General features: G+C 66.7%; 47 protein-coding genes (1 of these 47 running past the window's edge). 24 read left to right on the top strand and 23 right to left on the bottom strand.

What is annotated here, in order from left to right; all coding sequences use genetic code 11:
- A protein-coding gene (gene ald / locus ACFULV_RS21635) for an alanine dehydrogenase (RefSeq protein WP_378659316.1) crosses the window boundary here: on the bottom strand, window positions 1-108 show its beginning. 996 nt of this gene lie to the left of the window's left edge; the window shows 108 of its 1,104 coding nt (coding positions 1-108); the start codon lies at window positions 106-108; its stop codon lies off the left edge, out of view.
- A 120-nt stretch (window positions 109-228) separates the two neighbouring features.
- Between ald and ACFULV_RS21640 the strand changes: the two genes are divergently transcribed.
- The 3 genes from ACFULV_RS21640 to ACFULV_RS21650 all read left to right on the top strand — a co-directional run bounded on the left by ACFULV_RS21640 (window position 229) and on the right by ACFULV_RS21650 (window position 2,982).
- A complete protein-coding gene (locus ACFULV_RS21640) occupies window positions 229-741 on the top strand; it encodes an Lrp/AsnC family transcriptional regulator (protein ID WP_378630845.1) in 513 nt (170 codons plus the stop codon).
- 60 nt (window positions 742-801) lie between these two features.
- Window positions 802-2,079, top strand: coding sequence for an MFS transporter (locus ACFULV_RS21645; protein WP_378659318.1), 1,278 nt, complete (start codon window positions 802-804; stop codon window positions 2,077-2,079).
- A gap of 87 nt (window positions 2,080-2,166) precedes the next feature.
- Window positions 2,167-2,982, top strand: coding sequence for a cyclase family protein (locus tag ACFULV_RS21650; RefSeq protein ID WP_378659319.1), 816 nt, complete (start codon window positions 2,167-2,169; stop codon window positions 2,980-2,982).
- A 6-nt stretch (window positions 2,983-2,988) separates the two neighbouring features.
- Here the strand turns inward: ACFULV_RS21650 and ACFULV_RS21655 are convergent, their stop codons facing one another.
- Together ACFULV_RS21655 and ACFULV_RS21660 are read right to left on the bottom strand one after the other, a co-directional pair.
- On the bottom strand, window positions 2,989-4,545 hold the full coding sequence (locus tag ACFULV_RS21655; protein WP_378659322.1) for an FAD-binding oxidoreductase: 1,557 nt from the start codon (window positions 4,543-4,545) through the stop codon (window positions 2,989-2,991).
- 124 nt (window positions 4,546-4,669) lie between these two features.
- Complete coding sequence (locus tag ACFULV_RS21660; RefSeq protein ID WP_378659323.1) at window positions 4,670-5,515, bottom strand: GTP pyrophosphokinase family protein; 846 nt, start codon at window positions 5,513-5,515, stop codon at window positions 4,670-4,672.
- A 200-nt stretch (window positions 5,516-5,715) separates the two neighbouring features.
- On the opposite strand from ACFULV_RS21660, the gene ACFULV_RS21665 reads away from it, so the two are divergent.
- The gene (locus ACFULV_RS21665) at window positions 5,716-7,776 is read left to right on the top strand and encodes an AMP-binding protein (RefSeq protein WP_378659326.1); all 2,061 of its coding nucleotides are present in this window, start codon (window positions 5,716-5,718) and stop codon (window positions 7,774-7,776) included.
- Between the two features lie 36 nt (window positions 7,777-7,812).
- Here ACFULV_RS21665 and ACFULV_RS21670 read toward each other — a convergent pair whose 3' ends face one another.
- The 5 genes from ACFULV_RS21670 to ACFULV_RS21690 all read right to left on the bottom strand — a co-directional run bounded on the left by ACFULV_RS21670 (window position 7,813) and on the right by ACFULV_RS21690 (window position 13,522).
- Window positions 7,813-8,682 carry an alpha/beta hydrolase family esterase gene (locus ACFULV_RS21670; RefSeq protein ID WP_378659329.1) on the bottom strand — a complete coding sequence of 290 codons (870 nt, stop codon included), beginning with the start codon at window positions 8,680-8,682 and terminating at the stop codon, window positions 7,813-7,815.
- A 114-nt stretch (window positions 8,683-8,796) separates the two neighbouring features.
- Window positions 8,797-9,903 carry a PDR/VanB family oxidoreductase gene (locus ACFULV_RS21675; protein ID WP_378659332.1) on the bottom strand — a complete coding sequence of 369 codons (1,107 nt, stop codon included), beginning with the start codon at window positions 9,901-9,903 and terminating at the stop codon, window positions 8,797-8,799.
- Window positions 9,900-10,799 (bottom strand): metal-dependent hydrolase, encoded by a 900-nt coding sequence (locus ACFULV_RS21680; RefSeq protein ID WP_378630856.1) that lies wholly within the window; start codon window positions 10,797-10,799, stop codon window positions 9,900-9,902. Before ACFULV_RS21680 ends, ACFULV_RS21675 begins: the two co-directional genes overlap by 4 nt.
- Entirely contained in the window at window positions 10,796-12,574 is a 1,779-nt protein-coding gene (locus ACFULV_RS21685; protein WP_378659406.1) for an amidohydrolase family protein, read from the bottom strand. The genes ACFULV_RS21680 and ACFULV_RS21685 overlap by 4 nt, the downstream gene beginning before the upstream one ends.
- 21 nt (window positions 12,575-12,595) lie before the next feature.
- The gene (locus ACFULV_RS21690; RefSeq protein ID WP_378659334.1) at window positions 12,596-13,522 is read right to left on the bottom strand and encodes an alpha/beta fold hydrolase; all 927 of its coding nucleotides are present in this window, start codon (window positions 13,520-13,522) and stop codon (window positions 12,596-12,598) included.
- Between the two features lie 212 nt (window positions 13,523-13,734).
- Here ACFULV_RS21690 and ACFULV_RS21695 point away from each other — a divergent pair, with 212 nt between their 5' ends.
- Window positions 13,735-14,442, top strand: a complete 708-nt coding sequence (locus ACFULV_RS21695) for a TetR/AcrR family transcriptional regulator (protein ID WP_378659337.1) — start codon at window positions 13,735-13,737, stop codon at window positions 14,440-14,442.
- Window positions 14,443-14,462: 20 nt separating this feature from the next.
- Here the strand turns inward: ACFULV_RS21695 and ACFULV_RS21700 are convergent, their stop codons facing one another.
- Complete coding sequence (locus ACFULV_RS21700; RefSeq protein WP_378659340.1) at window positions 14,463-16,385, bottom strand: acyl-CoA dehydrogenase family protein; 1,923 nt, start codon at window positions 16,383-16,385, stop codon at window positions 14,463-14,465.
- 106 nt (window positions 16,386-16,491) lie between these two features.
- Between ACFULV_RS21700 and ACFULV_RS21705 the strand changes: the two genes are divergently transcribed.
- Window positions 16,492-17,118: a TetR family transcriptional regulator gene (locus tag ACFULV_RS21705; protein WP_378659343.1), complete on the top strand. Its 627-nt coding sequence runs from the start codon at window positions 16,492-16,494 to the stop codon at window positions 17,116-17,118.
- Window positions 17,119-17,177: 59 nt separating this feature from the next.
- On the opposite strand, the gene ACFULV_RS21710 is transcribed toward ACFULV_RS21705, so the two are convergent.
- Window positions 17,178-18,245 (bottom strand): alpha/beta hydrolase, encoded by a 1,068-nt coding sequence (locus ACFULV_RS21710; protein ID WP_378659346.1) that lies wholly within the window; start codon window positions 18,243-18,245, stop codon window positions 17,178-17,180.
- 178 nt (window positions 18,246-18,423) lie between these two features.
- Window positions 18,424-19,221, bottom strand: a complete 798-nt coding sequence (locus ACFULV_RS21715) for an SAM-dependent methyltransferase (RefSeq protein ID WP_378630866.1) — start codon at window positions 19,219-19,221, stop codon at window positions 18,424-18,426.
- Window positions 19,222-19,392: 171 nt separating this feature from the next.
- Between ACFULV_RS21715 and ACFULV_RS21720 the strand changes: the two genes are divergently transcribed.
- Both ACFULV_RS21720 and ACFULV_RS21725 read left to right on the top strand, forming a co-directional pair.
- On the top strand, window positions 19,393-19,716 hold the full coding sequence (locus ACFULV_RS21720) for a hypothetical protein (RefSeq protein WP_378630867.1): 324 nt from the start codon (window positions 19,393-19,395) through the stop codon (window positions 19,714-19,716).
- Between the two features lie 205 nt (window positions 19,717-19,921).
- The gene (locus ACFULV_RS21725) at window positions 19,922-21,151 is read left to right on the top strand and encodes a cytochrome P450 (protein WP_378659349.1); all 1,230 of its coding nucleotides are present in this window, start codon (window positions 19,922-19,924) and stop codon (window positions 21,149-21,151) included.
- Between the two features lie 49 nt (window positions 21,152-21,200).
- Here the strand turns inward: ACFULV_RS21725 and ACFULV_RS21730 are convergent, their stop codons facing one another.
- The 3 genes from ACFULV_RS21730 to ACFULV_RS21740 are packed head-to-tail and all read right to left on the bottom strand — an operon-like array spanning window position 21,201 to window position 24,105.
- A complete protein-coding gene (locus ACFULV_RS21730) occupies window positions 21,201-22,424 on the bottom strand; it encodes a cytochrome P450 (protein ID WP_101463719.1) in 1,224 nt (407 codons plus the stop codon).
- Window positions 22,425-22,426: 2 nt separating this feature from the next.
- Complete coding sequence (locus ACFULV_RS21735) at window positions 22,427-22,855, bottom strand: roadblock/LC7 domain-containing protein (protein WP_378630871.1); 429 nt, start codon at window positions 22,853-22,855, stop codon at window positions 22,427-22,429.
- Window positions 22,855-24,105 carry a sensor histidine kinase gene (locus ACFULV_RS21740; RefSeq protein ID WP_378630872.1) on the bottom strand — a complete coding sequence of 417 codons (1,251 nt, stop codon included), beginning with the start codon at window positions 24,103-24,105 and terminating at the stop codon, window positions 22,855-22,857. The genes ACFULV_RS21735 and ACFULV_RS21740 overlap by 1 nt, the downstream gene beginning before the upstream one ends.
- A 427-nt stretch (window positions 24,106-24,532) precedes the next feature.
- Here ACFULV_RS21740 and ACFULV_RS21745 point away from each other — a divergent pair, with 427 nt between their 5' ends.
- From ACFULV_RS21745 to ACFULV_RS21795, 11 genes are all read left to right on the top strand, one after another.
- On the top strand, window positions 24,533-24,691 hold the full coding sequence (locus ACFULV_RS21745; RefSeq protein WP_378630874.1) for a hypothetical protein: 159 nt from the start codon (window positions 24,533-24,535) through the stop codon (window positions 24,689-24,691).
- 161 nt (window positions 24,692-24,852) lie between these two features.
- On the top strand, window positions 24,853-26,043 hold the full coding sequence (locus ACFULV_RS21750; protein ID WP_378659352.1) for a lipid-transfer protein: 1,191 nt from the start codon (window positions 24,853-24,855) through the stop codon (window positions 26,041-26,043).
- Between the two features lie 35 nt (window positions 26,044-26,078).
- The gene (locus ACFULV_RS21755) at window positions 26,079-26,519 is read left to right on the top strand and encodes an SRPBCC family protein (protein ID WP_101462898.1); all 441 of its coding nucleotides are present in this window, start codon (window positions 26,079-26,081) and stop codon (window positions 26,517-26,519) included.
- The gene (locus ACFULV_RS21760; protein WP_378659355.1) at window positions 26,516-27,388 is read left to right on the top strand and encodes a MaoC/PaaZ C-terminal domain-containing protein; all 873 of its coding nucleotides are present in this window, start codon (window positions 26,516-26,518) and stop codon (window positions 27,386-27,388) included. Before ACFULV_RS21755 ends, ACFULV_RS21760 begins: the two co-directional genes overlap by 4 nt.
- Before the next feature lie 12 nt (window positions 27,389-27,400).
- Complete coding sequence (locus ACFULV_RS21765; RefSeq protein ID WP_378630878.1) at window positions 27,401-28,279, top strand: SDR family oxidoreductase; 879 nt, start codon at window positions 27,401-27,403, stop codon at window positions 28,277-28,279.
- A gap of 2 nt (window positions 28,280-28,281) precedes the next feature.
- Window positions 28,282-30,510: an acyl-CoA dehydrogenase gene (locus ACFULV_RS21770; protein WP_378659358.1), complete on the top strand. Its 2,229-nt coding sequence runs from the start codon at window positions 28,282-28,284 to the stop codon at window positions 30,508-30,510.
- A gap of 171 nt (window positions 30,511-30,681) precedes the next feature.
- Window positions 30,682-31,365, top strand: coding sequence for a TetR/AcrR family transcriptional regulator (locus ACFULV_RS21775; RefSeq protein ID WP_378630881.1), 684 nt, complete (start codon window positions 30,682-30,684; stop codon window positions 31,363-31,365).
- Window positions 31,366-31,449: 84 nt separating this feature from the next.
- On the top strand, window positions 31,450-32,409 hold the full coding sequence (locus tag ACFULV_RS21780; protein WP_378630883.1) for a diiron oxygenase: 960 nt from the start codon (window positions 31,450-31,452) through the stop codon (window positions 32,407-32,409).
- Window positions 32,406-33,734, top strand: a complete 1,329-nt coding sequence (locus ACFULV_RS21785) for a lipase family protein (protein ID WP_378659360.1) — start codon at window positions 32,406-32,408, stop codon at window positions 33,732-33,734. The genes ACFULV_RS21780 and ACFULV_RS21785 overlap by 4 nt, the downstream gene beginning before the upstream one ends.
- Window positions 33,735-33,814: 80 nt before the next feature.
- Window positions 33,815-34,849 (top strand): alpha/beta fold hydrolase, encoded by a 1,035-nt coding sequence (locus ACFULV_RS21790; RefSeq protein ID WP_378659363.1) that lies wholly within the window; start codon window positions 33,815-33,817, stop codon window positions 34,847-34,849.
- 201 nt (window positions 34,850-35,050) lie between these two features.
- Window positions 35,051-36,034, top strand: coding sequence for an alpha/beta hydrolase (locus ACFULV_RS21795; protein ID WP_378659366.1), 984 nt, complete (start codon window positions 35,051-35,053; stop codon window positions 36,032-36,034).
- A gap of 103 nt (window positions 36,035-36,137) precedes the next feature.
- Here ACFULV_RS21795 and ACFULV_RS21800 read toward each other — a convergent pair whose 3' ends face one another.
- The 4 genes from ACFULV_RS21800 to ACFULV_RS21815 form a co-directional block, all read right to left on the bottom strand.
- The gene (locus tag ACFULV_RS21800) at window positions 36,138-36,791 is read right to left on the bottom strand and encodes a methyltransferase domain-containing protein (RefSeq protein ID WP_378630888.1); all 654 of its coding nucleotides are present in this window, start codon (window positions 36,789-36,791) and stop codon (window positions 36,138-36,140) included.
- A gap of 288 nt (window positions 36,792-37,079) precedes the next feature.
- Window positions 37,080-37,346 (bottom strand): hypothetical protein, encoded by a 267-nt coding sequence (locus ACFULV_RS21805; RefSeq protein ID WP_378659369.1) that lies wholly within the window; start codon window positions 37,344-37,346, stop codon window positions 37,080-37,082.
- Window positions 37,347-37,412: 66 nt separating this feature from the next.
- Complete coding sequence (locus tag ACFULV_RS21810; RefSeq protein ID WP_378659371.1) at window positions 37,413-37,691, bottom strand: hypothetical protein; 279 nt, start codon at window positions 37,689-37,691, stop codon at window positions 37,413-37,415.
- Between the two features lie 66 nt (window positions 37,692-37,757).
- Entirely contained in the window at window positions 37,758-38,999 is a 1,242-nt protein-coding gene (locus ACFULV_RS21815) for an oxygenase MpaB family protein (RefSeq protein WP_378659374.1), read from the bottom strand.
- Between the two features lie 803 nt (window positions 39,000-39,802).
- On the opposite strand from ACFULV_RS21815, the gene ACFULV_RS21820 reads away from it, so the two are divergent.
- Both ACFULV_RS21820 and ACFULV_RS21825 read left to right on the top strand, forming a co-directional pair.
- Entirely contained in the window at window positions 39,803-40,546 is a 744-nt protein-coding gene (locus tag ACFULV_RS21820; RefSeq protein WP_378659377.1) for an SDR family NAD(P)-dependent oxidoreductase, read from the top strand.
- Window positions 40,547-40,592: 46 nt separating this feature from the next.
- Window positions 40,593-41,360, top strand: a complete 768-nt coding sequence (locus tag ACFULV_RS21825; RefSeq protein ID WP_378659380.1) for a TetR/AcrR family transcriptional regulator — start codon at window positions 40,593-40,595, stop codon at window positions 41,358-41,360.
- Here ACFULV_RS21825 and ACFULV_RS21830 read toward each other — a convergent pair.
- Window positions 41,309-42,166 carry an oxygenase MpaB family protein gene (locus ACFULV_RS21830; RefSeq protein ID WP_378659383.1) on the bottom strand — a complete coding sequence of 286 codons (858 nt, stop codon included), beginning with the start codon at window positions 42,164-42,166 and terminating at the stop codon, window positions 41,309-41,311. The two genes, ACFULV_RS21825 and ACFULV_RS21830, sit on opposite strands and share 52 nt — an antisense overlap.
- A 196-nt stretch (window positions 42,167-42,362) precedes the next feature.
- Between ACFULV_RS21830 and ACFULV_RS21835 the strand changes: the two genes are divergently transcribed.
- Window positions 42,363-44,009, top strand: a complete 1,647-nt coding sequence (locus ACFULV_RS21835) for an acyl-CoA synthetase (protein ID WP_378659385.1) — start codon at window positions 42,363-42,365, stop codon at window positions 44,007-44,009.
- Window positions 44,010-44,048: 39 nt separating this feature from the next.
- On the opposite strand, the gene ACFULV_RS21840 is transcribed toward ACFULV_RS21835, so the two are convergent.
- The gene (locus tag ACFULV_RS21840; protein WP_378659409.1) at window positions 44,049-44,465 is read right to left on the bottom strand and encodes a group 1 truncated hemoglobin; all 417 of its coding nucleotides are present in this window, start codon (window positions 44,463-44,465) and stop codon (window positions 44,049-44,051) included.
- 411 nt (window positions 44,466-44,876) lie between these two features.
- Here ACFULV_RS21840 and ACFULV_RS21845 point away from each other — a divergent pair, with 411 nt between their 5' ends.
- A complete protein-coding gene (locus tag ACFULV_RS21845; protein ID WP_378659387.1) occupies window positions 44,877-46,082 on the top strand; it encodes a PucR family transcriptional regulator in 1,206 nt (401 codons plus the stop codon).
- 208 nt (window positions 46,083-46,290) lie between these two features.
- Here ACFULV_RS21845 and fadD5 read toward each other — a convergent pair whose 3' ends face one another.
- Genes fadD5 through ACFULV_RS21860 form a run of 3 tightly spaced genes read right to left on the bottom strand, consistent with a single transcriptional unit; the run spans window position 46,291 to window position 49,686 of the window.
- Complete coding sequence (gene fadD5, locus ACFULV_RS21850) at window positions 46,291-47,868, bottom strand: fatty-acid--CoA ligase FadD5 (RefSeq protein ID WP_378659390.1); 1,578 nt, start codon at window positions 47,866-47,868, stop codon at window positions 46,291-46,293.
- 28 nt (window positions 47,869-47,896) lie between these two features.
- Complete coding sequence (locus ACFULV_RS21855; protein ID WP_378630902.1) at window positions 47,897-48,703, bottom strand: enoyl-CoA hydratase-related protein; 807 nt, start codon at window positions 48,701-48,703, stop codon at window positions 47,897-47,899.
- Window positions 48,700-49,686: an NAD(P)H-dependent flavin oxidoreductase gene (locus ACFULV_RS21860; RefSeq protein WP_378630903.1), complete on the bottom strand. Its 987-nt coding sequence runs from the start codon at window positions 49,684-49,686 to the stop codon at window positions 48,700-48,702. Before ACFULV_RS21860 ends, ACFULV_RS21855 begins: the two co-directional genes overlap by 4 nt.
- Window positions 49,687-50,218: 532 nt before the next feature.
- Here ACFULV_RS21860 and ACFULV_RS21865 point away from each other — a divergent pair.
- Window positions 50,219-51,364, top strand: a complete 1,146-nt coding sequence (locus tag ACFULV_RS21865; RefSeq protein WP_378630905.1) for an acyl-CoA dehydrogenase family protein — start codon at window positions 50,219-50,221, stop codon at window positions 51,362-51,364.
- The last annotated feature ends 134 nt before the right edge of the window (window positions 51,365-51,498 follow it).

The raw sequence follows: 51,498 nt of genomic DNA on the forward strand, positions 1-51,498 counted from the left end.
TTCGATGGTCACGTGGTGACCGTTCGACACCAGTTCGTGGACGCCGATCGGTGTGATCGCCACACGAAATTCGTTGTTCTTGACTTCCTTGGGGACACCGATGCGCATGGAAGCTACTCCTCGAGGATGTTCGGGTTCTGATATGAGCATCAGCGATAAGCACAGCAATCAGCGATAAACTCTGCACAATCAGCGGAATATGCCAGCTGAGCTGAGTATCCTGCGGTGATGGCGTCGCGACAGCAACACCGACCGCACCCCGTGCAGCCGTTCCGGGGGTCGCCGTCGAGCCTGGACGATATCGACCGTCAGCTGCTCGCCGAACTCGCCGAGGACGCGCGCGTACCCAACAACATCCTCGCGGCCCGGGTGGGCATCGCCGCGTCGACCTGTTCGCTGCGGCTGCGCAGGCTGCGCGAACTCGGTGCGATCCGTGGTTTCTATACCGACATCGCCCCGGAGGCGCTGGGGCTGCCCTTACAGGCGATGATCTCGGTCCAGGTCCAGCCGGCGGCGCGGGCGCGCATCGGTGAACTCAGTGCCAAGCTCGCCGCGCTGCCGGGTGTGGTGAACGTGTACTTTCTCGCCGGGACGGTCGACTTCCTGATCCAGGTGTCGGCGGCCTCACCGGATGCTCTGCGCGAGTTCGTCACCCAGGAACTCAGCGCGACCCGCGAATTCGCCTCGACCGAGACGAGCTTGGTCTTCGAACACATTCGCAGCCCACAGCCCACCCGCTGAGATCGGATCACGCCGAGCCCGTGCGCTGTGCAGGCGCGAACTCTCTGCGACGATGTGCCCATGAGCACCACCACCCGACCGGGTGTGATCACGGCAGGCACGCTGGTTCTGTTATCGTCGCTGTACTTCGCGCAAGGGCTGCCGTTCGGCTTCTTCACCCAGGCGCTGCCGGTGGTGTTGCGCGAATCGGGTTATTCGCTGGTGGCGATCAGTGCCTCGGGGGTGCTGTTCCTGCCGTGGGCGCTGAAGTTCCTCTGGGCGCCCTACGTGGATCGCTACGGCACCCGGCGCACCTGGCTGCTGGTGTTGCAACTGCTGTCGGCCGCGGTCGCGCTGGTGCTGGCCTGCCTGGATCTGTCGTCCTCGCTGCGATGGTTGTTCGCGGGCATCGTGGTGGTGAACCTGCTGTCGGCGACCCAGGACGTGGCGACCGACGGTGTGGCTGTGCGGTTACTCGGGCCGCGTGAGCGTGGTCTGGGCAACGGGATCCAGGTCGGTGCCTATCGCATCGGGATGATCGTCGGCGGCGGCGCCCTGCTGTGGTTGTTCGCGCTGGCCGGGTGGCGGGCACTGTTTCTGGCCATGGCGGCGTTGATCGTGCTCACCACGGTCCCGGTATGGCTGATGCGCGAGCGGGTCGCGGACCGGCTGCCGCCACCGAAGCCCGCGCGGTTGCTCGGCGCCTGGTGGACCCGATTGCGTCGCCCCGGCGTCCTCGCCTTCATCGCGTTGATCGGCGCCTTCAAATTCGGTGACTCGATGGCCGCGGCGCTCACCGGTCCCTTCCTGTCCGACGCCGGGCTCGACCTCGGTGAGATCGCGCTGATCAAAGGCGTCCTGTCCTCGGCGGGCGCGCTGGCGGGCGCGGCCATGGGCGGCTGGCTGGCCTACCGCTACGGCCGTCGGCAGGCGCTGCTGATCGGCGGTGTCACCCAGACCGCGAGCATCGCGCTGTACCTGGTCGCTTCCCTGGGTCTCGGTGGCTTCGAACTTCTGGTCGCGGCAAGCCTCGCCGAACACATCTTCGGCGGTGCCGCCACCGTCGCCGTCTTCGCGCTCATGATGGACGCGTCCGAACCCGAGCACGCGGGCAGTGACTACACCCTGCTCGCTTGCGCGATCGTCGTCGTCCAAGGCGTGGCCGGGATGGCCGCGGGTCTCATCGGCGACCTGGCGGGATATCCCACACTCTTCGCCACCGGTCTCATCCTCTCCGGACTCGGTTGCGCCGCGATGGTTCTCGGCTTGGCGCGGGGGCTCGGTCCCGCCGGTCTGCACCGAACCTTCGCGCCGACGGACAGTCCACTACACGACGGCGATCGCAGCGCCGTCCGGTAGTACGCGGTCCACCTGGTCGATCGGAACGGCCTCCCCATCGGTGCCGATCCGAGGCCATACCGGGCTCGCTCGGCTATCTTGAGTCCGATGTGCTCGCCGGAGATCGTTCGTCTCGCCCACGAGAGTGCGCCGCAGCCGAGCCGGCGGGCGGTGTTCGGTCTCGCGGGCCTCACGGCGCTGGCCGCGCTGGCTCCTGCCCCTGCCGTCGCCGCGCCGCGCCGCGGCGTCGTCGACCTCACCCACACGCTCACGCCGCAACTGCCGGTGTGGCCGGGTAATCCGGCGATGGTCATGGTCCCGGTGGCCTGGCACGAGTCGGGTGGGTTCGGGCAGTTCGCGCTCGGCTACTGGGAGCACACCGGAACCCATCTCGACGCGCCCGCCCATCGCATCCCCGGCGCCACGACCACCGAGGCCCTCGCTGTCGACGACCTCGTCGCGCCGCTCGTCGTCCTCGATATCAGCGCCAAAGCCGCCGTCGACGCCGACGCGGTGGTGACCGTCGCCGATATCGACAGCTGGCGATCACGGCACGGTGACATCCCCGAGCGGGCCTTTGTCGCGATGTATTCCGGCTGGGAACGTCGCCTCGACCGACCGTCGACCTTCCTCAATCTCGACGAGCGCGGAACACCGCACGCGCCGGGATTCTCCGCCGAGGCCGCGCGATACCTCGTCGCGCACTGCGGAATCGTCGGTGCCGGAGTCGATACGCTCAGCCTGGATTGCGGTGCCGATCCCGAATACGGCGCGCACACAGCCTTTCTCGGCGCGGGGCGCTACGGGGTGGAGATGCTCGCCAATCTCGCCACGGTTCCGGCGGCGGGCGCGACGATTGTCGTCGGCGCACCGAAACACGCGGGCGGCACCGGCGGACCGTGCCGGGTGCTCGCCCTCACCTGACCGCCGTCACCAGTCCGGCCGGCCGATCGACAGTCGGTGCTGGAAGATGTTTCCCGGATCCGCGGCCGCCTTGACCCGAAGCAGTCGGCGATAGTTGTCGCCGTAGTAGAAGGCGTGCCACGGCAGGCCGGAGGTGTTCCATGCGGCATCGGCCAGGTCCGGGTCCGGGTAGTTGATGTAGCTGCCGCCGTAGGACTCGTTCGGCACCGGAACACCACCGGTCTCGGCGTGGACGTCGCGATACATCTCGCGCGCCCAGCGCACATACCGGTCGTCATCCGGCGGCAGCCGCCACGATGCGTGGATCAGCATCTTCATGAACGAATCCCGGGCGGGCATCGCTGTAGCGTCGCCGGCGACGGCATTGATCGCGCCGCCGAACGGCAGGAATTCGAGCTGGGACTCACCGAGGAAACGGAGATCGGTGATGTAGCGGTAGAAGATTCGGAGTTGGTCGGGGGAGTACGCCGTGCGCAGATAGGCGGCTTTGACCTTGACGCGCGTGGTGTTCACGCCCTTCGCGTAATACACCTGGTTCACCGTGTCGGCGTAGGACAGCTGGGCGAGCGGGGTGAGAATGGGCGGCGGGAACACGCCGTCGCTCACCGTGGCGACGAATTCGTCGAAACGGGTTCGCGCGTGCGGTGTTCCGGCATCGAACAGGATCAGCATCTCGGCCGCGCCGGTGCCGGTCGTGTGGATCATCAGCGGCGCGTAGAGACCGGCGAAGTCGTTACCGGGGGCGCTGTGGCGTTCGAAGAACCCGAGATAGTTGGTGAGTAACCGGACGAACGAATCCTCGGTCGTGACCGGCAGGATCAGTCGCGCGTTCAGCATGCTGCCCGGCGGCTTCGGCAGCGCGTGTGCCGGGTCCGCGCCGTCGGATTCGGGCGACCGGAGCAGATACCGGGTCACCACACCGAAATTGCCGCCGCCACCTCCGGTGTGCGCCCACCACAGATCGCGGTCGGGACCGTCGCCGGTCGCGACCACGATGTTCGCCGTGCCGTCGGCATCGACGGTGACCACTTCCACCCCGGCCAGGTGATCGGCCACGAGCCCGAAGCGCCGGGACAACGGACCATAGCCGCCACCACAGACGTGACCGCCCATCCCGACGCCGAGACAGATCCCACCCGGCACGGTGACGCCCCAGCGGTGCAGCGCGTTGTAGACGGTGCCGATGTCGGCGCCGGCGTCGACGGAGAACGCGCGGTGTCGCTCGTCCCAGAACACCGCGTTCATCCGGCCGAGGTCGATGATCGAACGGGTCCGGTCGTTGTCGACGAAATCATCGAAGCAATGCCCGCCCGAGCGCGCCGCGATCGGCGAGCCCTCGGCCACCGCCCCGGCCACCGCGCGACGAACCTCCTCCGCGCTGGAAGGCACGAAGATCTTCGCGGGTCGAGCCACGAAGCGCCGGTTGTAGCCGCGCGCGGCCAGCTCCTGGAACTCGCTCGCGCCGAGTACCCGCTCCTCGGCGCGGCTGGCAGGCATGCCCAGCGCGGCCGCTGTGCCACCGGCCGCGGCCGCGGCGATCAACTGTCGACGGGAGAGCGCCACCGGGTTCCTTTCGCGCCGTGTTGTTCGAGGATCTGCTCGGACAGTAGCGGAATCGCCGGGGCGCGGACGCCGGAAATGCGGTGTGGTCGCAGTGGTTGTGAGGTCGATATCGAAGCCGGTGGCGTCAGGTCGGCGGATCGGTGGGACGCAGATAGACGGGATGGCCACCGGTGAGGCTGTGGTACAGCACGCTCAGGTCCAGCGAGTCCTTGGTCGGCTTCGTCTTCGGGGGTGCGCTGCGGTCGACCTGGCGGTGGAGCGCTTCCATCTTCTCGTCGAGCTGGGTGGCGACCTCGGCGGCCTGGGCCAGGTCGGTGCGCAGGTTCGGCGGGACCTCGCCGCGGTACTTGTAGTAGATCTTGTGTTCGAGGCTGGCCCAGAAGTCCATCGCGATGGTGCGGATCTGGATCTCGACCGGAATCCGCTCGGTGCGGTCGGAGCGGAACACCGGGATCGACACGATCAGGTGCATGCTCTGGTAGCCGTTCGGCTTGCGGTGGGTGATGTAGTCGCGCTCTTCGAGGACCGTGATGTCTTCCTGACCGGCCAGCATGTCCCGGATCGTGCCGATATCGGAGATGAAGCTGCACACCACCCTGACCCCGGCGATATCGAGCACGTTCTCGCGGATCGCCGCCAGATTCATCGCGTAGTTCTTGCGGCGGACCTTCTCGAGAACACTCTCGGGCGACTTGAGCCGCGACCCCACATGCTCGATCGGGTTGTACTCGTGGGTGTTGTTGAAGTCCTCACGCAAGATGTTGATCTTGGTCGTCACCTCGTCGATCGCGAACTTGTAGCCGAGCATGAAGTCGACGAACTGCTCCCTGAGGATCCGCAGGTCATCGATGCCGACGTGGCCTCCGTCGCCGAGCGGGCCGTCATCGGAGCTGGGGTCGCGCTGCCACTGTTTCATCGTCATCCATTGTGCCGTCCTTCCCGCGAACACCTCGGCCAGTGCGTGCGGCATCACGTTGGCACCTCTCACAGCTGCCGGGTAATCCGGTTCGTTCGGTGACCAGAATCCGTAGATATTTCGTTTGCCCACGGGCAGGCAGGCCGAGGATGACTTCTGGTGCAGTGCCTGACGACGGGCACCGCCACGGCACGGGGGCCGAGGCGAGCAGGCACTACCCGGCAATGTGGCCGGGCTGAGGAAAGCGCGCAGCAATGCCCAGTGATGTCGTCGATGTGTCCGTGGAGTTCTCCATCCCACGCCGGGCCCTGTGGGATGTGTTGCTCGAACCGCAGAGTTATCCGCGGCTGTGGGCCGGGATCGGGGGTTGCGATCGGCTGCTCCAGCCGGACGGCAGCACCGTGTGGGAGGTCAGAATCGGGGACCGGGCCGCGGGCGTGCGGCGTACGGGGCTGGCACTGACCATCGGTCGCTGGTACGAGAGTTTCGAACTGCACAATCCCGAATCGGGCAGTTTCGCCCTGGTCCGGCTCACCGGCGACGAGCGGCGCACCCGGGTGAGCGTGACCGTCTTCGCGGCCCCGCGGCTGCACCCGACGCTCGCGGGGGTGACGAACTCGGTGATCATCGGGTGGGTCAAGGACGGGCTGCGGCGCGCGGCCGACGTCGTGGGTGGCGCGCGGACCTCGGTGGTGGCCAATGGCAACCGGGCACCGATCCGCCGCAAGTCCGAAATCGTGCGCTGGTGGGTGCAGTCGGGTCAGGTGTCGCCGCCGCTGACCTCGGCCAGGCAGCTGCGCTCGCTGTACCGGTGGGGATTCAACCTGGCGGGCGGTTACGCCGCCGGCGCCGCGCACAGCCCGGACCAGGTCGCGCTCGTCGACGACACCAGCACCGCCACCTTCGCCGAAACCGACAAGCGGACCACCGCGCTGGCGGGCGCGATGTACGAGGTCGGGTTGCGTGCGGGCGACGCGGTGGGGCTGCTGGCCGGAAACCATTGCGGCATGGTCGAATCCATGGTCGCGGCGGGCAAGCTCGGGGTCGACGTCGCGCTGCTGAACTCGGGACTGTCGGGGCGGCGGATCGAGGACATCGTGCAGCGGCACCGGCTGTCGGCATTGTTCGTCGACACCGATCTGGCGCATCTGGTGCAGTACCTGCACACCGATCTGCCGCGCTTCTTCACCGACGACGCGCCCGCCGACCCGACCCGGATCACGATCGAAGATCTCATCGCGGTCCGCCACACGAAGTTCCCCGTCCCGACGGTGCCCGGACGTCAGATCGTGCTCACCTCGGGTACCAGCGGCACCCCGAAGGGAGCGCGACGCCCGCACCCGAAGGGTTTCGACACGCTGGTCGCGCTGCTGTCGCTGATCCCGATCCACGCGGGCAGCACCATGATGATCCCGGCGCCGCTGTTCCACACCTGGGGGCTGTCCGCGCTGCAATTGAGCACCGCGGTACGGGCCACAGTGGTGCTGACCCAGGGCTTCGACGCCGAGGAATGCCTGCGCCGCGTCGCCGAACACGGGGTGCACACACTCATCGCGGTGCCCACGATGGTGCAACGCCTCGTCGACCTGCCCGAGCAGGTGCGACAGCGGTACGACCTGAGCAGCCTGCGGCATGTGATCAGCTGTGGCGCGCCGCTCGCGGCGGTCACCGTCGACCGGTTCCTCGACGACTACGGCGACGTCCTCTACAACCTCTACGGGTCCACGGAGGTCTCCTGGGCCAGCGTGGCCGGGCCCGACGACCTGCGCGCCGCACCCACCACCGCCGGACGCCCGCCGCTGGGCACCAAGATCGCCATCCTCGATGCCGAGCACAAGGCAGTGCCGGTCGGCGTGGTGGGGCGGATCTTCGTCGGCAACCACATGCTGTTCGACGGCTATGTCAGCGATTCCCCGCCCGAGGAAGCCGACGGCATGATGGACACCGGCGACCTCGGCTACCTCGATGCCGAGGGCAGGCTGTTCGTGGCGGGCCGCGACGACGAGATGATCATCTCGGGCGGTGAGAACGTCTTCCCGCGCCCGGTGGAGGAGGCGCTGGCGCACCTGCCGCAGGTCACCGATGTCGCGGTGGTCGGTGTGCCGGATCGCGAATTCGGGCAGCGCCTGGCCGCGTTCCTCGTCAAGCACGAAGGCTCCGGGCTCGACCCGGACATGGTGCGCACCTACGTCCGAAACCGCCTCAGCCGCTTCTCCGTTCCGCGCGACGTCACCTTCCTCAACGCGCTGCCGCGCGGGGAGACCGGCAAGGTGCTCAAGCGCTTGCTGGTCGATCCGGAGGGGCTGGCCGGCTGAGCCGCAGCGCGGCGGCCAGCCCTTCCGTCGAGGTCGCTATGGGCGCGGGTTGGCTTGGAACAACTGCCACATCCGGTTCAGCATCTCGGTGCGCCGCGCGCCCGTCGGCCAGGAATGGCTGCCGCCGTTGTAGACCCGCCACAGCACTTCGGTGCCGGACGCGCAGTCCCAGTGCCTGGAGTCCTTGACGTCGGTGCCGCCGCCGGGCTGCTCGTTCTGGCACGGACGGTTTTCCCAGCTCCAGTACATGACGTGGCTGTAGGCGATGGGCTCGATGACGGTGGTGTCGTTCGCCGAGGCGAACACGGCCCACGAGACCGCGCGCGCGGGATCGCACCCGGTCGGTGGCGGCGCCGGTGCGTACACCGCGCCCGACGCGAAGACCTCGGGCGCGGTGCAGGCCGCGCGTGAGGCCATCTGACCACCGTTGGAATGACCGGTCAGATGGATGCGGTTCGGCGCCGCACAGTATTTCGTGCTGACCTCGGTCACGACCTTCTTGATATGGGTGACGTCGGCCGCGTCGGCGTTCCAGCCCCAGCCGGGAGTGCCGTCCGGCTTGTTCTCGGTCTTGATGCCACGCGGGTAGACGACGATGAACTTGTGCTGATCGGCGAGGGCGTTCCAGCCCGACACCGCCTCGATTCCTTCGGGCCGGTCGTAGCCACCGTGGATGGCGACTACCAGCGGCGCACCGGCGGATACCCCCGCGGGTACGTGGACGCGGTAATACCGGCCGTCGAACGGGACGTTGTCGGGGACCGGCGTCGTCGAACATCCGGTGGCCGGGCTTTCGAGAACCGCGTTGTCGGCGGAACCGGGCGCGGCCGCCGGTACCGCGAGTAGTAGGGCTGCGCAGGACGCGCCGAAGAGCGCGGCCAGGCGTTTCGTCAGAGAGTACGCCACGGAAACTCCTTGTGTGCGAACAGGATTGCACCTCGCACACTACGCGTACAGCAGTGTTCTTCGATGTCGATTCACTGACACGGGCGCAAGCCCGTCGCGCCCGGCCACTCGGGCTCAGAGGTCGAGGACCAGGCGTTTCCCCGCGCAGCGCGAGACGCAGGCCAGCGTGACGCCCGCGGCGTGTTCCTCGGGGGTCAGCGCGCCGTCGCGGTGGTCGGGGGTGCCGTCGGTGACGTGGACGACGCAGGTGCGGCAGAAGCCCTGGCGACACGAGTAGGGCTGGTCGGGGCGGACCGCGAGCAGCGCGTCGAGCATCGTCTGGTCGGCGGCGACAGGCACGACCTCACCGGTGCTCGCCAACTCCACCTCGAACGCGGTGCCGTCGACAACCGGTGCGGGAGAGAACCTTTCGGAATGGAACTCGATGCCCGGCATCGTGCGCACCGCGGCGACGAGGGCGGCCGTCATCGGGGTGGGTCCGCAGCAGTAGATCGCCGTGTCGTGATCGACACCGTCGAGAAGATCTGCAGCACTGGGTGTTCCGTGCTCGTCGTCGGTGCGCACCACGACGTGTCCGGAGAGTTCGGCGAGCTGGTCGAGGAACGGCAGGGTGTCGCGGCTTCGCCCGCAATAGACCAGCGTCCAGTCGATGCCGAGCCGGTCGGCGGCGCGCGCCATCGCCAGGATCGGGGTGATGCCGATACCGCCCGCGACGAAGTGCAGGCGTTCGGCCGAAGAACCACGTCCGGGCGGCGCGAACGGGAACGCGTTGCGCGGTCCCCGGACTACGACCTCGGTGCCGACCGGCAACTCGTCGTGGACCTCGATCGACCCGCCGCCGCCCTGCGGAATGCGGCGCACCGCGATGCGGTACTCGCCGGTTTCGGCCGGGTCGCCACACAGCGAGTACTGCCGCAGGCGCCCGGACGGGAGTTCGATGTCGATGTGCGCGCCCGGCGCCCACCGGGGCAGCGGAGCGCCGTCGGGGGCGCGCAGGCCCAGATTGACGACAGCCTGGTCCTGCGCCACCAGCACCCGATCGGTGACGACCACCGGGAAGCGGGCGTCGTCGGCCCTGGTGAGGATCGGGCGGCGATTGATCAACGTCGACCAGCGAACTCGCAGGTTGGCCACGGTATCGATCACCTTGGTGGTCGGATCGTGATCGTGCTTGCCGTACAGGTCCGGCGGGATCGCCTTGGGCGCGGGATATACGGTCACTGGGCCGCCGCCCTGGCCGCCGGGGACTTGGCGAGGTAGGCGATCGCCTGCTCGGTGGAACCGACATTCGCCGGGTCGTAGCGCGGATCGAAGGTGGACCCGGCGCTGATCAGCAGCGCCGGAATGCCCGGCAACGCACCGCGCCACATCGCCCCGAGGATCTTCCAGATCAGCGTGGGGTAGCCCATCTTCGGCAGTTCGGGATCCTGATTGACCAGGAACTTGGTGCCGCGCACGAGCAGGCTGAGCAGGATCGGGATGACGATCAGCATCATCGCCGCACGGCGCAGATAGCCCGCGCCGAAGTAGATCGCGACATCGTGGGCGACACTGCGGTGTTCGACCTCCTCCGCGCCGTGCCAGCGGAACAGGTCCAGCACACGCGGTTCGGCGCCGTGTTTTTCCAGGTCGGCGTTGAGAATCCAGTCGCCGAGCCAGGCGAAGAAATGCTCGAGGCTGGCGATGAACGCCAACCGTTCGACCAGCCGGGTCTGCGCCTGTTGCGGGCTGCCCTCGCGTGCGCCGAGGGAGTTACGGAAGACGTACTCCATCTGGCGGGTGTAGGGCGCGGTGTCGATGTGGTGGGCCGTGAACACCTGGTCGAGGACCTTGGCATGAGTTTCGGCGTGCATCGACTCCTGACCGATGAATCCGAGCATGGCCTCGCGCACCTTGGCATCGCGCACGTAGGGGAGCGCGTCGCGGTAGGTGGCGCAGAACATCCGCTCGCCCTCGGGCAGCAGCAGGTTCAGCGAGTTCACCACGTGCGAGGCGATCGGCTCGTTCGGCATCCAGTGCAGCGGTGCCGAGGTCCAGTCGAACTTCACATTGCGGGCCTGCAGGGCGACATCAGGGGCGTGCGCGGTGCGAGCCGCGCGACGGAAGGGACGCTTCATCGGGTCTCCTGTGCGACGGGAGCGGAGTTGTCATGGCCTGCGCGCAGGAACTGCCCGGTTCCCCAGTCCGCGCCGATACCGGGCGCCACGGTGCCCGCGCCGAAGACCTTGCGGCCGTTGACGACCGTGGCTACGACGGCGCGGTCGTTGCGGTTGACCATCCGGTCGAGGCCGAATTCGGGCAGCGGCGCTTCGTGGAGCTGGTGCACCTGCTCGTCGAGTCCGGCCGGATCGATGACCACCAGGTCGGCTCGACCGCCTTCGCGTAGGTGACCGGCGTCGATCTGATACCAGTCGGCGAGCTCGCCGGTGAGGCGATGGACGGCACGTTCCACGCTCAGGAACGGCTTGCCGGCTTCCTGTGCCCGCAGCACCCTTTCGAGCAGCCGCAGCGGGAAGTTGTAGAACGACATGTTGCGCAGGTGCGCCCCCGCGTCGCCGAAGCCCATCTGCACGCCGGGGCTCGCGGCGAGCTTGTTCAGGTACTCGGGGCGATCGTTGGCGATCGTGGTGCGCCAGCGCAGCGCGGGACCGTACTCGACCACCATGTCGAGGTAGGCGTCGACGGGGTGCAGCCCGCGGTCCTTGCCGACCTGCCCGATCGACTTGCCGACCACCGATTGGTCAGGGCAGTCGATGATCTCGGCATCGAAGAAGTTGCGGTGCCAGATGCGCGGGGTGAACTTGTTGTCGTACTGCTTGCGGAACCAGCGACGGTAGGGCTCGCTCTGGAGCAGTTCGTTGCGTTCGACCTGGTCTTTCAGATGCAGGGCCGCGGCGCCGGCGCCGAACTCCTCGAACACCACCAGGTCGATGCCGTCGGCGTAGACGGTGAACGGCACGGGCAGGTGCTGCCAGCGGAAGTCGGTGCGGGCGAAGCGATTCAGCAGCGGTGCGGCGTAGAGCATGAACCACACCAGCGGCGGGTAGGCCTTGGAATCGGCCGCCGACAGCAGCGAGGTGCGCAGCTTGGGCCGGCCGATGCCGGCGCTGCCGACGAAGAACTTGGCGATGTTGGGGTTGAAGCCGACCGTGGGGGCGCTCTGCAGCACCCGATCGCGCTTACGCAGCACCTTGTTGAGCGCGCGCACCTCTTTGCCGCGGGTATAGGTCGAGGGCAGCGACCGCGACCGGTATTCCTCGCCGTCGATCTTGTCGAGCTTGTTCGTCATCGATGACAAACCGAGGAAGCCGGCGTCGACCGCCGCGTCGAGCAGGCTGGTCATCTGCTTGATTTCGGCGGCGGTGGGCTTGGTGTCGCGGGTGACCGCTCGCCCGAGCCCGAGCACGTGCGTGCGCAGGTCGGAGTGGCCGAGGAACGCCGCGACATTGGGGCCCAGGAGCAGCGAATCGAGTGCCTTCGCGTATTCGGTCGGGTCCGACCAGGTGCGGTGCTTGTCGAGGGCGCCCTGAACGGCGTCGCGCGGCACGGCTTCGACGCGGCTGAACAGGTCGGCGCAATCGGCGTTGGAGGCCAGCACGGTCGAGAGCGAGCAGTTACCGACGACGACCGTGGTGACGCCGTGGCGCAGCGACTCCGACAGTTCGGGCTTGAGCAACATCTCGGCGTCGTAGTGGGTGTGCACGTCGACGAAGCCGGGCAGCACCCACTTACCCGCTGCCTCGATCACCTCGGTGTCGGCGCCGATCGGTAGCGCGGTCGCGGAGACGGCCTCGACGATGCCGTCGCGGATGCCGATATTGCGCCGGGCGGAGGGGGCGCCGGTGCCGTCGAACCAGAGACCATCGGTGATGACGATGTCGAAGTCGAGCATGTGCTTTTCTCTCATTCGTCGTTACTTGGGCTGGGCCTGGATGAACGCGTCGGCGTATTCGGCGATCGCGGCGGGGTCGGAATAGGGCAGCCAGTGCCCGCGCGGCAGGTCGTGGCGGGTGACCTGATCGGCCCACTTCGCGGTGTCGTCGTAGCCCGCGGGGCGCACGGCGATGTCGCGGGTGTTGACCAGCAACTGCACCGGCACGGTGGTGCGTCGTTCCCGTGGCCCGAACATCCGGGCCAGGATGTTGGCCCGGTAGAAGCGCAGCCCCGAGATCATGTCCTGTTTCAGGGTCGGCGCCAGCGAGATCTGCTCCGCGGAGGTGCCCTCGACCACGCGAAGGAACAGCTTCCACACCTTCTCGGTGCCCACGAGCCGGAAGAACAGGTCCGGCAGGATCGGCAGCATGAAGAAGGTGGTGTAGGCCGAGGACAGGCACTGGCTGAGCGCGCCCCAGATCCCACGCGGGGTTCCCGACAGCACACCACGGCGCATCCAGGTGGCCAGGTGGTCGAGGTTGGGGCCCGAGATCGAGGTGAACGACGCGACGTACTGGTCCGCGCCCGGTTCACACACCGCTTCCCAGACCTGGACCGAGCCCCAGTCATGGGCCACGACGTGCACGGGTTCGGTGGGGCTGACGGCCTCCACCACGGCGAAGAAGTCGGTCGCGAGTCGGTTCAGCTCGTAGGCCGACACCTGGGTCGGCGCGCTGGATTGCCCGTACCCGCGGGTGTCGTAGGAGATCACGCGATATTTGTCCGACAGCAGCGGAACGACGCCGTCCCAGAGGTGATGGGTATCGGGCCAACCGTGGACGAGAACCACCGGAATGCCGTCGTGTGGGCCGAATTCGTAGACGGCGAGCGATATGTCGCCGTTGCGCACCAGATGCGTTCTGGATGACGCTGCCCCGGGAGTGTGGTTGCCGGTTCCGCGCGTCATACGAGACTCCTTCCGGCACGGGGCTTCGTTGCTCCGTGCACAATCAATAGTACCGCCGGTACCATTTTCTGGTACGCGTAGTACCGGGAATATCTTGAGGATCGGAAAGGCCGCTGTCAACACCCCCTCGGAGTCCGCCCGCGATACGGCGGCCTGTCCCTCGCCGGGCGCCGCTATCCTGGCCGTACGCGAAGGGCGGATCAGGGAGAACAGTGACTACATCGTCTAGACCGGCTCGCCGGTCGCCCGTACGGTTGCTCACCCGCGAACAGGTCATCGCGGGCGCGGTGCGGTGCATCGACCGCGACGGACCCCACCTGAGCATGGAGGCGCTCGCCCGCGAGATGGGCGTCGCCAAACCGCGTCTGTACCGCATGTTCGCCGACAAATCCGAGCTCGACGGCGCGGTCTCGGACTGGCTGGTCGCGCAGATCTACGCGGCCGTCGCGCCCGATCTCTCGCTCATCATGCAGCCGCCCCGAGTCACGATCCATCGGTTCCTCACCGCCTACGCCGGGGTCATCGCCGAACATCCCGACGTGTTCCGGTTCCTCGTGCTCACCCAGAGCGTCTCGGGCGCCGACCCCGCCGCTCGCCCGTTGGACATCGGTCGGCGCCTGTCGCACGATCTGGCCGAGCGCAGCCGCAGTGTGCTGTCCTCGGTCGCGCTCGATACCGACGGTATCGATCATCTGCTGCGCGGCATCGTCGGTTTCGTCATGGCCGTCACCGACCTGTGGCTCGACACCGATCCCGTCCCGCTGCCGGAACCGACCGCACTGTTCGTCGATCGGACGACCAATGCCGTCGTGCAGCTGTTCGACGGCTTTCTCCGCGAGAAGGGCGTCGTCATCAAGCCCGATATGTCGGTGGCGGCGACTCTGGCCACCATCACCGAGAACGCGCCGCCGCCCGACTGACCCCGGTTGCCGTTGCTGGATCAGGCCTTCATCTCATAGGTCCCGGCCAGCGAGCGCGCCTTACCGAGCACCCGCTCGAAACGGGACTCGTCGAAGACCGGCCGGCGAACCAGGTCGAGGGCCCGGCGCTGCTGGGTGGCGGTGGCGGTCGGCTTGTTGTGCAGATTGAGCGCGTTCGCGGAGAAGGTGCGGACGAACCCGTCGAAGATCTGGTCGATCACCGCCGGATCGGTGCCGTCGATGCGCGCCTGCTCCAGCACCAGCTGCGCGTAGGGCACCGCGGTGAACAGCTCACCGAACGCGAACAGGAAGTCCACATCCTTCTGCTGCGACGACGTCGGTGCGGCGACCGCGAGCAGGGCCTGCAGCGCGAGCACCTGCTCGAGGAACACGGCCACGTTCGGAATGTCGTGGAAGCTCTCGAAGACCGGGCGCCAGTCCGCGAAGCGAATGCGGCCCAGGCCGCTGCTCGGGCCCTGCCGGAACAGGAACTCGTCGTCGGCGGTGTCGTGACGGGAGGGCACCGGAGCGTAAGCGGCGCTGGCGAATTCGGCACGCAGCGGCTTCACGACCGCGCCGAGACGCGGGGTGATCTTGCGGCTCGACCACGTCAGGGCGCCGGTGACCGCACGAGTGGCTCCCTTGGATGCCACCGCGGCGCCCGGCAGTGACTGCATCGCGGCCAGACCGGCGTCGGCGGGGTGGAACATGTAGTTGGCCATGAACTTCAGCGACAACGCCATGTTCACGTGGACGGTGCCCTCCAGTCGCGGCAGGCCGAACATGGCCGTCATCGCGACCGGGAAGTACATGTCGTTCTCGAACCCACGCGCGGCGATCACGTCGGCGAGATCCTCGATCACGCGCTGGCCCTGACGGGTCACCGACATCTTCTCGATGGCGTTGAACAGCAGGTAGCGGCGGTCATCGGGCGAGGCCGAGCGCATGTAGTCCACCGCGCGTGCGCTGTAGAGCTTCATCGCGGCGATGCGCGCGTAGGAATCGGTGATCAGCGCCCGCACCTGGGGGAACTCGGTGACCCTGTGCCCGAACAAAATCCGGTTCTCGGCGTGGTTGATCGCCTCGTAGAAGGAGTGCTCACAGGCGCCGACCGCACCGAAGCCGAGGTTGAACTTGCCCACGTTGACCGTGTTCATCGCCGCGTGGAACGCGTCCTCGCCGCGGTGGAGGATGTCCTCCTCGGCGACGGGATAGTTCTCGAGTTCGAACGCCGCGACATAGATCTGGCTGTTGACGACATTCTTCCTGAGCTTGTACGCGTCGTGCTGGGAGTCGGCGACGAAGAAGAGATACCCCTCGTAATCCTGCTGCGTCGGCTTGCCCCGCAGTGCCGCGGCGCTGTCGATGATCGGCTTGTCCGAACGGCGCCCGAACACCGAGACCATCGAGGCCAGGTTGCCGTTGCCGATGTAGTGCTTGCCGCCGGTCGCGGTGTAACCACCGTCGGGCTGCGGGTCGACGATCATGTCGGTGGAGTACACGTCGGCGCCGTGTTCCTTCTCCGACAGGCCGAACGCGAAGATCTCCCCGGAGTCGAGCTGGGCGGCTGCCTTCTTCTTGGCCACGGCGTTGTCGCTCTGCCAGATCGGGCCGAGGCCGAGGATGGTGACCTGCCAGACGTACCAGTAGGTCATGCCGTAGAAGCCGAAGATCTGGCTCAGCATGGCGTTGCGCGAGGTGTCCCAGCGCTTGTCCGGATCACCGCCTGCCTCGGCCGCCGGGGTGAGGAAGGTGGCGAACAGCCGCTCCTTCTTGGCGAAGTCGAGGAAGTCCGACGGCCAGACGCGGGACCGGTCGTCGTCGAGCAGCTGAGTCTTGCCGCGGGTTTCGAACCAGTCGACCGTCGCGCGCAACAGCCGGCGCGTCTGCGGATCGAACTGCGCGAAGTCGGCGGTGTTCGGGTTGAAGAAATCCTGGGGCATCGTCGCTCCTCTTGCGGGCGTCCAGCACAGTCGGACGGTTCATTCGTTACTGTAGCATTTTCGTACAACGGTGTAGGAATGCCGAGGTGGTTGCTATGGTGGGCGCATGGGTAGCGAGACGGCAGTGCAGCGGCGAGGGCGGGCCGCGCACCTCGGCCCCGAGCGGCGCAGGCCGCAGGTGCTCGACGCGGCGCTGGCCATCGCCGCCGACGACGGCATCGCCGCGGTCACGATGGGCGCGGTCGCCGACTACATGAAGGTCACCCGCCCGGTGATCTACGCCTGCTTTCCCGACCGGGTCGAGCTGATCGACGCGCTGATCCAGCGCGAGGAGAGTTTTCTGATCTCCGGTGTGCTCGACGTGCTACCGCCGCGTGCGACCAACGCCGACGAGACGGTGTTCGTGGAGGGTTTCCGCGCCCTGCTCCACAAGGCGGCCGAGCGCCCCGATGCCTGGCGCCTGATCTACGGCAACCCCGATCCCGCCGTCGCCGGTTCCTTCGGACGTGGTCGTCAGCTGGCAGTCGAACGCTGCACGGCGTTGCTCCGGCCGACGTTGCTGGCCTGGGGAGTCGACGACGCCGAACGCAAATTGCCCGCGCTGGTGGAGTTGTGGGTCTCGGCCGCCGAAAGCGCGGTCCGCACTCTGTTCGCCCACCGCGACGAGTGGAATCCCGATGACCTCGGCGCCTTCGTCGGCTCGGCGGTCTACCGCGCCATGCGCAGCGCGTGATGTCCGCGGCGTAAGCGGCGGGGGGCGATCGATCGACCCCGGGGCCGTCTGTCGTTGAGTCAGTGTGTGGGCGACGGCGTGCGGGTCGACAACCGCACACTGTCGAGGAAGTCCGCGATCGTCGCCCAGGTGGTGTCGCGGGCGGTCGGGCCCGCGATGATGCCGAGATGGCTTCCCGGGACCTCGGTGAAGCGAACCTGTACCGCGCCGGTGAGGACCCCGATGCCTGCCGCGACCGATGCCGACGAGGCCAGCGCGTCCTTGGTGCCGCCGATCAGCTGCGTCGGCGCGGTGAGTCCGGTCAGATCGATCGCGCGATTCGGGCCCAGATGCACTGTGCCCTTGAACATTTCGTTGCGGATGATCAATTGCCGGTAGGCCTGACGATAGAACCGGCCCGGGTAGCCCGGCATGGTGTCCATGAACCGGTCCACCGATTGCATGCGGGCCAGTGCCTCGGTATCGCCGATATTGCGGGCGATGTACCAGGGCTTGGTGAGTTCACGGTCGATCGACTGGATACGGAAACCGGCCCGCACCCCGTACTTCGGCACGCCACCTGCCACGCGGACCGGCACGGTGACCTCGCGACCGCCGGTGAGCTGCCCGAATCTGCGCGCCAAGGAGATCTGACCGTTGCGGCGCTGATCGAACGGGGTTCCCACCGCGGTGACCGAACCGATCGGCAGGTCGGCGTGCCCGGCGGCGGTGAGCACACTGATGGTGCCGCCGAAGGACCAGCCGATCAGGTCGACGGGGGAGTGGCTGTTGTCCGCGCTGACCGCCTCGATCGCGGTGGGCACGATGTCGTCGACCCACTCCTCGAAGCCGAGATCGCGGTCCGCGTAGGTGATCTCACCGTAGTCGAGCACATAGACCTCGCGTCCCAGCTCGAGCAGGAATCGCACCAGGCTCTGGCTGGGTCGCATGTCGTAGCAGGAGATCGTCACCGCCAACGGCGGCACGAGCAGCACCGGATCGCCGGTGGCGGGGGTGGAGCGCCGGTAGCGCAGCAGCCTGCGGTGCGGTTCGTCGTAGACGATGTCCGACGGCGTCGGCGCGTACGGCTCGACGCCGTCACTGAAGAGCGCGACCACGTTGCGCAGTGCAACCGACAGGGGGCCCATGTGATTCTCCGGAACGTCGAGACGGTGGGAGAAAACTAACTGTAACTCCCTGTATCACCATATCTTGTCCCTGAGGCTTCCTCCGAATCCGCAGGTGATCCACCGCTCACGCACGGCCGCGCCCCATTCGAGCAGGGCTCGGATGGGGCGTGTCGCGGGTGGTGGACGGCGGCGCGGGTCAGGGTTTGCGGGCGACCGCGCCGTACGCCGAGATCGGGAGGACCTGGCCCACCTCGGCGGTTTCCGGACGCCACTGGGTGATCGAGACGACGCCCGGTTCGACTACCTCCAGCCCGTCGAAGACGCCGCGGATCTGGGCCTGCGGGCGCGGGACGTACGGTGTGCCGCCGGTGCCGGTGTAGTTCTCGCACAGGGTGACGTAGGCCTGGCTGTCGTCGGTGCCGTCCCAATAGATCAGGTAGCTGCCCGAGGGCACTGCGCCGATCACGGTGCCCACGATGCGCAGCAGGTCGTCGTAGGTTTTGGCGTGACCGAGAACGCCCATGAACATCACCGCGATCGGCTCGTTGAAGTTCAGCACGTTGCGCGCGTCGGCGACGATCTGTTCGGGGTCGTGGAAGTCGGCGTCGATGTAGGTGGTGACGCCTTCGTCGGTGGTGCTGGTGAGCAGTGCCCGCGCGTGGGTGAGCACCAGTGGGTCGTTGTCCACGTAGACCACCTTGGCCTCCGGGGCGACGCCCTGGGCGACCTCGTGGGTGTTCTGCATCGTGGGCAGGCCGGTGCCGATGTCGAGAAACTGCTTGATGCCGCGTTCCTTCGCCAGGAAGCGGACGGTCCTGATCAGGAACTGCCGCGACTGCACGGCCATGGTCGAGATGTCGGGGTCGACCGCCAGCCCGGCGTCGCCGGCGATCTTGTCGATCTCGTAGTGGTCTTTACCGCCCATCCAGTAGTTCCAGATCCGTGCTGAATGGGGGATATCGGTCCTGATCATCGGGGTCTGCACGTCGGCCATGAGCCTTGCTCCTCTGCAACTTTGACAGTGGCGCGCCCAACCAGGGGAGAACCACCAGCGACATAGCATCTGATCTGGCTGCGACAGTACAAGATTCACACGGAAACGGTCAGGTCAATCCGTGAACGTTCACCGCTGCGTGCGACGGCAGGAATCGGGTAAAGCCGCTACATGACGACACTGCGCAGGAATGCTGTAACCACCGTGCTCGCCGCGGCCGCGATCGTGCTGCTCGGCACGGGCTGTGACCAGGTGGAGAAGGCGGTCAACAAGGGCGGCGACACACCGTGTAGCGAATACACCGCCCAGTCCGCGGAGGACCGGCGCACGACGGTGGTCAAGTTCCTCGAGCAGGAGCGCGGTGACAACGCGACGTCGGACCCGAACACCGTCGACCTGTCCGTCGCCGCCATCGATCTGATGTGTGGTGCGCAGGCCAACCCGGACACCCCCATCCGCGAGGCCGATCTGACGGGTGTTCTCGTGCCCAAGTGACATCGAGCCCGGCCCGTGGGTAACCGTTTCGGCAGCGCCGATAGTTCGATCTCACTGTGTGATCCCCATTCCAAGTGTTCACTGCGACAGAGACGTTCGGCCGGTAGCATCGCTAACGGCCCGTAAGGGCTAGTCCAGCAAGATGTTTCGCTGCGACCTCGGAAGACGGGGTCTGCGAGGCGCCGGGTGATCGAGAGGTTTCACAATGGAAACGGTGACGAATCGGGTCGTAATGGACCCGACTGGGCAAGACATTCAGGGTGAGATCCTCGAGATCAGGTCGCACGGTCCCGCCACCAGAGTCGAGCTGCCGGGTGGGGTGCAGGCATGGTCGATCACCGACGCCGCGCTGCTGGAGAAGCTGCTCGTCGATCCCCGGGTCTCCAAGGATGCCAGTCAGCACTGGCCCGCCTTCGTCGCCGGTGAGATCCCCCCGGATTGGCCGCTGTACCTGTGGGTTTCGGCGCCGAACATGTTCACCGCCTACGGCAGTGATCACCGCAGGCTGCGCAAGCTGGTGGCGCCCGCGTTCACCGCGCGGCGCACCGAGGCCATGCGCGCACAGGTCGAGCGCATCACCACCGAACTGCTCGACGAGCTGGCAGCCACCCCGGCCGGTCAGACTGTGGACCTGCGCGAGCAGTTCGCTTACCCGCTGCCGATCCAGGTGATCTCGGAACTGATGGGCGTGCCGGAATCACTGAACCCCGGCCTGCGTACCTGCGTCGACGGCATCTTCGACACCACGCTCACCCCGGAGCAGTCGCAGGCCAACTACATGGAGATGTACCGGATTCTCGGCGAGCTGGTGGCCCTGCGGCGCGAACAGCCCGGCGACGACATCACCAGCCTGCTGATCGTCCAGCGCGACGAGGACGAGGGCCAGCTCACCGAGGAAGAGCTCGTCGGCACATTGCTGCTGGTGATCTCGGCGGGCCACGAGACGACGGTGAACCTGCTCGACCAGGCCATCACCGCGCTGCTCACCCGGCCCGAGGTGCTCGAGAGCCTGCGCGCGGGCACGATCACCTGGCCCGATCTGGTCGAGGAGACGCTGCGATTCGAATCGCCGGTCGCGCATCTGCCGTTGCGTTTCGCGGTGGAGGACATCGACATCGACGGTGTCCAGTTCGCCAAGGGTGACCCGATTCTGGCCAGCTACGCCGCGGCCGCGCGTGATCCGAAGCTGCACGGCGACACCGCGGGCGAGTTCGATCCGACGCGAGAGAAGCAGTCGCACATGGCATTCGGCTACGGTGCGCATCACTGCCTCGGTGCTCCGCTGGCCCGCCTCGAGGCGCTGGTCTCGCTGCCCGCGCTGTTCGAGCGGTTCACCGACCTGAAGCTGGCCGCTCCCGTGACCGAACTGGGCACCGTGCCCAGCTTCATCTCCAACGGCCACCGCCACCTGCCGGCCTACATCCACGGCGAGTAGCGCCGAACTCGCTCGGCCGACCCGTACGGGTCGGCCGAGCAAACGGGATTCAGTTGCCGGGCACCACCAGCGGTGCGGTGCTCGGGAACACCACCGGCAGGCCCGCCAGCGCCCGGTGGAAAGGCCCTGGCCGCCACACCAGTTCTTCCGGCGGCACCGCGAGCTCGAGTTCGGGCAGCGCGTCGAGGAGCTGGTCGATGGCTTCCTGGGCGATCAGGTAGGCGGGGGACTTCGCCGGGCAGCCGTGCGGGCCGGTGCTCCACGCCAGGTGCGCGCGGTTGTCGAGGAAATCGCCGGTCCCGATCGCGGGATCGTTGTTGCACGCGGCCATGCTGATGACCACCGGCTGATGCGCGGGCAGCCACACATCGTCGACCAGGATCGGCTGCCGCGGATACGTGGTGCAGAAGTTGGCCATCGGCGGGTCGGTGTAGAGCACCTCGTCGAGTGCGTCGCGGGTGGACAGGCTGCCGCCGAGCAAGCTGCCCGCGAATCGCTGATCGGTGAGCATCAGCCGCACCGTATTGAGGATCAGGTTGAGCATCGGCTCGATCCCGGCGCCGTACATCGTGAGCACCTGGTTCATCAACTCCTCGTCGGTGAGCCGCTGCGGATGCTGCACCAACCGGGTCGTCACGTCGTCGCCGGGTTCGCTCTGCTTGAGCCGCACCAGGTCGTAGAGCGCGTCCTCCATCATCTGTGTACCGCTGGCCGCCGTGTCGCCGCCCTCGAACATCTGCGCCATCCCGGTCGCGACCCGCCCACCGATGTCGGCGGGGACACCGAGCATCGCGTTGATGGTGGCGAAGATGACGGGAAAGGCGTACTGGCTCAGCAGATCCGCGCTGCCGTCCGCGCAGAAGGAGTTGATCACCGGCATCGCGATCTGCTCGACGGTGCGGTGCAGCTGGTACAGGTCGACACCCGCCAGTCCGGCGACGGTGACCTGCCGGTGGCGGGTGTGCTCGGCGCCGGCGGTGCGGATCGCGTTGGGGCGGTAGCGCATCATCGGGAGCACCGGGCAGTCGGCGGGGATGTCGCGCTGCCACATCTTCGGATCGGCGGGAAAATGGTCGGGATCGTTGAGAATCTGTACCGCGGTGCGGTAGCCGATCACGAGGGTGGCGGGGACCCCTGGCACCAGATCGACGGGCACCAGCGAACCGAAGCGGTGCCGCATCTCGCGGTAGGTGCTCTGCGGGTCGGCGGCGAATTCCGGCGAGTACAGCGGCACCCGGTCCTGGCCACTGCGCGAGTCCGGCGAAACATCCAGTGTCACAGCGAGTACTCCTGAGTCGAGGATCGGTGCCTCGGCGACGCGCCGAGTTCGTGGCCGACCCTGGCGGCCAGCTCGTTCATGCGATGGGCGATGAGCGCGAGGTCCACATCGCCGGTGGTCGCGACGCCGAGCAGGGTGCCCGCGCCCGCGGCGGTGATCAGCACCATGCCCTCGTCGTATTCGGTCATGTTCTGGCGCACGGTGTTCGCCAGTCCGCCGCAGAACTCACCGAGCACCTTGCCCAGCGAGCGCAGCCCGCACGCGGCGGCCGCGAAACGCTCCGCGTCGTCGGTGGAGATGGCGCCCGAGTGCGCCACGCGTAGGCCGTCCTCGGATAACAACACCGCGAAGCGGACGCCGTCGAGCGCCAGGTCGTCCAGCAGCCACGCGAGGCGGTTGGTGCTGTTGGAGATCGGAGTACTCATCAGCTGTCGTGCCCTTTCGTCGAGCGTGCGGCCGCGGCGCGGCCGTGTCTGGAGCCGCTGTGCCAGGCCGCCGCGAGCTCGGGACGCGCGAGCACCTCGCCGGTGTCGGCGCGCTCGTCGGCCGGGGCCACGGTGCGGCGCGTGCGTTTGGGCAGCCCGCCGGTGGTGCGGTCGAGCTCGGCCACGTCCAGCTCGGGCGCCGACGCGCTGATCTCGGAAACAGGTTGTGGTGGCGCTACCGGTTCCGGCGCCTCGGCATGCTTGGGCCGGTGCACCTCGGTGGCCGTGACGAGCAGGGCCGCGGGAACGAACACCATCGCCCTGGTGCCGCCGTAGATATTGGGTCCGTCGACATAGGCGGCGAAGCCGTAGCGGCGCGCCAGCGCGGCGACACCGGGGAACCCGACCCGCGGTGACGGGCCGAGGGCGTTGATGTCGACGACGCGCTCGCCCGAGAGCACCTGGCGCGCCTCCTCCATCTGCTCGTGGCTCATCCGCACGCCCGCGTCATCGATGATCACGGTGACGCCGTGATGGCCCTGCTGGTAGGAGATGTCGACGAACGACGACGGCGGTGAGTACCGCAGCGCGTTGTCGAGCAGGGTCGCGACCGTGTGCACCAGCGGCTCCACCGCCCGGCTCATGACCACCAGTTCGCAGTGGCCCGTGCGCACGCGCAGATAGTCGCGCACCCGCCCGGTGGCGCCGCCCACCACGTCACCGACGGTCTGCTGCGGCCAGCGCCTGCCCGGCAGCCCGCCCGAGACGATCACGTAGGCCTGGGCCTGGCGGATCATCTGCTGGACCGTGTGGTCGATCCGGGTGAGCGTCGCGTAGACCTCGTCGTTGCGGTTCTCCCGCAGCGCGTTGCTCACGACCTGGCCCACGTCGGCGCCGAGACTGACCACGGTGGTGCCGAACGCGCGCACGGCGTTGCTGGTGGCGGCGCGGGCGTCGGCGGAGACCTGGGCACGCGTCGCCTCGTGTGCCGCCTCGACCTGTGCCGCGGCGCGCTCCTCGGCCGCGCGGTCGGCGAGTACCGCTTCGTGTTCGCGCGCCCGGAGTTCCTCCGCGTGGGCCAGCGCCATCTGCTCCATCGCTGTGTTCTTGGCGTGGAGGTCGCGCTCGGCCGCCGCCAGGCGGCCGCGGATCTGACGTTCGTTGCGCAGGGCCTGCAGCGCGACAGCGACCGCGCCGAGCAGGACCAGTGTTGCGATGGAGAACAAGAAGACCGCGAGCGTCGGAGTCATCGGTTCCTTTGTCGTCTGTACCGACCGAAGAGCCGTGGTGGCCGGGTCCTCGCCGGTCTCTCCGACGAGACTTCTCGCCGCGGCCTGCCCTCACACCGTGTGCGCCGCACCACAATTGGGCACCGCGCGCGTGAGTTCGGTCGAAACCGGACTCGCTGCCCGGCGTTTCGGCGATGCGGACACGTTAGCAGTGCGAATCGCCGAGTGCACCAAACGGGTTGCTGCAGAACGTGACTCGCATTGTGGTGGAGAGCCGGTGAATTGATACCGGCGGTTTATCCGCGCCGTGTACGGTTGAACAGATACAGGTCAGCCGTGGACCAGCGGCGACCAACGCGTCGTCGCCGCACTCGGCCTCGGGTTCCGGCTCATTCCTTCTCTCGTCTCCCCGCTGCGGCGCCGTCGTTCGATTCGAGGAAGAACCTGCATGACCAGCGATCTCGACGACGACCCGTCCGACGTGCCATCCGCCGACCCCGAGGAAGAAGACCCGACCGTTCATTGGCCCGAACCGAGCCCGCTGCAATCGTGGTGGACCGACATCATGGGCGCGAAGAAACCACGCCGGTTCGGTCAACAGACCTGACCTCGGCAGCATGACCACCAGGGCCGCACCGTTCTCGGTGCGGCCCTTGTCGTGTTCGGGCTGTATTCGCCGGGGTATTGACCTGGACGCGGTGTCCAACCTAAATTACATGGACACCGTGTCTCAGGTATTCGGGACACACGGCACACGGGAGTGCGTTCATGACACAGAAGGTGTTCGTCGTCGGCGTCGGCATGACGAAGTTCGAGAAGCCGGGTTCGCGAGAGTGGGACTATCCGGACATGGCCCGTGAGGCGGGGACCAAGGCGCTCGCCGATGCCGGAATCGACTACGACCAGGTCCAGCAGGCCTACGTCGGCTATGTGTACGGCGAGTCCACCTCGGGTCAGCGCGCGGTCTACGAGCTGGGGCTGACCGGTATTCCGGTGGTCAACGTGAACAACAACTGCTCGACCGGTTCGACCGCGCTCTACCTGGCGGCGCAGGCGGTGCGCGGTGGGCTCGCCGAGTGCACCCTCGCCTTGGGTTTCGAGAAGATGCAGCCCGGCTCGCTCGGTTCGACCTACGACGACCGTGAGCAGCCGATGATGAAGCACCTGCTGGCGCTGGCCGAGCTGCAGGAGTTCGCGATGCCGCCCGCGCCGTACATGTTCGGTGCCGCGGGCAAGGAGCACATGGAGCTCTACGGCACCACGGCCGAGCAATTCGCCAAGATCGGCGTCAAGAACCACAAGCACTCGGTGAACAATCCGTACGCGCAGTTCCAGAAGGAATACAGCCTCGAGGAGGTCCTCGAGGCCAAGCAGATCTACGGCCCACTGACCAAGCTGCAGTGCTCGCCGACCTCGGACGGTTCCGGCGCGGTGATCCTGGCGAGCGAGGACTTCGTCGACCGGCACAACCTGGCCGACCGCGCGGTCGAGATCGTCGGGCAGTCGATGGTCACCGACCTCGCCTCGACTTTCACCAGCCCGACCGCGATCGATCTGGTCGGCTCCTCGATGTCGCGCACCGCTGCCGAGGCGGTCTACGCCGAGGCCGGTTTCGGGCCCGAGGACGTCGATGTCATCGAGCTGCACGACTGCTTCTCCACCAACGAACTGCTGACCTATGAGGCGCTGGGCCTGTGCGCGCCGGGGGAGGGCGGCCGGCTCGTCGACGACAACGCCACCACCTACGGCGGCCAGTGGGTCGTCAACCCGTCGGGCGGTCTGATCTCCAAGGGCCACCCCCTCGGCGCGACCGGTCTGGCCCAGTGCAGCGAACTCACCTGGCAGCTGCGGGGCACCGCTGACGTCCGCCAGGTCGCCGACGCGCGAATCGCGCTGCAGCACAACATCGGTCTCGGTGGCGCCGTCGTGGTGACCGCCTACCGCCCCGCCAACCGCTGACTTTTCCCCTACCGAATCACACCAGGAGTAACCCCATGGCATCTGTGTCCGTTTCCACCGCACTTCCCGTCGCGCCCGAGCTGGCCTGGGCCCGGCTCAGCGATCTCGCCAACTGGGAGGAATGGCTGACCATCCACCAGGGCTGGCGCGGCGATCTGCCCGCCGAGCTCGCCGCCGGCGCACGCTTCACCGAGGTCGTGTCGGTGATGAACATGGCCAACAAGATCGAGTGGACCGTCGCCGAAGTGGTGCCGAACTCGTTCCTGCGCATCACCGGCGCCGGCATGGCCGGTGTCACCATCGAATTCGCGTTGAAGGTCGACGCCACCGACACCGGCTCCTCGGCCGCGTTCGACGCGAGCTTCAAGGGCGCGATGATCGTCGGCCCGATCGGCAAGGCCGTCGCCAAGCACGCCGAAGCCGACCTGAAGGAGTCGATGGCCAAGTTCACCGAGCTCGTCGGTTCGGCCGCATGACCACCTCGGAATCGGCCGCAGTCGTCTTCGACGGCTCCGCCCTGGGGGAGTGGACCGACGAAGAGCGGTTCTCGGTCACCGCCGAGCGGATCGCGGAATACGCCGCGGCGACCAACGATCCGGTCCCCGCGCACCGGTCGGGCGAGATCGCGCCGCCGGTGTTCGCGGTGGTGCCGGTGTTCACCTCGATGGCGCCCGCCGCGCTGTCGGTCGCGCCGGTGGAGCTGCTGATGAAGCTGGTCCACGGTGAGCAGGACTTCCTGTTCCACCGCCCGATCCGGGCCGGTGACGAACTGGTCGTGCGGGCCAAGCCGATCGGCTACGTGGGCCGCCCGAACGGCTCCACCGTCGTCATCTACGCCGAAACCCGGGACGCGGCGGGCGAACTGGTCAACGAACAGTGGATGACCGCGTTCTTCCGCAAGGTCGACGCCGGTCCCGGTGAAGGGGAGCTCGCGCCCACCCACCGGATCACCGACGAGGATCGGGCAGGCGATCCGGCCGCGTCGGTCACCGCCCACATCGACGACGACCAGACCTTCCGCTACTCACCGGCCTCTGGCGACCCGATGCCGATCCACCTCGACGACGAGATCGCCCGCATGGCAGGGCTTCCCGGCATCATCAACCACGGTCTGTGCACCATGGCGTTCACCTCGTGGGCCGCTCTGACCGAACTCGCAGGCGGCGACACCGCGCGCCTGCGCAGGCTGGCCGTGCGATTCGCCAAGCCGGTGCTGCCCGGTCAGGACATCACCACCACCTTCTGGCCCACCGAATCCGCTGATCCCGGCGTGCGGGCCTACGCCTTCGAAACCGAAGCCGCGGGCCAGATCGCGATCACCGACGGTCGCGTCGAAATCAACTAGGAGACAAGACTCATGGGAAAACTCGACGGTCGTGTCGCGGTCATCACCGGCGCCGGTCGCGGCATCGGCCGCGAACACGCGCTGCTGTTCGCCCGCGAAGGCGCCAAGGTCGTGGTCAATGACCTCGGCGGCGCCAACGACGGCACCGGCACCGACGCGGGCCCGGCCCAGCAGGTGGTCGACGAGATCGTCGCCGCCGGCGGTGCCGCGGTCGCCAACACCGACAACATCGCCACCTGGGACGGCGCGAAAGCGCTGGTCGACCAGGCGGTCAGCGAGTACGGCACCTTGGACATCGTGGTGAACAACGCGGGCATCCTGCGCGACGCGTTCATCGCGGGCATGGACGAGTCACAGTGGGATTCGGTCATCGCGGTGCACCTCAAGGGCCACGCCGCCACCCTGCACCACGCCGCCGCGTACTGGAAGGCGCAGTCCAAGGCCGGTACCCCGGTATCGGCCTCGGTGATCAACACCGCCTCGGCCTCGGGCACGTTCATGCCCAACGCCGGTCAGGGTAATTATGGTGCGGCCAAGGCGGGCATCGCCGCGCTCACCCTGGTCGCCGCCGACGAACTCGAACGCTACGGCGTGCGCGTGAACGCGATCGCCCCGATCGCGCGTACCCGCCTGACCCTGGCCACCCCCGGCATGGGCGCGCTGTTCGCGGCCGAGGTGCCCGAGGGTGAGTTCGACGCGTTCTCCCCGGCCAACATCTCCCCGCTGGTCGCCCACCTCGCCGAGGCCGACTGCGCGATCACCGGCAAGGTGTTCGCCGTGCAGGGCGGGGCGATCGTCGAGCTGGCCGGCTGGCACGACGTGCGCACCGTCGAGACCGACGGACCGTGGACCATCGACGAGGTGGCCGCCCAGCTGAAAGAGACCAACTAGCCATGGCGCGCAACAGTTATGAGCTCGGGGTCGGCGTCAGCGAGGACCACCTGGCCCTCGCCGACGCGGTCGCCGGTTTCGTCGAGCGGACCATCACCGCCGAGGTCGTCCGGGCCGCGGTCGAGTCCACCGACGCGGGCAAAGTCCTGCCGTTCTGGGATGGCCTCGTCGCCCAGGATCTGCTCAGCCTGCACATCGCCGAGGATCTCGGTGGTCAGGGCGCCGGTCTGCTGACGCTGGCTGTCGCGCTCGAACCGCTCGGGCGTGGCCTGCACACCGGCCCGTTCGTGCCGACCGTGCTCGCCGCCGCGGTGCTGGCCGCCGCGGATGACATTCGCGCCGAGGGCAATCCGAGCCTGGCTCGGATTGCCGGGCTGGCCGACGGGTCGCGCACCGGCGCGGTGGCCCTGACCTCGAACCTGACCGGCACGCTCACCGACGGCACGTTGACCGTCAGCGGAACGGCCGACGGAGTGCTGGGGGCAGTGTCGGCCGATGTCGTCATCGCGCCCGTCACGGTGGCCGGCGAACAGCGGTGGGTCGTCTTCGAGAACATCGAACTGACCGTCGGCGCGCAGGACAGCATCGATGTGCTGCGCGGTTCGGCACGGCTGCAGGCGGATTCGGTCGAGGTCTCCTTCGACCGGGTGCTCGAGGTGAGTTCGGCGCGCGTGCGTTCGGTGGCCGCGGTGGTGCTCGGCGCCGAAGCGGTCGGCGTGATGTCGTGGTGCGTGTCGACCGCGTCGGAATACGCCAAGACCCGGGTGCAGTTCGGTCGGCCGATCGGTCAGTTCCAGGGCGTCAAACACAAGTGCGCCCAGATGGGCATCGCGCTGGAGAAGGCGCGTGCCGTGCTGTGGGACGCTGCCTACGCTCTCGATCGCGACGACGACACCGCGGAGTACGCCGCAGCTGTCGCGGCGCTGATCATCCCAGATGCCGCGGTGCAGGTCGCCCAGGAGTGCATCCAGGTGCACGGCGGTATCGGCTTCACCTGGGAACACGACGCGCACCTGTACTACCGGCGGGCTCTCGCGCTGCGCGGGCTGCTCGGCGCCCGTGACGAACGGGCCGAGGCGGTGGCCGGTTACGCGCTGTCGGGGCTGACGCTGTCGAGCGAGCTGGAACTGCCCGCCGAAGCCGAGCGGATCCGGGCGTCGGTCCGGGCCGAGCTGGCCGAGATCGCGGCGATCGACGACGAGGACGACCAGCTCGTCGCGCTCGGCGACGGTGGCTGGAACCTCCCGCACCTGCCGCGGCCTTACGGCCGCTCGGCCTCGCCGCTCGAGCAGGTGGTGATCGCGCAGGAGATCAAGACCTCCGGTATCCAGATGCCGCAGTTGCTGATGGGTACCTGGGCGGTCGGCGCGTTGGTTCCGCACGGTGACGAACGGCAGAAGCAGGAACTGGTCGTGCCGACACTGCGCGGCGAGCTGGTGTGGTGTCAGCTGTTCAGCGAGCCGGGCGCGGGTTCGGATCTGGCGAGCCTGACCACCAAGGCCACCAAGGTCGACGGTGGCTGGCGGGTGAGCGGACAGAAGATCTGGACCACGGTCGCGCAGTTCTCGGACTGGGCGATGCTGATCGCGCGCACCAGCCCCGACAAGCCCAAGCACGAAGGCATCACCTACTTCGTGCTCGACATGTCGAGCCCCGGGATCACGGTGCGCCCGCTGCGGGAGATGACCGGATCGGCGCTGTTCAACGAGGTGTTCCTCGATGACGTGTTCGTTCCCGACGAGAACGTGGTCGGCGGGGTCGACGACGGCTGGCACGTGGCCCGCACGACGCTGGCCGGTGAGCGGGTGGCGCTGAGCCAGAAGATGGAGGCCTACGCCACCGACACCGACCTGCTGCGCTTCGCGATCGGCCGCGATCTCTCGCCGGTGGCGCGTTACCGGCTCGGCGAACTCATGGCCGAGAGCCGAGCGGTGGACGTGATCAGTTCACGGGTGGTGCTCAAGCAGCTGTCCGGCATCGACGTGTCCACCACGTCCAGTGTCGGAAAGCTGTTGGGAATGGCGCTGGGACAGGCGATTTCGGAGTACGTCGTCGCCGAGCTCGGTGTCGCCGGTGTGGTGTCGGTGCCCGGTGAGCGCAGCGACCACGCGATGGAACAGCTGATCGCGGGCCGTGCCACCACCATCTACGGTGGCACCACCGAAGTCCAGCTCAATGTCATCGGTGAACGGATGCTCGGCCTGCCACGCGACGCCGCGGCACAGGGGTGAGCGACCCGGGCGTCGGGCAAGCGCCCGACGCCCGGGCGATCGCCGGTGCCCGTGCGCGGCCGGATCGGTGGAATCGCTGGACTACAGTTCGTCGTTGTATTCAGCAGCGTTGTATGCAGCAGAGCGCCGAACCGGCATCTGCACCGCACGGGGCCCGGTGAAGGAGATGATGTGACCGCACAGCGCACCGACGGCCGAGCCAGCCGCTGGGACCGTCACCGCGCCGACCGCCGCGAACTCATCCTCGCCGCCGCCCTCGCGGCCGTGCAGGCCCAAGGCGCCTCGGTCGGCGTTCAGGAGATCGCCGATCTGGCCGGTGTCCCACGCTCGGTGCTGTATCGCCTGTTCAAAGACCGTCAAGACCTCGATGAGCAGCTGCGCACCCGCATCATCGACGACCTGATGGCGGTACTTGCCCCCACCCTGAACCCCGAGGGCACCGTCACCGAGGCGATCGCGCGTTCTGTCGACGCCTACGTGGGCTGGATCGCGACCAATCCGCGCCTGCACTATTTCCTCGGCGCCGGGTCCGGCGCCAGTAAGGATCACAACTCGCCGATCGTGTCCGGGACGAAGATCGCCATCGCGGGGACCGTGCGCGAGGTGTTCGAGAGCGCGCTGCGGGCACAGTCGGCACCGGTGGCGGTCGCCGAGCCGATGTCGTTCGGCCTGGTGAGCTTCGTCGACGGCAGTGTGAACCGGTGGCTGAGCCGGTCGATGCAGCCGATGGACGCCGCGGAACTGTCGTCCTACCTCCAGATCGCCATCTGGGCGATCATCGACGCCAGTCTGCGCGAGGTCGGCGTCACGCTCGATCCGCGCACGTCGATCGCCGAACTGACGGCGCAAAATTAGATGTAACACGCAGTAGCGTCAACCCTTGTGTGGTACCGCTGGTACCACTAAACTGGGTAGTGGAACCGCACCGAGGAGACACCGATGACGCTGTCCAGCTACCACGAGGTCCTGCAGAGCCTGTCCGAAGGCTCGGTGACCAAACACTTCGATCCCTATGTCGACATCGACTGGGACTCGCCCGAGTTCGCCGTGCACTCCGACGACCCGCGCTGGATCCTGCCCGACGTGGACCCGCTCGGTCGTCACCCCTGGTACAAAGCCCAGCCTGTCGAGAAGCGGATCGCGATGGGATTGTGGCGCCAAGCCTGCATCGCGAAGGTCGGCATCGACTTCGAGCAGCTGCTCATCCGTGGGCTCATGCAGTACCTGCCGTCGGTGCCCAACGGTGATCCGGAATTCCGGTACATCACGCACGAGGCTGCCGAAGAGTGCAACCACACGATGATGTTCCAGGAGATGATCAATCGCATCGGCTACCGCGATGTGATCGGCATGGGCTCGGTCGATCGTAAGCTCACGTTGATCATCTGGCCCGCGGTGAAGTTCTTCCCCGGATTCTTCTTCGCCCTGGTGCTCGGTGGCGAGGAGCCGATCGATCACCTGCAGAAGGCGTTGCTGCGCAGCGGTACCGATCCACATCCGATGGTGCACCGGGTGATGGAGATCCACGTGGCCGAGGAGGCCCGGCACATCTCGTTCGCGCACGAATATCTTCGGATCAACGTGCCCACGATGAACTTCGTGTCGAAAACCGTGCTGTCCGTGGCCTTCCCGATCATCATGCGGGTGATGCTGGCGATGATCGCGACACCGCCGAAGGAGTTCGCCGAGAAGTTCGGGATTCCGGGCGAGGTGATACGAGACGCGTACTGGCGCAACGACCACTCGCGCCACATCAAGCGGGATGTGTTCACCGATGTCCGCGCGCTCGCGACCGACATCGGCCTGATGAATCCTGTCGCCAAGCGCGTGTGGCAGCTGCTCGGCATCGACGGACCGGTCTCGCGCTACCGCAGCGAGCCCGCGCGCAGGACCGCATGAGGGCCGAAAGCTGGTCCGCGCCCACGGCGGCCGTGCTCCCGGACAAGGACCCGTTCTTCGCGCCACGGCCCGGGTTCGAGACCCTTGCCGAGGGCACGATCCTGCGTTCGCGGCCGGTCGAGCTCGCCGCGTTCGGTGTGATCGGCATGAAGGTGCGGGCCTGGCAGCTGCTCTATCGCACGACCGATCTCAACGGCATGCCCGAGGCGTCCGTCACCACGGTGGTGACGCCGATGGGCGGTGTTGCGCCCGGTGCCCCACTGCTGTCGTTCCAGTGCGCGATCGACGCCATCTCGCCGCGGTCGTTTCCCTCCTACGCGTTGCAGCGCGGCTCTCGCGCCGTCGGCACCTTCGTGCACGTCGAACAGCTGTGCTTCGCCGACGCACTGGCCAGAGGTTGGGCGATCTCCATTCCGGATCACGAAGGCATGCTCGGCGCGTGGGGAGCGCCGCGCGAACCGGGCTACCGCGCACTCGACGGCATCCGCGCGGCACTGGCCTTCGAGCCCGGCGGTCTCGACCCGCAGGCGCAGGTCGGGCTGTGGGGGTACTCGGGCGGCGGGCTGGCCACGGCTTGGGCCGCGGAGATGGCGCCGACCTACGCGCCGGAGCTCGACATCGCCGGCGCCGTGCTCGGCTCCCCGGTGGGCGATCTGGTCTCGACCTTCCATCGGCTCAACGGCGGGCTGCACGCGGGCTTGCCGACCCTCGTCGTCGCCGCGCTGCGCCGGGTGTATCCGGCGTTCGAGGAACTCGTCGCCACCCATTTCAGCGACGAGGGCCGCGCGGTGCTCGACAAGGCCGCCGAGTCGACCACCGCCGCCGCGGTGCTGCGGTTGGCCCGCTACAACGTCGACCGGCACAGTGGCACCCCGATCGCCGAGTTGCTCGCCATGGAGGCGATGCTGGCCGTCTTCGCCGATCTCACACTGGGGGACCGGGCGCCCGCGGTGCCGCTGCTGGTGCTGCAAGCCGTGCACGACCAGATCATCGCGGTGGACGATATCGACGCGCTGGTGCGGCGCTATCGCGAGCAGGGCGCGCACGTGACCTACCTGCGCGACAGGGCGAGCGAGCACCTCTCGCTGCTGCCGCTGTCGACGCCGCTGAGTCTTAACTGGCTCGACGACCGATTCAGGGGTGTCGCGGTGACACCGTCGCAGACCCGGACGGTGCGCAGCGTGCTCGCGCTGCCCGCGGGCCGTCGGGGGTTCGGCGCCCTCGCACGGGTCGTGCTGCGGGTCCTCTTCGGGCGGCCCATCACGGCCTCGCCCGCCGGTCACGGCAGGCAGCGCACGGCGAGCAAGGCTCGTCACGCAGCCTGAAGCTACAACTTACTCACTGGTAAGATAAGTAACTGTGGGTCTGCCGGTAGGCAGTAACTGGTGAGGTAAGGGGTTTACCGATGGGGATCGTTGCCGATCTGCCGCGCGCGGCGCGCAATGTGTGGTCGGTGTCGTTCGGCGGCGGACTCGAGTCCTACCGCCCCGCACCGTCGACGACGGTGTACGACGGCGCACACCGGCACCTGAAGCGCTACGACCGCACCACGTGGGCGACGGGCAATCCGGTGCTGCTGGTGCCGCCGCTCGCGGTGACCACCGCCTGCTTCGACCTGCGGCCGGGGCAGAGTCTGGTGCGCTTCCTGCTCGACCGGGGCAGGCAGCCCTACGTCATCGACTACGGCGAATTCGGTTACGCCGACCGCGATCTCGGCCTCGAGGACTGGACCGACGACATCCTGCCCGAGGCGATCGCGCGGGTCAGCGAGGAACACGACGGCCGTGGCGTCGACATCATCGGCTGGTCGCTGGGTGGTGTGCTCGCGCTGCTGACCGCGGCCGCCCACGCCGACCTGCCGATCGCCTCCATCACCTGCCTGGCCGCACCGATCGACCAGGCCCGCACCGCGTTCCTGATCCCGCTGCGCCTTCTCGCCAAGGTCACCGGTGGTCGCGAGATGGCCGTGGCGACCAAGGTGATGGGCGGCATCCCGCAGGAATTCGTGCGGCTCGGCTTCCGGATCCAGGCCTTCGACCGCGAGCTCGCCAAACCGATGTTCCTGGCCCGCAACGCCTTCGACACCGAAGCCTTGGCCAGGATGGAGGCCACCGACCGGTTCATGGCCACCATGCCCGGCTACCCGGGCCGCTCGTACTGGCAGATCTACCGCAGCCTGGTGCTGCGCAACGAACTCGCCGGCGGGTCGATCCGACTGCGATCGGATCTGGTGATCGAACTGTCGAAGGTCACCTGCCGGGTCTTGCTGGCGGGCAGCCCCAGCGATGTGGTGGTGCCCGCCACCTCGGTGCGCCGCGGCCTCGATGTCCTGCCCAACGCCGCCGAGGTGGAGTTCGTGGAGGTGAGCGGCGGACACCTCGGACTGGTTTCCGCCGCCGACACCACCTGGCCCGCGATCGAGGAGTTCCTCAGCCGCTGATCCGCGCACACATCTGTGCCCGCGGAATTTCGGCCGCTCCACCAAACCGCGGGCAGGTGCAGTCCGAACCTCTCTTCATGCCTCACGTCCGCCGTGGGGTGACCCGCACTGATTCGATCAGTGCATCCGGTAGACGAGAGGTTCGCGCTAGTGAGAAGAACACGTCGATCGATCCGTACGGCCGCGGTAAATGCTGCGCTGGTGAGCGCGCTGGCCTCGGCCGCGCTGGTGCTGCCTGCGAGCGTCGCCGTCGCCCGACCCAAGACGGCCGGGGTGGTCTCGACAGTCGATATCGACAGCAGACGCCAGCTGGTGACCGTCTTCTCGCCCGCGATGGACAAGCCGATCCCGGTGCAGGTGATCCGGGCCGCCGATACCGAGAACCCGCGGCCGACGATGTATCTGCTCAACGGTTCCCAAGGCGGCCCGAATCAGAGCGGCTGGGACGCGCAGACCGACGCCGTGGATTTCCTGCGCGACAAGGACGTCAACGTCGTGACCCCGGTCGGCGGCGCCAGCTCCTACTACACCGACTGGGTGCGCGACGACGCGGTGCTCGGCCGCAACAAATGGCAGACGTTCCTCAACGAGGAGTTGCCGTCGGTGATCGAGGGATACCTCCGGGCCGACGGCAACCGCACCATAGTCGGCGTGTCGATGAGCGGTACCTCGGTGCTGAACCTGGCGATCGCCAAGCCCGGCTTCTGGAACAGCGTCGCCTCCTACAGCGGTTGCGCGCAGACCTCGGACCCCATCGGCCAGGAATTCGTCCGGATCACGGTCGAGAACTGGGGTGGCGGGCAGAGCATCGAGAACATGTGGGGTCCACGGAACGGCCCCTTGTGGCGAGCCAATGATCCGCTCGTCAACGCGGAAGGGCTGCGCGGCACCGAGGTCTATCTGAGTACCGGTACCGGGATCCCCGGCGCACCCCACGACACACCGGCCGACGCGCGTGTCCAGGACGGCAGGATTCCGCTCCCGGTCCAGATCGCCTTCGGTGGTCCCATCGAAGCAGCGGTGCACTTCTGCACCATCAACCTCGCGAACCGGCTGCGCGAGTTGAACATTGCGGTGACGCTGGACGAGCGGGCTGTCGGCACACACTCCTGGGGATACTGGGAGGACGACCTGCGCTCGTCGTGGCCGTTCCTGGCGCAGTCGGTGGGTAGCCGGACCAACTGAGCCGACGGCCTCACCGAGCCTCGCGAACTGTCCATAGCCCAGCGCGGCGACGGATCCCGATGCCCATCGAACAGGTCATCGGGATCCGTTGCCGCCCGGGGTATCAGGCCTTCGTGGCCACTACCAGCACATTCTTGCCGAACAGTTTGCCGGTGACGGCCTGCAGGAGCTTGCTGAGCGGGAACACCACGCGGTCGTAGAGCTTCAGCGCTCGTGTGTTGATCGTGCCGTCGTCGCTGCCGGCGAACTTGTAGGCCAGGGTGGCGAAGAAGCCGATCGGGTCGCAGTAGCGCGACTCCACGATCTCCAGACCCGCGTTACGGAGAATGCGGTTGAGCTGAGTTCGGCGATAACGCCGGTAGTGCCCGACTTTGGTGTCCATCGAGGTGAACAGCATCTCGAGCGCGGGCACATAGATCACCAGCGTCCCGCCGGGCCGCAACAGCGAGGTCAGGTGTTCGGACGCTTCCTGGTCGTTCTTGATGTGCTCGAAAACGTTGAAAGAATAGATCAAACCGTACATTTCGGCTTCGGATGGCTCGGCCTCGCAGTCGACGACCTTGTAGCCTTTCGACAGCAGCAGTTTCTGCAGCTCGGCGTCGGGTTCCAGACAATCCGGGATGATCTGCCGCTCGGCCAGCATATCGGCGTAGGTGCCCCGACCGGCACCGAAGTCCAGTATGCGCAGGTCCGGCGACGTGACATGTTTATCTACGCAGTCGATCAGAAATTTGTTGTAATTGACCGCTTCGGTCATCGCCTCCAGGTTGTCGCACCCGGTGTACGCGAATTCACTGCTGGTCACGCTTGATCCCCTCAATGCATCGATGGGCGGCAATGGCGGTCAGCGTAGTCCGACTACATTGCGGTGCCACGACATCGGGCAACATCGTCTGCGCGCCTCGGCCGGCGTCAGCGGAGGGTCTGCGGTGTGGCCGTGGCCAGAGAGGTCAGAGGGGGCTGAGAGGTAGCAGGTTCGGCGCACCCGGTGCGATGCTCGCGCCCGATGCGCCGGACCTCTGTCTGCGCCATCATGGTGATGTCGTCAATCCGGCTGACAGAACCGGCGGCGATCGGTCATCCTGGTCAGCTCGACCGGCCCGGTCCAACCGCAGGGTGACTCGCACATGCCGGTCACCATCGCGGTGGTCGATCCGTCGCTGCAATAGACGGTGTGCGTGCTGGCCCGCGCCGGATAGCCGCACGAGGGGCACTTCCCGAAGTAGTCGAGCACCTCGCGAATTCCGGACGCCGAGACCGGCTTCGGCGTCCACGGCGGTGCTGCTGCGCGTTCGACTGAACTGTCTCGCATTTTCGGTTCTCTCATCGTCGCGATGACGATGGGTCTGTCGTCGCGTCAATCGGAGACAAGAGCCTTTCAGTAGTGCTTGGCTCCCGGCGTGCACGGGCTCGCCGAACCTATCGATGTCGCCAGATCGCAGATGCCACCGGTGAGCATTTGAAACGGAGTGACGCCGAGCAGGACGATCAATCCGATGATGTCACCTTGCCCGGCCAGTACCGCGGCCGAGTTCGCCGCTGCCGAGCCCGAGTCGGCTGCCGATGAGCCGGTCTCGGCTACCGCCGTGCCCGCTGCGGCCGCGACGAGGCCCGCTACCGCGACCGAGGCTGCGGTGATACGAAGGGTGTTGCGCATTTCATGCTCCTTGCTGGGGAGTGGGAACTCCCGGGAAATGGGTTGGTGCAGAATTTCGCCGGCAGATCAGCGCGGTGGCTTGCTCATATCGCGGTTCATCGTCGGGAGTTCGATGCTGATCGGCAAGCGCAGTTCCGCCAGATAGATCAGCGCGGCTTTGCGCAGGAATTCGTCGAGGAGCCAGTAGGGATCCTGGAGCGGCGGGACCACGGTGAGCGCGCCCTCGCGCACGGCGATGAACGGACCCCACGCGACTTGCAGCAGGGGGTCCCAGACCGGTTCCCGCGGAATCGAGAGCCCGTCGGCGATCTTGTCGCCGAGCAGGAATCGAGTGAACGCGCCGAGTACCGGCTTGCTCAGAATCGACAGATCGATGTTGGCGCCCAGGCTGAGGAGCCGATCGGCCAGCTTGGCGCCTTCCGGCGTCGGCGCGATGATGGGGTCGAGGATCTGCGCCGCTTGGGAATTGGCGTCGGGCCATGACTTGGGGATGTATTCGTCGCGTACGCCCAGCAGGTGCCCGGCGACCTGCCAGGAGTGCAGGAAAGCGTCCGATTCGTGTGCCGGGATCGGCACTTTCCAGGAATTGAGGTGCTTCATCACGGTCGTCGGCAGGCTGTGCCAGGTGACCATGATGTCGTTCTGGCTGATCGGCTTGTCCTCCTCCGCGGAGTGCACCCAGTGCGGGGACTGCGGCAACAGGTGACGCACCGCCGCGTGCACCAGCCGGGTTTTGACGCAGGTGACGATCATTTCCCCATCGGGGGCATAGGCATTGGCGCTACCGATGTCATAACCGAGTTTCGCGGTTTTGGTGATGCGATCTTTGAGATCGTGGCCGCCCTTGGAGTAATAGACCGCGCGCGCCTCTTTCGGGATGACGGTGCTCATCATGCCGCTGGCGAACCCGTAGAGGACACCGAGATACAGTCCGCGCTTCTTGTTGAACGCGATCGCGGTATCCAACTTGCCGGTGTCGGTCCACTGCGGCAGTCGGCGGGCGTACTCCATGAAGTCGCGCAACTCCGAGGGCAAGCCGTCAGGCAGCGCCTGACCGTTCTTGGTCCAGGTCCGCAACAGTTCGTTGACCCTGGGGACTTCGCCTCGGTCGACGAGTCCGGCGACGAGTTCGTCGGCTTCGGGATCCCATACCGTCAACGGGTCGACGCCGGAACCGGATCCGGCCACCGATCCTTCCGGCGACCACGTCCACGGATCTGCCCGTGCGATCGCACCCAATCCGATCGTGCCGACAACGCCGAGCACTCCGCCAGCTTTCAGCGCATTACGCCTATTGAGTCTATCCATGACATTACTCCTCGTTGAGCACGTTCAGACTCCCAGGCCGCAGCGAGAACACTCGATTCGCTTCGCTGTATCAGCCTAGAATAGGCAGTAACTTAACAGGGAGCGGGCACTGTGTCCACGGAATCCGGATTGACGCCCGACGTCCTTCGGGATCGGGGAGCATGAAGCGGGGTCGAAGCGTCGATAAGCGCCGTGACCTGCATACTCTTCCTGGTTGCTTGGCATGCGCCGGTTCGGCAGTGGTCATCTCCTGTTGAGGTCTTCGATGAGGGGATAGGCAGTAACTTAGCTGGACGGAGCGCTATCGAGCTGGATCGCCGACTCTGGTCGATGGCTATCGACTCTCGCTTTCGCTGGCTGATTCAGAGGGGGAATGTGCTGTATAGGGGCATGTACTGACGCATGACCGTGCTCTGGGTTGCGTCCCCGTGTGGGGGATCTGCCAGAGAGCAACGATCGAACGCGCGGCGCCTGCGACGGAAACTATCAGGAATGTGCACTAACATAGCGGCAAAGATTCGACGATGCGCCGCGCATCCCGGATCTTGAGTGGGTCTCCCGTGTATGCGAGAATCATGGCTAACTTATTGAACCTGTCGCCGACCGTCGGCGACAGTGTGTGAGGAGTCAAAGATGTCCGCTGTCGTCGTCGACGTACGTCGACCACCGCCTAGCCGGAGAACGCGCGGTGGGGGACTGTCACCGGTGCCCGCTGCTGCCCGCCTCGCCGATGTGTTCGGCCGGCAGGCCGATCGTTGCCGCTCGATGATCGTGGCGTCGGCTGACACGGGATCGGCGCAGCGATGACCCATCGGCGTTGTGCCCTGATCACCGGCGGTTCGCGCGGGATCGGCGCGGAGGTCGCGCGGCGTCTGGCCGAACTCGGCTACGACCTCACGCTCGCTGCCCGCGATGGCGCGGTGCTGGACAGTACTGCTGAAGAGCTGCGCACCGACCACGGTGTCGACGTAGTGACGGTGATCGCGAACATGAACGATCCCGAACAGTTGCTGCGCCTCGCCGACACGCACGCCGACCGGTTCGGTCGACTGGACGTCCTGGTGCACTGCGCCGGCACCGGTACCGCCGGTCCGGTAGCGACGATGAGCGCCGCCGGCTACCACCGCATGTTCGACATCAACGTTCGTGGCCCCCTGACCCTTGTGCAGCACTGCCTGCCATTGCTGCGCGAGACGGCGAAGGACAACCCCGGCGCAGGTGCGAAAATCGTTGCGCTGGCCTCGATCACCGGTGTCGCGGGGGAACCGGGCTTGGCCGCCTATGGGGCGTCGAAAGCCGCTCTGGTGTCGCTCTGCGAAACCATTTCGCTGGAGGAATCCGCGAACGGTGTCAGTGCGACAGCTATCTCACCCGGCTATGTCGATACCGATATGACCGCGTGGAAACGCGACGAACTCGACCGCGCGGCGATGCTGACGACCGGGGACATCGCTGAACTGGTGCTGGCCATCACTCGTCTGTCCGCTAACGCCGTCGTCCCCAATATCGTTGTCTCCCGGTCGGGAAACCGGCTGTGGCGAGCATGATCGACCGCCCATCGCCTGCTGAGCCGGTGGGAACGAGTACGGCTCGATGACCGCGATACGCGGCGAAGTGAGGAACGCGCACATCCTCACCCGCGCGGATCGCGGCGAAGCCCGTGCCCGTCGCCGCGAGGTCGTCATCCGCGCCGCGCGCGACGTCTTCGTCGACCATGGTTTCCACGGCGCCAGTATGGAAGAGATCAGCGTCAGGGCCCAGGTGAGCAAACCGGTGCTCTACAACCACTTCACGGGCAAAGTGGACCTGTATTCCACTGTGCTGCAACGGTATCTGGACCACATGGTCGATGGCCTGCGTGGTGCGCTCCGAACGACCGCCGGGTACGAGAACAAGGTGCGGCGCACGGTGTCGGCCTATTTCGACTTCGTCGACGAAGACGACGGTGCGGGATACACGCTCGTGTTCGACACGCCGGTTCCGAGTGAGCCGAGCGTCGAGGGTCGGGTTCGGATGGCGATGGCCGAATGTGCGGCACTGGTCGGTGCCGAACTCGACGCGGTGGGGATGGATCCCTACCGTGCCCGGGCTTGCGCGTTCGGTCTCGTCGGCGCCAGCCACCTGGCGGCCCGCTACTGGTTCGACGCCGGTCGCCCGATTCCCAAGATCGCGCGGTCGACACCACCGTTGCGCTGTTCTGGACAGGACTGTCCGGAACGGGCTAGTGCGAATACCGGCGGGGTCGACGAAGTCGCCGCGGCGGTGCGGGAAGCGTCCGAGGATCTGGACCCGATGCGACGTGTCTCCGCTCAGATCAGATTCTTGCCCAGGGATCTACGCTCACGCATGTCGTCCAGGTAGCGCTCGAAGGGCTGAGCTCGCCACGTGTCCGGCAGCACCTCGAGCAGTCGGCCGAGCGTGCGCATCACGATTTCGAACACTCGCTGCCTGCGGGGGCTCCATGGCAGGCCCAACTCGTCGCGGAACTGCTGTGGCAGAAACCCGGTGGTGAAGAAGCGATTCGCCCGACCGAACGCGACGCGCACGCTTCGACGCCATGCCGCCAATTCGACAACGTAGTTGAGCAAGTACGTGCGGACTTCGTCGTCGAAGGACAGATCGCCGAGCATGGAGTCCCAGTACCGATCGAAGGCCGCGCGGTCGGCCGGCCACAGTTCGGCCGGCATCTGCAGGGTTGTCCCGAACCTGGCGGCATCGCAATACATCTCGTCGGCATCCTGCTCGTTCATTCCGCCGAAGAGCAGGTTCACCGTGTCCAGGACGCCTCGGTACAAGCAGGCGGCCACCCACAGTTGCAGCTGAGGGTCGAAGGCGTTGTACCGAACAGGGCTGTGCGGTCCCGAGCGCACCTGCCGGTGCGCGGTGCCCACCGCGGCACGGTAGGCCGCCTGATCTTCGTCGGTTCCGATCATCGCCACCGCGAGGTAGGTGAGCGTGGTTCGACCGCGCTTGGCCGGCCGCGTCGCGTAGCTGCCCGATTCGACAACACTTTCCACTACGCCGCGCCCCACCGGCGGCAGGCTCAGCTGCATGATCACGTTCGCCGGGCCGCCCAGCAACGCGCCGACACCGTTGAGGTAGCGGTGCCGGCGCGCGATGTCGTCGGAGACATCCCGCAGACGACCAGCCCTTGCTGAACGGGTCATGGCCGGCCTCCGAATCGAAAGGGTGAGAGATTCACGCGCTCATGTTCTCACCGAGGCCGGTCTTCCACAATGCTTTTCGGCGATTTCAGCGATATTAAGTTACCAATGATTCCGGCACCGGCTACGATCGCCATCGGCTGTCGGCGCTGGGATTCCGATCGCTTGTCCTGAGTACTCGACCCCTTCGGAGGTGTCCATGCCAGTGATCCCGAGCATGCCTGCGGCCCTGGTCAGAACGATGGCTGACGGCTGGTCCGCCGTCGGGGTTCTGCGCAGAAGCGGCGCGATCGACCTTCGGCATCCGGTGGAGCTGCTGCGTACTGCCAGGGATGCGACCGTGCTCGGTCCTGTGGCCACCGCGTTCGCGCACGCGGCTCGCCACAACGGCGCCGCGACGGCCATCGTCGACGAGCTGGGGCCGCTGACATTCGCGGAGCTCGATCGCAGGTCGAACGCGGTGGCCAACGGCCTTGTCGCGCGGGGGATCGCGAGTGGCACGGTGCTGGCCGCGCTCTGCCGGGATCATCGGGGGATGGTCTTGTCGCTGCTCGCCGCGGGCAAACTGGGTGCGCGCATCGTGCTGCTCAACACGGGAATGGCGGGCCCGCAGTTGGTGTCGGTGACCGAACGCGAAAACGTGGGTGCGATCCTGCTCGACGCCGAGTTCCTTCACCGCTTCGACGACCTTCCCAAGAAGTTACCGATGATTCTGACCATGGACGACGGCTGGGCGGACCACGGGCAGCCCACGCTGGACGATGTCCGAGCGGGCCAGCACACACGACCGCCGGTGAGCCCCAAGCGGCCCGGCGGGATTGTGGTACTCACCAGCGGCACGACCGGAACACCGAAAGGTGCGCCGCGGGCCAAAGTGTCGCCCTTGCAATCGGCGCAGTTCCTCGACCGGATCCCCTTGCCGAAGGCGAGTACGACCGTGCTCGCGGCGCCGGCGTTTCACGGCACCGGTCTCTCGCAGCTGATTCTCGGTTGGGCGCTGGGAAGCACGATCGTCTTGCAGCAGCGCAAATTCGACCCGCGACGCACGCTGGCCGATATCGAACACCATCGGGCGGGCACGTTGGTGCTGGTACCAACGATGTTGCAGCGCATCGTCGATCTGGGCGAGTCCGTGCTGGCCGAATACGACACCTCCTCACTGAAGGTGATCTTCGCGGCCGGATCCGCCATCTCGCCCGACCTGAGCAGGCGTACGGCGCTGGCGTTCGGTGAGGTGCTCTACAACCTGTATGCCTCGACGGAGGTCGCGGTGGCAGCCGTCGCCACGCCCAGCGATATGCGGGAAGCGCCCGGCACCGTCGGCCGCCCACCCGTGGGCTGCCGGGTCGCGATCTACGATGACGACCGCCGCCGGGTCACCGAACCGGGTGTGGTCGGCACCATTTTCGTGGCCAGCGCACTGAGTTTCAGCGGCTACACCGACGGCACAGGCAAGGAGATCGTCGACGGAATGCAGTCCAGTGGCGATGTCGGCCATTTCGATGCGGCGGGAAGGCTGTTCATCGATGGTCGCGACGACGACATGATCATCTCCGGTGGGGAGAACGTCTTTCCGCTCGAGGTCGAAAACCTGCTCGTAGAACGACCGGACATCCTCGAGGCGGCGGTCGTGGGGGTAGACGATCGCGACTTCGGAAAACGCCTGCGCGCGTTCGTTGTGCCCGCACCCGGTGCTTCGTGCGATGCGCAACAGCTAAAGGATCACGTCAAAGCGGCCCTCGCGCGACACAAGGTCCCACGGGATGTGGTGTTCGTAGACGAGTTGCCACGCAATGTCACCGGCAAACTGCTTCGTCGCAAGCTCGAGAGCGTCGATCCGCGGTGAGATCGGGGCGCGGCCTTTTCTGCGCGTGCGGTATCGAGGTCACGCCGGGGTGGGTGACTCCCGAGACGTGGCGATGTCACCGGCCAGCGGTGCGACCGCGCTGATCACGTGGTCTGTCAGTTCTCGGTCGACCCCGGCTGCGATGAGCGCGTCGGTGAGATGGCCTGCGACCAGGGCGAAGTGGACTGGGGTGATGCCGCGCCCTCGGTGAACGGTTCGCATGGATGCGCCGACGTACGGCACCGGTCCGCCGAGTAGTGCGGCGAAGAATTCGACCTGCCGACCCTTCATTCGGGTGAGGTTCGTGCCGGCGAAGAACGGCGACAACCGCTCATCGGCGAGGACGCGTCGGTAGAGGTCTTCGACGACCGTCTCCACGGCATGGCGGCCGCCGATCCGCTCGTAGGGCGGCAAGCCTTCCTCCGAGGTGTCGGCATCGCTTCCGGACGCCGACATGCTGCGTCGATCCGGTTCGTCCATGGTGGGAGTCCTCGTTTCGCAAACGTCACTGATGGGGTGGTCGGTGACAGTCGCCGGAGACATCCGGCAATCCGATGAATTGACAGTAACTTATCTGTTTTGAGGGTCTACCTGTTTCGGGCTTGACGGAGTTCGGTCGGGGGTATCGAACGGTGACCCTTCCTGCTTGCCAATTGGAAAGTTGCAGTTCGGACGCCGATCTGTGTGTGATTACCGGCCGTGGGTGTCCAGGAGGATGCGTCCAGGGGGCTGATTCTCGACAGACACCTGCTCATCAATCGCAGAATAGACAGTAACATAGCCTTGTATTGACGCCTTGGACGTGGGAGACTGCTTGCCAGCCATCGCTGCCGTGAGGCGACGTTGAACGCAGTGAGGAAGTCGAAGATGACTACCGACTATTCACCCAGAATCGATTCTGAGCGGCCCCGTGTGGCCACGGCGGAGTCCTCCATCAGAGTCCGGGCGCTCGCCGACGAGTTGGTCTCCCGAATGCTCGAGAGCATGGCTACGCGCGCCGGTGACGTCACCGGTGGTGCCCTGGCCGCTGCTGATGTTCTACCGGGCACTGCCCTGGCGACCGTTCCGCCCCGCGGACGCGGCGACACTGTTCGACACCGCACCTCCGGGTCGCCGCGAGCTCGTGCCGAGGTTCCCAGCGAAGTGATCGATCAGGCGATCGGTCCGGGTTTCACAACGAGTTTGGAGCTGATCGCCTCGAGTGTGGTCGGCTCCGAAGAACAGAAGCTCTCGGTCGTACGCCAACTGGCGACCGAAATGCTCGACAGCGTGACGGCGGCGATATCACTCGCGTACACCGACCATCTCGCGGCCGAGGTCGTCGAGGATCAACGGGTCAGGAACTCCTTGGCGGTCGCGTTGCTCGCCGGGCAGGATACGTCGACGGTGACGCGTTGCAGCGGTTTCGAGGTCGCCGAGAGCTATTCCGTGTTGGCGGTGCATTTTCCGTCCGGTGGTAACGGAACGTCCGACACATTTGTCACGCAGATGGACGTCCGGCGAATGCTTCGAAATATCCGGGCGGCCCTGGATCGCCACGGGTCGGTGCGCGCGTTGTCGCGGCTCGATGTGCGCGGTGGCGTCATCCTCGTTCCGTCGGCTGAAACAAGGGACCTCGACACGTTGTTGACCGTGCTGTCCGCGGCGGCCGGAGTCGACATGACCGCGACCTGCGCGGAGGCGTCGCCGGCGAAGATTCCGGAAACTGTTGATCAGCTGTGCGACCTCTTGGATCTCGTGCAAAGAATTCAGCGCCCGCCCGGTCTGTTCCGTTTCGCTGATCTGGCAGTCGAATATCAGTTGACCAGGCCATCTGCTGTGCGCCGGCATATCGAAGCGATACTGAGCCCACTCGACGACAATCCGATTCTGATGGAAACCTTGTGCACGCACCTCGATAACAATCTGAACCGTCGCCGAACCGCGCGGCAGCTCAGCGTTCATATGAACACCATCGATTACCGGCTGAAAAGTATCCGCAAACTGACGGGCTTCGATCCTTCGTCGGCCGATGGACTCTGGTATCTGCAGTCGGCGCTGATCGTGCGTAAAGCGAGCTGTCAAGAGAAGTAGGTCGGCCGCGATGTCATCGTGCGGCGGATGATTTCGGAGGATCGGCACGGTATCGCCCGCAATGGGGCGGATCCCGGAACAGCGGCCGAGCGTGTGTACGTGGTTCCCGAGAACGAATCCGGCACCAATTGACGAAACGGCGGTGGTCACCTCGGCTCGGCTGCCGAGGAGACCACCGCCGGAACCCGCAACGGAGTCGGGATCTATCTCAGCTGGAGACCACGGGTGTCAGGCCCGTCGAGCCGTGCAGTTTGCGGAGCTCGTGCTTGACGACCTTGCCGCCCGCATTGCGCGGCAGGGCGTCGACCACCACGAGGTCCTTCGGGTGCTTGTAGCGGGCGAGATGGGTGTTCAGGTGCGGTTCGAGGTCGGCGAGGCTGATCTCGCCGCCGTCCTCCACCGCCACGATCGCGACCGGGACCTCGCCCCATTTGTCGTCGACGCGGCCGATCACCGCTGCCTCTCTGATCCGTGGGTGCGCGAACAGCACGTTCTCCACCTCGGCGCAGTAGATGTTCTCGCCGCCGGAGATGATCATGTCCTTCTTGCGGTCGACGACATAGACGAAGCCTTCCTCGTCGAGGCGCACGAGGTCACCGGAGTGGAACCAGCCGCCCGCGAACGCGTCGGCGGTCGCGCGCGGGTTGTTCCAGTACTCGCGCATCAAAGTCGGTCCGCGATAGACGATTTCGCCGATCTCGCCCTGGGCGACATCGTTCATCTCGTCGTCGACGACTCGGGTGGCGATGGTGGGGATCGGCTTGCCGACAGAGCCGAGCTTGCGGATCGCGTCCTCGCCGTCGAGGACACAGGTGATCGGCGACATCTCGGTCTGCCCGAAGACCGCCACGTTGAGCGCGTTCGGGAAGGTCTCCGCCATGGCACGCAGCACGGTGTCCGAGGCCGGGGCCGCACCCCAGCTGATCACCCGCAGCCGCAGATCGCGCTGTGCGACAGTCGGATCGGCGCACACCACCTGCCACTGGGCCGGCACCAGGAACACCGAGGTCGCGCGCTCGCTCTCCCAGGCATCGAGCACCTCGCCCGCGTCGAACGCCTTGAGCGGATGGATCACCGTCAACGCGCCGAGTACGAAACACGATGCGACACTGCCCAATCCGGCGATGTGGAACAGTGGCGACGCGCAGAAGGCGATGTCGTCGGCGCTGTAGCGCATGGCACGGATGCAGGTGAGCGCCTGCGAACTCATGTTCAGGTGGGTCAGGACCGCGCCCTTGGGGTTTCCGGTGGTGCCGGAGGTGTACATGATCAGGGCCGCGGTGTCCTCGGCGACATCGCGCGGCTCGTGCGGTTCGCCGGTCTCGGCGATGAGGTCCTCGTAGCCGAGAACACCGTCGCCGGTCGATGCGCCGACCACGATGTGCGTACTCAGATCCGGTGACTGGGCGCTCACCGCTGCGGCCAGAGGAGCGAGCACCGCGTCGGTGATGATCACCGAGGCGCCGCTGTCGGCGACCAGGAAGGCGATCTCGGGCGGAGTGAGCCGGAAGTTCACCGGCACCGCGATGGCGCCCAGAGTGTTGATCGCGAATACCGATTCGAGGTACTCGGTGTTGTTGAGCATCAGGATCATCACGCGGTCGCCGGGCTCGACGCCGCGCCGATCGAGCGCGTCGGACAACCGTCCCACTCGCCAGTGCAGTTCACCCCAGCTGGTGGTCTTGCCCAGGTACCGCACGGCGGGAGCATCCGGGATGGTGGTGGCATGGATCGCGATCTGGTTCATCCAGTGATTGCGGCGCGAGCGCAGGGGTTCTGTGGACATCGTCGTCTCCTCGAAGGCGCGGAAAGGGTTAGGCCGGTTCGGCGATCGGATGCACGGCGCCGGTGAAGTTCGGCGCGCGACGGGTCAGCATCGCGGTCATTCCTTCGAGGAAGTCCGCGGAGGTCAGCAGCTCGATCTGTCCGTCCTTCTCCCGCGCGAGCGCGGCGTCGAGTTCGGTCAGCGTCGCCGCGTTGATGGCAGCTTTCGTCAGTTGCAGCGCGCGGCGAGGACCCGCGACCAGTTGGGCGGCAACCGCCTCGATCTGATCGTCGAGTTCGGCGGCGGGTACGCACCGGGTGATCAAACCCGCCGCGGCGGCGTCGGCGGCGGGCAATCGGGCGCCGAGCAGCGCCATTTCCGCGGCCCTGGCACGACCCATGGCGGCGGCGACGACCGCGGTTGCTCCGCCGTCGGGCATCAGGCCGATGGAGGTGAACGGCAGCAGCAGGTAGGCGCTGTCGGCTGCGTAGACGAGATCAGCGGCCAGCGCGATCGACGCGCCGACACCGGCGGCGGGCCCGTTGACCCGCGCGATCACGGGCAGCGGCGAGGCGATGATCGCGCGGATCAGCGCGTTGGCGGTGTCCATCACGACCTGCGGTGAGGCCTCGTTGCCGCCCGCGGCGGCCGCGGCGGCCAGGTCGGCGCCGGTGCAGAACGCTTTACCCGCGCCGGTCAGCACGATCACCCGAACGGACGGCCGAGTTGCGGCCGAGCTGATGAGATCGCCCAGCTCGGTCATCGCCTCGAGATCGATCGCGTTCAGCCGTGCTTGGCGGTCGATCGTCAGGCGCAGGACGCCGCCAACTTCTGTGACCAGAATGCTCTCGCTCATCGGGCCACCGTTTCGACGATGGACTTGGCCAGGCGTCCTGCGATGAGGGTCTCGGCCTCGCGCACGATCCGCGCCACCAGCTCCGCGCAGGTGGGAATGTCGTGGATCAAGCCCTGACACTGGCCGACACTCCAGATGCCGGCGTCGAGGTCGCCGTCCTCGTAGACCTTGCGGCCACGAGCGCCCGCGACGAGCTCGCGTACATCGTCGAACGTGCCGCCACCGCGCTCGATCTCGACGACCTGGCGGCTGACGGCGTTATCGGCGACTCGGGCAGTGTTGTTCAAGGTCCGGAAGATCAGCTTGGTGTCGAGCTCGGTGTTGGCGACGATCTGTTCCTTGACCACGTGCGCGATGGGCGACTCGACCGTGCACAGGAACCTGGTGCCCATATTGACGCCGTCCGCACCGAGTGCCATCGCGGCGACCAATCCGCGAGCATCGGCGATGCCGCCGGAAGCGATCATCGGGATCTCGATCTCACGCGCGGCGGCGGGAATCAGGACCAAGCCCGGTGTGTCGTTCTCGCCGGGATGACCGGCGCATTCGAAGCCGTCGATACTCACCGCGTCGACGCCGACCTGCTGGGCCTTGAGCGCGTGCTTGACGCTGGTGCACTTGTGCAGCACCTTGATGCCCGCGTCTTTGAGGTAGGGCAGGTGGGTCGCCGGGTTGCCGCCGGCGATCTCGACGATCGGAACGCCGCCATCGATGATCGCCTGGCGGTACTCCGCGTAGGGCGGCGGTGTGATCGAAGGCAGGATCGTCAGATTCACGCCGAACGGTTTGTCGGTGAGGTCCCTGGTCCGAGCGATTTCCTCGCGCAGTGCCTGCGGGGTGGGCTGGGTCAGTCCGGTGATGATGCCGAGACCGCCGGCTTCCGAGACCGCGGCCGCGAGTTCGGCGCGGCCGACCCACATCATCCCGCCCTGCACGATGGGGTGCTCGACACCGAATGCCTCGGTGAATCGGGTGCGCAGCATGGAGCCTCTCTCCGCTCGGGAGTTCTGCGCCGGTGGCAGGAACCCCGTGGGCTCTTTGCATCCGGCTAGAATCGTGATTAACTTATTGAGAATGGGTGTTAACTTAACCGAGCTGGAGCGTTCCTGTCAACGAAATCGGGCCAAGCGCGAAAACCGCTGGGCCCACCCTGGTCGATCCGGTGATCGGGTGCGCTGGACGGGTTGATCCGATTCCTTTCGAAAGAAGTCGTCGATGACTGAATCCCTTGTCGCAGGGGCTGTTGACAAGCAGTTTCTCGGAGACTCGCCCTCCTGTGGCCGGTGCGGTTCTCGGCCGCGGGCCGATCGAAGACGAGGCCGCCGTGCCCGAGCCGTCGCGCGAGCTCGTGCAGCCGCGAGCGGCTGGGCGGCACTGGGTGCCAAGGACGGGCAAGGCCGCACTGCGGCGATGGGCGAAACATCTGATCGTCAACATGGCTCCGTCGCGTCACCACGATGCGTTACCGGCAGCTGATCTTCAATCCACACCACGAAGCAAGGGAGAACCATTACTATGGGCGTCGAATTCAGCCCGGAACAGCAGGATTTCGCGGCAGCGGTCGCCGCGTTCGCCAAGCGTGAGGCGGGCACCCGGGAGAAGCGTGACGCGCTCACCCACCATGATGCCGAGCAACACAACGCGGGTGTCTACGGCAAGATGGCCGAGCTGGGCTGGCTCGGCCTGACCGTGCCCGAGGAGTACGGCGGCTCCGACGCCACGATGGTCGACATGTGCATCCTGCTCGAGGAGAGCCTGCGCGGTATGTTGCCGATCGGTGCGATCGGGCCGACCCTCATCACCGGTGGTGCCTACGCCAAGTTCGGTACCGCGGCGCAAAAGGACGTGGTCTTGCGCGGCATCGTTCGTGGTGCGTCGCAGTCGATTTCGATGTCGGAACCGGAAGCGGGCTCCGACGTCGGCAACATCACCGCCAAGGCGGAGAAGACCAACGACGGCTGGCTGATCAACGGTCAGAAGACCTGGTGCTCCAACGCGCACATCTCGGAGAACATCCTGCTGGTCGTGCGCACCGATCGCAGTGGCGGCAAGCACGAGGGACTCACCATGTTCCATGTGCCCGCCAACACGCCGGGGCTCAAGATCAGCCCGATCGAGCTGATGGGCAACCAGAAGGAGACCAACGACCTGTACTTCACCGACTGCCTGCTCCCCGAGGACGCGGTGGTCGGCGAGGTGGGCAACGGCTGGCGTCAGCTGATGACCGGGCTGAACTTCGAACGGCTCATTCTGGCCGCGATGAGCCTCGGCGCTGCCGAGCGTGCCTTCGAGGACACGCTGCAGTTCATCAGTGAGCGCAAGCAGTTCGGCAGGCCGATCGGTTCCTTCCAGGCGCTACGGCACCGCATGGCCGACCTCGCGACCGAGATCGAATGCACCAAACTGCTGGTTTACAGCGTGGCCGCCGCGGTCGACGCCAACCCGACCAAGACCTTCGCGCGCGAAGCATCGATGGCCAAGCTCAAGGCCACCGAGACGTCCAAGCAGGTCGCACTGGCCGGGATGCAGATGATGGGCGGCTACGGCTACGCCCGGGAGTTCGACATGGAAAAGCACGTCCGTGGCGCCCTGGTCTCCACGATCTTCGGCGGGACGAGCGAGATCCAGCGCGACATCATCGGTAAGACGTTCGGTCTCTGACACGGAGGGGAAAGGGGCGTCCGACCGGTCACGGTCGGACGCCCCCAGTCGAGTAGCTCGCTTACAACCCCGGCACGGGCGTACCGATCCGAATTGTATACAGTAAAAGGTAAAACAAAGCCTGACGACAGAAT

The sequence above is a fragment of the Nocardia sp. NPDC057272 genome, assembly GCF_042668615.1.
Classification (GTDB): domain Bacteria; phylum Actinomycetota; class Actinomycetes; order Mycobacteriales; family Mycobacteriaceae; genus Nocardia.

Coding starts and splice junctions, on each gene's coding strand:
- ACFULV_RS21640 (WP_378630845.1), top strand. CDS start 229: ATGGCGTCGCGACAGCAACACCGACCGCACCCCGTGCAGCCGTTCCGG.
- ACFULV_RS21645 (WP_378659318.1), top strand. CDS start 802: ATGAGCACCACCACCCGACCGGGTGTGATCACGGCAGGCACGCTGGTT.
- ACFULV_RS21650 (WP_378659319.1), top strand. CDS start 2,167: ATGTGCTCGCCGGAGATCGTTCGTCTCGCCCACGAGAGTGCGCCGCAG.
- ACFULV_RS21660 (WP_378659323.1), bottom strand. CDS start 5,515: ATGCCGCACGCACTGGCCGAGGTGTTCGCGGGAAGGACGGCACAATGG.
- ACFULV_RS21665 (WP_378659326.1), top strand. CDS start 5,716: ATGCCCAGTGATGTCGTCGATGTGTCCGTGGAGTTCTCCATCCCACGC.
- ACFULV_RS21680 (WP_378630856.1), bottom strand. CDS start 10,799: ATGAAGCGTCCCTTCCGTCGCGCGGCTCGCACCGCGCACGCCCCTGAT.
- ACFULV_RS21685 (WP_378659406.1), bottom strand. CDS start 12,574: ATGCTCGACTTCGACATCGTCATCACCGATGGTCTCTGGTTCGACGGC.
- ACFULV_RS21690 (WP_378659334.1), bottom strand. CDS start 13,522: ATGACGCGCGGAACCGGCAACCACACTCCCGGGGCAGCGTCATCCAGA.
- ACFULV_RS21700 (WP_378659340.1), bottom strand. CDS start 16,385: ATGCCCCAGGATTTCTTCAACCCGAACACCGCCGACTTCGCGCAGTTC.
- ACFULV_RS21705 (WP_378659343.1), top strand. CDS start 16,492: ATGGGTAGCGAGACGGCAGTGCAGCGGCGAGGGCGGGCCGCGCACCTC.
- ACFULV_RS21710 (WP_378659346.1), bottom strand. CDS start 18,245: ATGGGCCCCCTGTCGGTTGCACTGCGCAACGTGGTCGCGCTCTTCAGT.
- ACFULV_RS21715 (WP_378630866.1), bottom strand. CDS start 19,221: ATGGCCGACGTGCAGACCCCGATGATCAGGACCGATATCCCCCATTCA.
- ACFULV_RS21720 (WP_378630867.1), top strand. CDS start 19,393: ATGACGACACTGCGCAGGAATGCTGTAACCACCGTGCTCGCCGCGGCC.
- ACFULV_RS21725 (WP_378659349.1), top strand. CDS start 19,922: ATGGAAACGGTGACGAATCGGGTCGTAATGGACCCGACTGGGCAAGAC.
- ACFULV_RS21735 (WP_378630871.1), bottom strand. CDS start 22,855: ATGAGTACTCCGATCTCCAACAGCACCAACCGCCTCGCGTGGCTGCTG.
- ACFULV_RS21740 (WP_378630872.1), bottom strand. CDS start 24,105: ATGACTCCGACGCTCGCGGTCTTCTTGTTCTCCATCGCAACACTGGTC.
- ACFULV_RS21745 (WP_378630874.1), top strand. CDS start 24,533: ATGACCAGCGATCTCGACGACGACCCGTCCGACGTGCCATCCGCCGAC.
- ACFULV_RS21750 (WP_378659352.1), top strand. CDS start 24,853: ATGACACAGAAGGTGTTCGTCGTCGGCGTCGGCATGACGAAGTTCGAG.
- ACFULV_RS21755 (WP_101462898.1), top strand. CDS start 26,079: ATGGCATCTGTGTCCGTTTCCACCGCACTTCCCGTCGCGCCCGAGCTG.
- ACFULV_RS21760 (WP_378659355.1), top strand. CDS start 26,516: ATGACCACCTCGGAATCGGCCGCAGTCGTCTTCGACGGCTCCGCCCTG.
- ACFULV_RS21765 (WP_378630878.1), top strand. CDS start 27,401: ATGGGAAAACTCGACGGTCGTGTCGCGGTCATCACCGGCGCCGGTCGC.
- ACFULV_RS21770 (WP_378659358.1), top strand. CDS start 28,282: ATGGCGCGCAACAGTTATGAGCTCGGGGTCGGCGTCAGCGAGGACCAC.
- ACFULV_RS21780 (WP_378630883.1), top strand. CDS start 31,450: ATGACGCTGTCCAGCTACCACGAGGTCCTGCAGAGCCTGTCCGAAGGC.
- ACFULV_RS21785 (WP_378659360.1), top strand. CDS start 32,406: ATGAGGGCCGAAAGCTGGTCCGCGCCCACGGCGGCCGTGCTCCCGGAC.
- ACFULV_RS21790 (WP_378659363.1), top strand. CDS start 33,815: ATGGGGATCGTTGCCGATCTGCCGCGCGCGGCGCGCAATGTGTGGTCG.
- ACFULV_RS21800 (WP_378630888.1), bottom strand. CDS start 36,791: ATGACCGAAGCGGTCAATTACAACAAATTTCTGATCGACTGCGTAGAT.
- ACFULV_RS21805 (WP_378659369.1), bottom strand. CDS start 37,346: ATGCGAGACAGTTCAGTCGAACGCGCAGCAGCACCGCCGTGGACGCCG.
- ACFULV_RS21810 (WP_378659371.1), bottom strand. CDS start 37,691: ATGCGCAACACCCTTCGTATCACCGCAGCCTCGGTCGCGGTAGCGGGC.
- ACFULV_RS21815 (WP_378659374.1), bottom strand. CDS start 38,999: ATGGATAGACTCAATAGGCGTAATGCGCTGAAAGCTGGCGGAGTGCTC.
- ACFULV_RS21820 (WP_378659377.1), top strand. CDS start 39,803: ATGACCCATCGGCGTTGTGCCCTGATCACCGGCGGTTCGCGCGGGATC.
- ACFULV_RS21825 (WP_378659380.1), top strand. CDS start 40,593: ATGACCGCGATACGCGGCGAAGTGAGGAACGCGCACATCCTCACCCGC.
- ACFULV_RS21830 (WP_378659383.1), bottom strand. CDS start 42,166: ATGACCCGTTCAGCAAGGGCTGGTCGTCTGCGGGATGTCTCCGACGAC.
- ACFULV_RS21835 (WP_378659385.1), top strand. CDS start 42,363: ATGCCAGTGATCCCGAGCATGCCTGCGGCCCTGGTCAGAACGATGGCT.
- ACFULV_RS21840 (WP_378659409.1), bottom strand. CDS start 44,465: ATGTCGGCGTCCGGAAGCGATGCCGACACCTCGGAGGAAGGCTTGCCG.
- ACFULV_RS21845 (WP_378659387.1), top strand. CDS start 44,877: ATGACTACCGACTATTCACCCAGAATCGATTCTGAGCGGCCCCGTGTG.
- fadD5 (WP_378659390.1), bottom strand. CDS start 47,868: ATGTCCACAGAACCCCTGCGCTCGCGCCGCAATCACTGGATGAACCAG.
- ACFULV_RS21855 (WP_378630902.1), bottom strand. CDS start 48,703: ATGAGCGAGAGCATTCTGGTCACAGAAGTTGGCGGCGTCCTGCGCCTG.
- ACFULV_RS21860 (WP_378630903.1), bottom strand. CDS start 49,686: ATGCTGCGCACCCGATTCACCGAGGCATTCGGTGTCGAGCACCCCATC.
- ACFULV_RS21865 (WP_378630905.1), top strand. CDS start 50,219: ATGGGCGTCGAATTCAGCCCGGAACAGCAGGATTTCGCGGCAGCGGTC.